The 57,671-nt window shown below is 42.7% G+C and carries 42 protein-coding genes, 24 tRNA genes and 1 riboswitch (1 of these 67 cut by a window edge); of the genes, 7 read left to right on the plus strand and 59 right to left on the minus strand.

Annotated features, from left to right (window positions below; genetic code table 11):
* Window positions 1-56: 56 nt before the first annotated feature.
* From F0342_RS03170 to F0342_RS03285, 24 genes are all read right to left on the minus strand, one after another.
* Window positions 57-131, minus strand: a tRNA-Asn gene (locus tag F0342_RS03170).
* Between the two features lie 9 nt (window positions 132-140).
* Window positions 141-217 (minus strand) — tRNA-Ile (locus F0342_RS03175).
* Window positions 218-226: 9 nt separating this feature from the next.
* Window positions 227-300 (minus strand) — tRNA-Gly (locus tag F0342_RS03180).
* Between the two features lie 9 nt (window positions 301-309).
* A tRNA-Cys gene (locus F0342_RS03185) sits at window positions 310-383 on the minus strand.
* Between the two features lie 2 nt (window positions 384-385).
* A tRNA-Gln gene (locus F0342_RS03190) sits at window positions 386-460 on the minus strand.
* Window positions 461-468: 8 nt separating this feature from the next.
* Window positions 469-541 (minus strand) — tRNA-His (locus F0342_RS03195).
* Window positions 542-558: 17 nt separating this feature from the next.
* Window positions 559-632, minus strand: a tRNA-Trp gene (locus F0342_RS03200).
* A gap of 25 nt (window positions 633-657) precedes the next feature.
* Window positions 658-741, minus strand: a tRNA-Tyr gene (locus tag F0342_RS03205).
* Window positions 742-777: 36 nt separating this feature from the next.
* Window positions 778-853, minus strand: a tRNA-Phe gene (locus F0342_RS03210).
* A 48-nt stretch (window positions 854-901) separates the two neighbouring features.
* Window positions 902-978, minus strand: a tRNA-Asp gene (locus F0342_RS03215).
* Between the two features lie 79 nt (window positions 979-1,057).
* A tRNA-Met gene (locus F0342_RS03220) sits at window positions 1,058-1,131 on the minus strand.
* 27 nt (window positions 1,132-1,158) lie between these two features.
* Window positions 1,159-1,251 (minus strand) — tRNA-Ser (locus F0342_RS03225).
* Window positions 1,252-1,259: 8 nt separating this feature from the next.
* Window positions 1,260-1,333: transfer RNA gene (locus tag F0342_RS03230), tRNA-Ile, on the minus strand.
* 28 nt (window positions 1,334-1,361) lie between these two features.
* Window positions 1,362-1,435: transfer RNA gene (locus F0342_RS03235), tRNA-Met, on the minus strand.
* A gap of 74 nt (window positions 1,436-1,509) precedes the next feature.
* Window positions 1,510-1,585 (minus strand) — tRNA-Ala (locus tag F0342_RS03240).
* A gap of 8 nt (window positions 1,586-1,593) precedes the next feature.
* Window positions 1,594-1,670: transfer RNA gene (locus F0342_RS03245), tRNA-Pro, on the minus strand.
* A gap of 7 nt (window positions 1,671-1,677) precedes the next feature.
* Window positions 1,678-1,754 (minus strand) — tRNA-Arg (locus F0342_RS03250).
* Window positions 1,755-1,799: 45 nt separating this feature from the next.
* Window positions 1,800-1,888, minus strand: a tRNA-Leu gene (locus F0342_RS03255).
* A 7-nt stretch (window positions 1,889-1,895) separates the two neighbouring features.
* Window positions 1,896-1,970: transfer RNA gene (locus tag F0342_RS03260), tRNA-Gly, on the minus strand.
* Window positions 1,971-1,978: 8 nt separating this feature from the next.
* Window positions 1,979-2,063 (minus strand) — tRNA-Leu (locus tag F0342_RS03265).
* A gap of 37 nt (window positions 2,064-2,100) precedes the next feature.
* Window positions 2,101-2,176 (minus strand) — tRNA-Lys (locus F0342_RS03270).
* Window positions 2,177-2,199: 23 nt separating this feature from the next.
* Window positions 2,200-2,275, minus strand: a tRNA-Thr gene (locus tag F0342_RS03275).
* A gap of 85 nt (window positions 2,276-2,360) precedes the next feature.
* A tRNA-Val gene (locus F0342_RS03280) sits at window positions 2,361-2,436 on the minus strand.
* A 4-nt stretch (window positions 2,437-2,440) separates the two neighbouring features.
* A tRNA-Glu gene (locus tag F0342_RS03285) sits at window positions 2,441-2,515 on the minus strand.
* Between the two features lie 827 nt (window positions 2,516-3,342).
* Between F0342_RS03285 and F0342_RS03290 the strand changes: the two genes are divergently transcribed.
* A complete protein-coding gene (locus tag F0342_RS03290; RefSeq protein WP_149154960.1) occupies window positions 3,343-4,569 on the plus strand; it encodes an SGNH/GDSL hydrolase family protein in 1,227 nt (408 codons plus the stop codon).
* A 309-nt stretch (window positions 4,570-4,878) separates the two neighbouring features.
* Window positions 4,879-4,964: riboswitch (cyclic di-GMP riboswitch) on the minus strand.
* A gap of 255 nt (window positions 4,965-5,219) precedes the next feature.
* Here F0342_RS03290 and F0342_RS03295 read toward each other — a convergent pair.
* From F0342_RS03295 to F0342_RS03315, 5 genes are all read right to left on the minus strand, one after another.
* Window positions 5,220-10,817, minus strand: a complete 5,598-nt coding sequence (locus F0342_RS03295; RefSeq protein ID WP_149154619.1) for a pullulanase — start codon at window positions 10,815-10,817, stop codon at window positions 5,220-5,222.
* A gap of 647 nt (window positions 10,818-11,464) precedes the next feature.
* Window positions 11,465-13,576, minus strand: coding sequence for an SA1320 family protein (locus tag F0342_RS03300; RefSeq protein WP_149154620.1), 2,112 nt, complete (start codon window positions 13,574-13,576; stop codon window positions 11,465-11,467).
* Window positions 13,577-13,587: 11 nt separating this feature from the next.
* Window positions 13,588-14,517 carry a DUF1672 family protein gene (locus F0342_RS03305; RefSeq protein ID WP_149154621.1) on the minus strand — a complete coding sequence of 310 codons (930 nt, stop codon included), beginning with the start codon at window positions 14,515-14,517 and terminating at the stop codon, window positions 13,588-13,590.
* Window positions 14,518-14,893: 376 nt separating this feature from the next.
* Window positions 14,894-15,052: a hypothetical protein gene (locus F0342_RS24665; RefSeq protein ID WP_188048387.1), complete on the minus strand. Its 159-nt coding sequence runs from the start codon at window positions 15,050-15,052 to the stop codon at window positions 14,894-14,896.
* A 271-nt stretch (window positions 15,053-15,323) separates the two neighbouring features.
* Window positions 15,324-15,542 (minus strand): DUF1672 family protein, encoded by a 219-nt coding sequence (locus F0342_RS03315; RefSeq protein ID WP_149154622.1) that lies wholly within the window; start codon window positions 15,540-15,542, stop codon window positions 15,324-15,326.
* A 575-nt stretch (window positions 15,543-16,117) separates the two neighbouring features.
* On the opposite strand from F0342_RS03315, the gene F0342_RS03320 reads away from it, so the two are divergent.
* Complete coding sequence (locus F0342_RS03320) at window positions 16,118-18,220, plus strand: GDYXXLXY domain-containing protein (protein WP_149154623.1); 2,103 nt, start codon at window positions 16,118-16,120, stop codon at window positions 18,218-18,220.
* Window positions 18,221-18,670: 450 nt separating this feature from the next.
* On the opposite strand, the gene F0342_RS03325 is transcribed toward F0342_RS03320, so the two are convergent.
* From F0342_RS03325 to F0342_RS03405, 16 genes are all read right to left on the minus strand, one after another.
* Window positions 18,671-20,650: an acyltransferase family protein gene (locus tag F0342_RS03325; RefSeq protein WP_149154624.1), complete on the minus strand. Its 1,980-nt coding sequence runs from the start codon at window positions 20,648-20,650 to the stop codon at window positions 18,671-18,673.
* A 514-nt stretch (window positions 20,651-21,164) separates the two neighbouring features.
* The gene (locus tag F0342_RS03335; protein ID WP_188048388.1) at window positions 21,165-21,380 is read right to left on the minus strand and encodes a hypothetical protein; all 216 of its coding nucleotides are present in this window, start codon (window positions 21,378-21,380) and stop codon (window positions 21,165-21,167) included.
* A gap of 26 nt (window positions 21,381-21,406) precedes the next feature.
* Window positions 21,407-22,102, minus strand: coding sequence for a hypothetical protein (locus tag F0342_RS03340; protein WP_149154626.1), 696 nt, complete (start codon window positions 22,100-22,102; stop codon window positions 21,407-21,409).
* 269 nt (window positions 22,103-22,371) lie between these two features.
* Entirely contained in the window at window positions 22,372-22,932 is a 561-nt protein-coding gene (locus tag F0342_RS03345) for an imm11 family protein (RefSeq protein WP_149154627.1), read from the minus strand.
* A complete protein-coding gene (locus tag F0342_RS03350) occupies window positions 22,929-23,753 on the minus strand; it encodes an AHH domain-containing protein (RefSeq protein WP_149154628.1) in 825 nt (274 codons plus the stop codon). Before F0342_RS03350 ends, F0342_RS03345 begins: the two co-directional genes overlap by 4 nt.
* The gene (locus F0342_RS03355) at window positions 23,750-24,064 is read right to left on the minus strand and encodes a hypothetical protein (protein WP_149154629.1); all 315 of its coding nucleotides are present in this window, start codon (window positions 24,062-24,064) and stop codon (window positions 23,750-23,752) included. Before F0342_RS03355 ends, F0342_RS03350 begins: the two co-directional genes overlap by 4 nt.
* Before the next feature lie 356 nt (window positions 24,065-24,420).
* Window positions 24,421-25,581, minus strand: a complete 1,161-nt coding sequence (nagA, locus tag F0342_RS03360) for an N-acetylglucosamine-6-phosphate deacetylase (RefSeq protein ID WP_149154630.1) — start codon at window positions 25,579-25,581, stop codon at window positions 24,421-24,423.
* A gap of 62 nt (window positions 25,582-25,643) precedes the next feature.
* Window positions 25,644-26,570 carry an ROK family protein gene (locus F0342_RS03365; RefSeq protein WP_149154631.1) on the minus strand — a complete coding sequence of 309 codons (927 nt, stop codon included), beginning with the start codon at window positions 26,568-26,570 and terminating at the stop codon, window positions 25,644-25,646.
* Between the two features lie 16 nt (window positions 26,571-26,586).
* Window positions 26,587-27,519 (minus strand): 1-phosphofructokinase, encoded by a 933-nt coding sequence (gene pfkB, locus F0342_RS03370; RefSeq protein WP_149154632.1) that lies wholly within the window; start codon window positions 27,517-27,519, stop codon window positions 26,587-26,589.
* Window positions 27,512-28,363, minus strand: a complete 852-nt coding sequence (gene gatY, locus F0342_RS03375) for a tagatose-bisphosphate aldolase subunit GatY (RefSeq protein WP_149154633.1) — start codon at window positions 28,361-28,363, stop codon at window positions 27,512-27,514. The genes pfkB and gatY overlap by 8 nt, the downstream gene beginning before the upstream one ends.
* A complete protein-coding gene (locus tag F0342_RS03380) occupies window positions 28,360-29,559 on the minus strand; it encodes an SIS domain-containing protein (RefSeq protein ID WP_149154634.1) in 1,200 nt (399 codons plus the stop codon). Before F0342_RS03380 ends, gatY begins: the two co-directional genes overlap by 4 nt.
* A gap of 65 nt (window positions 29,560-29,624) precedes the next feature.
* Window positions 29,625-30,344, minus strand: coding sequence for a GntR family transcriptional regulator (locus F0342_RS03385; RefSeq protein WP_149154635.1), 720 nt, complete (start codon window positions 30,342-30,344; stop codon window positions 29,625-29,627).
* A gap of 86 nt (window positions 30,345-30,430) precedes the next feature.
* A complete protein-coding gene (locus tag F0342_RS03390) occupies window positions 30,431-31,690 on the minus strand; it encodes a Gfo/Idh/MocA family protein (RefSeq protein ID WP_149154636.1) in 1,260 nt (419 codons plus the stop codon).
* Between the two features lie 29 nt (window positions 31,691-31,719).
* Window positions 31,720-32,553, minus strand: a complete 834-nt coding sequence (locus tag F0342_RS03395; protein ID WP_149154637.1) for a carbohydrate ABC transporter permease — start codon at window positions 32,551-32,553, stop codon at window positions 31,720-31,722.
* Window positions 32,554-32,567: 14 nt separating this feature from the next.
* Window positions 32,568-33,509, minus strand: coding sequence for a carbohydrate ABC transporter permease (locus F0342_RS03400; protein WP_149154638.1), 942 nt, complete (start codon window positions 33,507-33,509; stop codon window positions 32,568-32,570).
* A gap of 61 nt (window positions 33,510-33,570) precedes the next feature.
* Window positions 33,571-34,818, minus strand: coding sequence for an ABC transporter substrate-binding protein (locus F0342_RS03405; protein WP_149154639.1), 1,248 nt, complete (start codon window positions 34,816-34,818; stop codon window positions 33,571-33,573).
* A 473-nt stretch (window positions 34,819-35,291) separates the two neighbouring features.
* Here F0342_RS03405 and pgaC point away from each other — a divergent pair, with 473 nt between their 5' ends.
* The 3 genes from pgaC to F0342_RS03420 all read left to right on the plus strand — a co-directional run bounded on the left by pgaC (window position 35,292) and on the right by F0342_RS03420 (window position 37,912).
* Window positions 35,292-36,527 (plus strand): poly-beta-1,6-N-acetyl-D-glucosamine synthase, encoded by a 1,236-nt coding sequence (gene pgaC, locus F0342_RS03410; RefSeq protein ID WP_262481626.1) that lies wholly within the window; start codon window positions 35,292-35,294, stop codon window positions 36,525-36,527.
* Window positions 36,524-36,880 (plus strand): poly-beta-1,6-N-acetyl-D-glucosamine biosynthesis protein PgaD, encoded by a 357-nt coding sequence (pgaD, locus tag F0342_RS03415; RefSeq protein ID WP_149154640.1) that lies wholly within the window; start codon window positions 36,524-36,526, stop codon window positions 36,878-36,880. Before pgaC ends, pgaD begins: the two co-directional genes overlap by 4 nt.
* Window positions 36,881-37,015: 135 nt before the next feature.
* Window positions 37,016-37,912 carry a helix-turn-helix transcriptional regulator gene (locus F0342_RS03420; RefSeq protein WP_149154641.1) on the plus strand — a complete coding sequence of 299 codons (897 nt, stop codon included), beginning with the start codon at window positions 37,016-37,018 and terminating at the stop codon, window positions 37,910-37,912.
* A gap of 192 nt (window positions 37,913-38,104) precedes the next feature.
* On the opposite strand, the gene F0342_RS03425 is transcribed toward F0342_RS03420, so the two are convergent.
* The 8 genes from F0342_RS03425 to F0342_RS03460 all read right to left on the minus strand — a co-directional run bounded on the left by F0342_RS03425 (window position 38,105) and on the right by F0342_RS03460 (window position 47,918).
* A complete protein-coding gene (locus tag F0342_RS03425) occupies window positions 38,105-39,664 on the minus strand; it encodes a hydantoinase/oxoprolinase N-terminal domain-containing protein (protein ID WP_149154642.1) in 1,560 nt (519 codons plus the stop codon).
* Window positions 39,657-40,757 carry an S-methyl thiohydantoin desulfurase family protein gene (locus F0342_RS03430; RefSeq protein ID WP_149154643.1) on the minus strand — a complete coding sequence of 367 codons (1,101 nt, stop codon included), beginning with the start codon at window positions 40,755-40,757 and terminating at the stop codon, window positions 39,657-39,659. The genes F0342_RS03425 and F0342_RS03430 overlap by 8 nt, the downstream gene beginning before the upstream one ends.
* Window positions 40,754-42,094 (minus strand): cytosine permease, encoded by a 1,341-nt coding sequence (locus F0342_RS03435; protein ID WP_149154644.1) that lies wholly within the window; start codon window positions 42,092-42,094, stop codon window positions 40,754-40,756. Before F0342_RS03435 ends, F0342_RS03430 begins: the two co-directional genes overlap by 4 nt.
* 44 nt (window positions 42,095-42,138) lie before the next feature.
* Window positions 42,139-42,714, minus strand: coding sequence for a TetR/AcrR family transcriptional regulator (locus F0342_RS03440; protein ID WP_149154645.1), 576 nt, complete (start codon window positions 42,712-42,714; stop codon window positions 42,139-42,141).
* 704 nt (window positions 42,715-43,418) lie between these two features.
* Window positions 43,419-44,735, minus strand: a complete 1,317-nt coding sequence (locus tag F0342_RS03445; protein WP_262481627.1) for a (Fe-S)-binding protein — start codon at window positions 44,733-44,735, stop codon at window positions 43,419-43,421.
* A complete protein-coding gene (locus F0342_RS03450) occupies window positions 44,728-46,152 on the minus strand; it encodes an FAD-binding oxidoreductase (protein WP_149154646.1) in 1,425 nt (474 codons plus the stop codon). The genes F0342_RS03445 and F0342_RS03450 overlap by 8 nt, the downstream gene beginning before the upstream one ends.
* Complete coding sequence (locus tag F0342_RS03455; protein WP_149154647.1) at window positions 46,139-47,023, minus strand: DUF6282 family protein; 885 nt, start codon at window positions 47,021-47,023, stop codon at window positions 46,139-46,141. The genes F0342_RS03450 and F0342_RS03455 overlap by 14 nt, the downstream gene beginning before the upstream one ends.
* Window positions 46,995-47,918, minus strand: coding sequence for an alpha/beta hydrolase (locus F0342_RS03460; protein WP_149154648.1), 924 nt, complete (start codon window positions 47,916-47,918; stop codon window positions 46,995-46,997). The genes F0342_RS03455 and F0342_RS03460 overlap by 29 nt, the downstream gene beginning before the upstream one ends.
* Window positions 47,919-48,098: 180 nt before the next feature.
* Here F0342_RS03460 and F0342_RS03465 point away from each other — a divergent pair, with 180 nt between their 5' ends.
* Both F0342_RS03465 and F0342_RS03470 read left to right on the plus strand, forming a co-directional pair.
* Window positions 48,099-49,466, plus strand: a complete 1,368-nt coding sequence (locus tag F0342_RS03465; protein WP_149154649.1) for a sodium/glutamate symporter — start codon at window positions 48,099-48,101, stop codon at window positions 49,464-49,466.
* Window positions 49,467-49,555: 89 nt separating this feature from the next.
* The gene (locus F0342_RS03470; protein ID WP_149154650.1) at window positions 49,556-50,284 is read left to right on the plus strand and encodes a FadR/GntR family transcriptional regulator; all 729 of its coding nucleotides are present in this window, start codon (window positions 49,556-49,558) and stop codon (window positions 50,282-50,284) included.
* A gap of 176 nt (window positions 50,285-50,460) precedes the next feature.
* Here the strand turns inward: F0342_RS03470 and F0342_RS03475 are convergent, their stop codons facing one another.
* The 6 genes in view from F0342_RS03475 to iolG are tightly spaced (at most 59 nt apart) and all read right to left on the minus strand, a layout consistent with a single transcriptional unit that may run on beyond the window.
* Window positions 50,461-51,918 carry a CoA-acylating methylmalonate-semialdehyde dehydrogenase gene (locus F0342_RS03475; protein WP_149154651.1) on the minus strand — a complete coding sequence of 486 codons (1,458 nt, stop codon included), beginning with the start codon at window positions 51,916-51,918 and terminating at the stop codon, window positions 50,461-50,463.
* Entirely contained in the window at window positions 51,918-52,967 is a 1,050-nt protein-coding gene (gene iolC, locus F0342_RS03480; protein WP_149154652.1) for a 5-dehydro-2-deoxygluconokinase, read from the minus strand. The genes F0342_RS03475 and iolC overlap by 1 nt, the downstream gene beginning before the upstream one ends.
* A gap of 52 nt (window positions 52,968-53,019) precedes the next feature.
* A complete protein-coding gene (gene iolB / locus F0342_RS03485; RefSeq protein ID WP_149154653.1) occupies window positions 53,020-53,829 on the minus strand; it encodes a 5-deoxy-glucuronate isomerase in 810 nt (269 codons plus the stop codon).
* 28 nt (window positions 53,830-53,857) lie between these two features.
* Window positions 53,858-54,766 (minus strand): myo-inosose-2 dehydratase, encoded by a 909-nt coding sequence (gene iolE / locus F0342_RS03490; RefSeq protein WP_316252580.1) that lies wholly within the window; start codon window positions 54,764-54,766, stop codon window positions 53,858-53,860.
* 36 nt (window positions 54,767-54,802) lie between these two features.
* Window positions 54,803-56,668 (minus strand): 3D-(3,5/4)-trihydroxycyclohexane-1,2-dione acylhydrolase (decyclizing), encoded by a 1,866-nt coding sequence (gene iolD / locus F0342_RS03495; protein ID WP_149154654.1) that lies wholly within the window; start codon window positions 56,666-56,668, stop codon window positions 54,803-54,805.
* 59 nt (window positions 56,669-56,727) lie between these two features.
* Window positions 56,728-57,671 carry the 3' portion of an inositol 2-dehydrogenase gene (gene iolG / locus F0342_RS03500; protein ID WP_149154655.1) on the minus strand. 100 nt of this gene lie beyond the right edge of the window, so only the last 944 of its 1,044 coding nucleotides appear in the window; the start codon falls outside the window, past its right edge; the stop codon is at window positions 56,728-56,730.

The following is a 57,671-nucleotide window of genomic DNA, read 5'->3' on the forward strand; positions in this document are numbered from 1 at the left end:
AAACTTTCTCAAAAAAATATATCGAGATGATATTCCAATTTCTATAATGAAGAAAATGGCTCCGCAGGCAAGATTCGAACTTGCGACCGATCGGTTAACAGCCGATAGCTCTACCACTGAGCTACTGCGGAATAATGAAATGGTGGGCCTAAGTGGACTCGAACCACCGACCTCACGCTTATCAGGCGTGCGCTCTAACCAGCTGAGCTATAGGCCCATTAAAAATTGGAGCGGGTGAAGGGAATCGAACCCTCATCATCAGCTTGGAAGGCTGAGGTTTTACCACTAAACTACACCCGCATTAATAATTGGAGGCGGCAACCGGATTTGAACCGGTGATAAAGGTTTTGCAGACCTCTGCCTTACCACTTGGCTATGCCGCCGTTGGCTGGGCTAGCTGGATTCGAACCAACGCATGTCGCAGTCAAAGTGCGATGCCTTACCGCTTGGCTATAGCCCAATATAAAGGGCGACTGATGGGAATCGAACCCACGAATGCCTGAACCACAATCAGGTGCGTTAACCACTTCGCCACAATCGCCATGATATAAATTTCTTTGGCAGGGGCAGTAGGAATCGAACCCACACCAAAGGTTTTGGAGACCTTCGTTCTACCGTTAAACTATGCCCCTATATAATAGAGAGTTTTATTAAAAATGGTGGAGGGGGGCAGATTCGAACTGCCGAACCCGAAGGAGCGGATTTACAGTCCGCCGCGTTTAGCCACTTCGCTACCCCTCCAAATAAAACAAATACTTAAAGGTTCTTAAGTATAAATGGTGGCTCAGGACGGAATCGAACCGCCGACACATGGATTTTCAGTCCATTGCTCTACCAACTGAGCTACTGAGCCATATTATATAGAAGATTAAATTATCAAAATGAACACTAAAGAAATAAATGGCGGTCCGGACGGGACTCGAACCCGCGACCTCCTGCGTGACAGGCAGGCATTCTAACCAACTGAACTACCGGACCAAAGTTTTTTGACGACAGTCAAAATAACTATCCATGCGTGACTTATGAAGGGTAATGCTACCCTAAGTCAAAAATGGTATTGCGGGGACAGGATTTGAACCTGCGACCTTCGGGTTATGAGCCCGACGAGCTACCGAACTGCTCCACCCCGCGACGATATAAATATAGTAAAGGTAAAAATGGAGGAGGAAGGGGGATTCGAACCCCCGCGGGCTGTTACACCCCTGTCGGTTTTCAAGACCGATCCCTTCAGCCGGACTTGGGTATTCCTCCGTGTATAATGGACCCTGTAGGACTCGAACCTACGACCGGACGGTTATGAGCCGTCTGCTCTAACCAACTGAGCTAAGGGTCCTTATAATCGTGCGTCATGTATTTAGTAATAGCGGCGGAGGGGATCGAACCCCCGACCTCACGGGTATGAACCGTACGCTCTAGCCAGCTGAGCTACACCGCCACGAAACCTTTTCGATCAATCTGAATCTTGATTAAGCAAGATTCAATAAAGTTTATTTACTTTCGTAAAAAACTTGGTGGAGCCTAGCGGGATCGAACCGCTGACCTCCTGCGTGCAAAGCAGGCGCTCTCCCAGCTGAGCTAAGGCCCCAAAAGAAGTGGTCGGGAAGACAGGATTCGAACCTGCGACCCCTTGGTCCCAAACCAAGTGCTCTACCAAGCTGAGCTACTTCCCGAAATATATGGCGCGCCCGAGAGGAGTCGAACCCCTAACCTTTTGATCCGTAGTCAAACGCTCTATCCAATTGAGCTACGGGCGCTAAATTTCCTCTTAAGAAATAATATTTTGCTAGTGCAAAAATCTTTGGTGCCGAGGACCGGAATCGAACCGGTACGGTAGTCACCTACCGCAGGATTTTAAGTCCTGTGCGTCTGCCAGTTCCGCCACCCCGGCAATCTATTGGAGCGGAAGACGGGATTCGAACCCGCGACCCCCACCTTGGCAAGGTGGTGTTCTACCACTGAACTACTTCCGCGAAATAAATGGTGCGGGTGAAGGGACTTGAACCCCCACGCCTTGCGGCGCCAGATCCTAAGTCTGGTGCGTCTGCCAATTCCGCCACACCCGCATGATGAAATGTTAGATTTCGCATCCGCGAAATTCTATGGTGAGCCATGAAGGACTCGAACCTTCGACCCTCTGATTAAAAGTCAGATGCTCTACCAACTGAGCTAATGGCTCATCTTTGTAATTAAGAAACCAAATGGTGCCGGCAAGAGGACTTGAACCCCCAACCTACTGATTACAAGTCAGTTGCTCTACCAGTTGAGCTACACCGGCATGTTTATTTTCATATGAAGTATTAATGGAAAGTTACTTCACAGAAGCAGTTCTAGGAAAGATATTTTGCTGTCGCAAAAATCATTGGTGGAGGATGACGGGATCGAACCGCCGACCCTCTGCTTGTAAGGCAGATGCTCTCCCAGCTGAGCTAATCCTCCATTTTGGTGACCCATACGGGATTCGAACCCGTGTTACCGCCGTGAAAGGGCGGTGTCTTAACCGCTTGACCAATGGGCCGTTTTTTTTGAAAATGTCCCGCTTAAGAACATGTATTACTATATCATTCAATTTCGCAGAAGTCAACTTCTGATTCAAAAAAATATTCTTTTGGTTGCTTATCAAAACCATTTTTGTAAGCCGAAGAAGAATATACCACATCTTCAAACCTTATATCAATAGGAAAATTATAAATCATTAAAAGAATGCTACGTTCAAACTACTGCCCCCTCTTCAGTCTTGAATATGAAATAAGGGTTAAAGGTATTTACATTGCCAAATTTATAACAATTGGAAGCGTAACAATACTCTTCATTTAAGTAGAAATCCTGGCCGCACTCGGGAATTTCTATGGCACTGCTTGAATTTGAATCTCATACACCGTTGTAATGGCAGCTCTAGATGTGACTTCTATGATATCTTCGTCATAATACGGAATGAACCAAGGGCGCTGCGATCATTATTGACACACTAAAAGCTTCAGTTTAACCGTTGAATCAAAAAAAGCAGCTACAAGAGCTGCATAAGTTTATCTCCATGATATTTAGATTTTTCACGAATTTTGTTGAATTGGCTCATATCACTTGTCATTTCCAATTTATAATTAAAACTGAAAAACCAAAACTTATGCCATTCTCTTTTAAAATTGCGTAACATAGAAACCCCTCCACATTATCAATCTTTTGTTTCCTGCATGTTTAGAATAGCAAATAAGTGTAAACATATATTTAAAACCATGTTAAGGTTTGTAAAAATTCTTTCTGGGTATGAACAAGATTTTGCACTATCCTACTGTAAGTTCATATAAACTATAGGAAATACCCAGTAAATGGAAGGTAAGGAATTTGATGAAATGGAGACTCGGTCTTTTAATCACCTTAATTGTGATTTTCATTCTAATGTTGAGAATTTCCTGGAATGGAAGTTGGAATAATTTTAATATATACAAAATAAATCAAGAAAACTGGGTAGGTGCATGGGCCGCAAGTATGCAAACACCTTTAGAAGATGGAATTTCCCATAAAGGATTTGAAGATCAAACGATTCGAATGATCCTCCATCCTCATGTTGATGGTAATAAGATACGACTCCGCCTATCAAATGTCTTTTCTGAAAAACCCCTAGCCATTGAAGAGGTACATGTGGCCATTTCTCAAAAAGGCTCTGAAATTGTCCCGGATACAGATCAACAGGTGACATTTGAAGGCAAATCAACTGTGACCATCCCTCCAGGTGAGAGAAAATTCAGTGATTCCATTACATTAGAAGTGTCTGGTGATAAAGCTCTTGCAGTAAGTCTATATGTCAAAGAAAAATCCGGACCTGTCACTTGGCATCCCGTATCTATGCAAACGACCTATATTTCAAAGGGAAATGATGTTTCGATGTCCGATTCTTCGGCTTTTAACGAACTGGAAGAATCATGGTTTTGGTTGGATGGAGTAGACGTATTAACTGATTCATCTAAGAAAGGCATTGTTATAATAGGGAGTTCTCTCGCAAATGGAAATAGTTCAACAGTAAATACAAATCGACGTTGGCCCGATTACCTGGCAAGACGATTAAATCAGGAAAATTCAGATTTGACTATCATGAATGCGGGGATCTCTGCCAATCAACTGATCAACAGTCTGCCTGATAAGGGAGAAAATGCCTTTGCAAGGCTGGAGAGGGATGTTTTCAATCAATCAGGTGTAAAAGCAGTGGTCCTTCACCAGGGGTTGAATGATATAAGACATCATCCTGAATATGATGCTGACAAAATCATCGAGAGGATGAAGCAGATCATTGATTCTACCCAAGAACAGGGCTTGACCATTTATGGTGGTACATTGACCCCTTTTAAAGGATCAGGAATGTTCACATCTAAAGGGGAAAGTACACGTCAGGAAGTGAATGACTGGATAAGAACAAGCGGGGAGTTTGATGGGGTCATCGACTTTGACAAAGCTCTGCGGGATCCAAATGAACCTGAACGCTACCTCCAAAAATATGACTCGGGAGATCACCTCCACCCCAATGATGCGGGTTATAAGAGAATGGCTGATACCGTTGATCTTTCATTATTCAAATAGTGGGATAAAGAGATATTGTACTTTGTCCCACATCCTTTTAGTTTTGTTGTCTATGCTTCTTCCAATCATAACGCAGTTTACAAGCATTCCTTAGCCGTCTTCATACGAATTCTAATGAATATTATTCAACTTCATTTCATGATACTTTATTTTTTCCTGCAACTTCTTTTTAATCTGACAGTCTAAACATCCTTCCAGCAAAACTCGATTGTAGTGAATCCTCAAAAAATGCCATTTACATTTCATTTGCACGAATAACTGACTCACCTTCATCAACTCTCCTCCACTTCATAAATCGCAGGAGTCCGTTTCGAAAACTGGCAAGCATCGTCACTATGACCTTAGCCCCTAAAGTTTTGCGTCATCACCTTTCAATGATTTTGCCCTTATCGTACGAATTATGAAAGATTTCATTTATAAATAATACAGTTAACCGATCAAAAATAACCGCATATTTACGCATGTCATATTTACTACTTTTGAATCGTACCATAATTTTATAAAGTGCGTTTTAAATATTCCTAAAAGAATAAAAAAGTTCCATCACCTATCACCTTGAAAGTATTATAAGTGGATTGTTTGTAAGAGACAATTAAAAAACCTCAACCTTATTAATAAGGTTGAGGCAAGCTCTGTGAGGTCTGACCCCATTAATGTTTCTTTTTCTTCTTACCTTTCTTACCCTGCTCATCTACCTTGATTATAACAGTAGTCAATGGATCCAAAGTCAAAGTATCTTTCTTCAATGTAAAACCAGATTTCTTGGAAACAGGCTTAGTTCCCGCTTCGTCGTTGTCTACTAGAACCTTCCCTTTAGAGAAGTCATAGCCTTCTATTGAAATGGTACGCGCTTCGCTATCCGCATTGACAAATACGTAGTACTCACCCGTACCATCCGTGGAGACATTCTTGTAAGCAAGCATCAAGTCTGTATCGGCGATCTCAGGTAAATCAAGCAGCGATACATTCTGATCAACGAGCTCTTGCTCACCTAAACGGAAAGCATTGGTGGATCTTCTCAGCTCAATTAGACCTTCTGTGTACTCTCTTGTTGTAGTATTGATTTTATATTTCTTCTTGTTCGTTGCTTTTTCCCAATCAAACTTATTGATGGCGTCGGATGAATCGTAGGAGTCATGGATGAAATAACCGAATGGATTGCCGTCTTCATCTTCCAACTCATGATATTTCTGTTCCGGTACGCCTTCTCCTAGCCATTGCTTCGTTCTTCCGTATTCCTGCCCCGCGTGGATGAAAGCTGTCCCTTGTGATGTCAGGATCATGGAGTTACCAAGGCGAATACGCTTGTGAATCTCCAGGTTGTTTTCCGGAATGGCCGGATCCTTTTTGATTGATTGGGCAATGACATCGTATAACGGGAGGTTGTCATGTGCTGCGATGTATTGGACCATGTCGCCGGGATCGTCGTCTGCCGTGTTGCCAGGCTGACCTTTGATGTTGTTAAAAATCGTGTTGATGTCGCGTGCGCCACCTGTCAGGAATCGCGGCTCACCTTCTGAACCGAATCCGGATTTCAGTTCATTTCGGATTTCGTCGGAGAAGACTCCTACCTCGTCGGTTTTGTCCATCCAATCCTGGTCGGCACCCATTCCTTCAAGGGAAGGATCAGATAAGTGACCGGCAAATGTTCTCCAGCCTTCACCGATGAACAGGGCATCCGGGTTGATTTCAGCCGCGGCATCATAGGCTTTTTGGATGGATGGGTAGGTTGCGTCGCCCATCATATCGAATCGCATACCATCGATCTTGTATTCGTCGAACCAGTATTTCACTGAGTCGACCATCAGCTTTTCAGCCATTGTATGGTTGGTGGCCAGGTTGTTCCCGAAGCCTCCAAGGAAGTTTCCTTTGTCATCCTGGAATGCATAGTAATTAGGAACGATGTCGTTCAGTGTGCTTGTTTTGGCCATATGCGTGTAGACCACGTCGAGGACGACACCCATACCCTTATCATGAATCGCATCAATCAATCGTTTCGTTTCTTCGATTCGTAATTGTGGATCAGTGGCATCCTGTGAATACGCACCATCCGGGGAAAAGTAGCTGTGTGGGTCATATCCCCAGTTGTATTCATTGCCTCCCGCTGAATACTCTAGCTCACGTTCCCCCATATTCGTTTCATCGCCGTAGTACCAGGCCATGATCGGAAGCAGTTGAACGTGGGTCACACCCATTGACTTAATATAATCAAGCTTTTTGATGAAGGCGTCATAGGTGCCCCATCTTTCCTTCTTCAAATCTTTTTCAATCGAAGGATCGGACGTAAAGTCACGGACGTGAACCTCGTAAATGACCGCGTCTTCACGTTTTTCATAGCCATCGATGGACGCATGGCTGAACTTCTTAGGGTCCGTCCCTTTTAAGTCGACGATCGCCGCCTTCCCGACGTTATCGCCGTCAGGTCCCGATTCACCTTCTGTATTCACTGTAAAAGCTGCCATTGATTTGGCGTAAGGATCCAAGACTTTTTTCGTTACGCCGTCATTGGTTACTTCATATTGATAGTAGTATCCTTTTAAATCTTTCACCTTTAAGTCTTTTGCTTTTACTTCCGTTGCCCACACGCCTTTTTCACCAAGAGTCAGTTCCACACTGCCGATTGGTTTCGAAGTATCTTTTTTATCAAAGAAGTTTGCGACTACCTTGCTTGCTTTCGGTGCCCATAATTTTAAGGTCGCGTTCCCTTTTTTATAAGTAGCACCAAGATCATCACCATCATAGGCGTACTTATTATCAAGCAATCTCCATCCTGCCGCTGCTGAAACGGTCCTGCCTGAGTAGGTGACGGATAGTGGCAGTTTTTCCAGGTCAAAATCAGCTTTTACTTCCACTGTTTTGTCTCCGGTGATTTCAGCACTTTCCACTGTCACATCGGATCCAGCACTGTCTTTGATGGCTAAACCGGACAATAACGCTTCTTCTGTCAAACCATCTGTCATCGTGAAATTCAGACGAATCGTATCGTCTGAAATGACCTCAGAAGAAATCAATCCCGTTGCCACATCCCCGTGTGGAGATATGTAGACGGTATCGTCCCCCTGCTTCACCCATAAGTGATTATATCTATCTAACAGATTGAACGTCTTGTTGCCGCCATCCTTACCGGCATCGCCTTTCGACTCATCCAGCATAATGAAGCCGATTTCTTTCGCATCTTCGTTTAACGGGATGTCTACATAAGCACCATAACGGTCTTTACCCGCTAAATCAGCGGCACCTGTCGGCCAGTTATCTGAAGGAGCTGCGACATCCCCCCAATTCCAGACACCGAAGTTCTCATAATTCCCGTCTTCACGCTCATAATGGATACGCACCGTGTTCTCCGGGAGATCAACCGGCTCATACGTATACACCTTATCCGATCCTTGTTGGATCCAAATCTCGTTTACCTCAGGTGAAGGGATCGTAAACCCTTTATCCCCACCATCTTTACCTGCATCCCCTTTTGTAATATCCATTACAAGGAAGCCAATATTTTTTGCGCCTTCAGCCAGGGGAACATCAATGTAGGCGCCATAGCTGTCGGTCTTTTCAAACATGGTAGCACCAGTCGGCCAGTTAGCCGATGGTGAAGCCACATCATTCCAAAGCCAAGCACCGTAGTTTTCATAGTTTCCATCGGTACGGTTGTAGTGGATGCGGATGTTGTTTTCCGGAACCGGCTCTACTTCAGGATCTTCACCAGAACCTGCTTCAACACCTGTAATCTTACCGTCTTCAACGGTCAACAACGCAGTACCGCCGTCTGCTTTAGAAGGAAGTGTCAACGTAATTTCATTCCCACCGTCAGCATTGTATTCTTCTCCAGAATAAGTATCTGTTACGACAGCACCAGGAGAATCAACAGTTAACGTGATCTCTTTCGCTTCGTCCGCCACGTTCAACCCAACGTAGACAGAGTCCTCTTTATAGTCACGGGAGAATACCAGGAACTGATCGCTATTCGAACCACCGACAGTCTTTCTATCCCCTTTAGCAAAAACATCGGAATGTGCCCCTCTAAAGTTTAATATCTTCGTATAGTGGTCCAACACGTCATTATTTTCTACATCATCCCAGGCAAAATCATAGCGGTTATCGTACTGCGGATAATTGTTCGCTCCGCTTTGTCCAAGCTCTTCTCCGTAATATATGACCGGTTGTCCCTTCGATGTTGCCTGAAGCGAAGCGGCCACTTTCAGCTTGCCTTCATCTCCGCCTATCGAATACAAGAATCCGTCTTCGTCATGACTTCCTAAAAATTGTCCGAGTGTTGCCGTGTTATCGATTTTCCCGTTTCGAGCCGTCAGTTTATCATTGGCTGCTTTCAGGTTGCCACCCACAAAGTCACGTGCGATATCTTTGAAACCGAAGTCCAGAAGTGAGTCCATCATTCCAGTATCAAGATATCCTAGCTTGTTGTCTGCACTTGCTCCCCAAGCTTCACCAATCATTTTGTGCTGAGGCATTTTTTCCGTGATGGCGTTTTTAAAGGCCATCCATGTCGTATCTTCCACATGCTTTACAGTGTCGACACGGAAATAATCGATTGTATTCCCTTTTGCCGTTGTTGCTTTTTCAATCCAATCCGTTTGCCAATCAATGATTTGCTGGCGAACTTCTGGATTTTCCGTGATGACGTCTGGTAGTCCTGCTAATTCACCGACCACTTCATCCGTACCGACATCAGCACCTTGACGAACGATATCACTATATTGTTCTCTTTCTGCATCCGTCGGATAACCTGCAGGACGCTTATCCTCAGCAAGCTCTCCATTGATTTCTTTTAATCCATATCCCGTATGATTCAACACCACATCGACCATGATTTTAATCCCACGGTCATGTGCTTCATCGATTAGCGTATGGAATTCTTCCATTGACCCAAAGTGAGGATTCAGCTCACCGAAGTTACTAGCCCAGTAGCCATGATAGCCGAAATAAGGCTGATCAGATTCCCCGTTTGTTTCAACGGAACGGACATCATACTTGATATTCTCCACGACCGGACTGATCCAAATCGTATTCACACCGAGATTATCAAGGTAATCAAGTTTCTCCGTGATCCCTTTGAAATCTCCACCCTGGTACGTTCCTCGTTTGCTTTTATCATAATTTAGATTGTAAGGATCATCATTCGATGTATCCCCATTAAAGAATCGATCTGTCAGCATAAAATAAATGATGGATTCATCCCAATCAAGATCCGAATCACCGACAGACTGTCTTGCTTTTACTTCGATTTCAGTCGTTCCCTCATAATAGTTCCCGTAAGAATCCACTACGGTCAGAGGAATCGATTTTGTTCCTGCCGTTACATCATCATCGACTGCTAATGTCACTTCCTTTAATGAAGGATCGATTTCGAGTTTCTCTGATCCGCCTAATGAAGAAACATCCGCCGTGATTTTTTGGATTTTCACATCCTCTGTCAGTCCATCAACACCCACCGTTAAGACAGCGTTCTTGTTATAGTCCACAGCAGTTGGTGACACTGAACCCGTAACCGTCAGATCCGCTTTTTGGAAATCAAGAAACGATTCCCCATCGACTGTATTGTAAGGGTCACTTACTTCTGTCGTTTTACCATCTTTCGTGACTAAAAAGGAGTACGGGTTTTTCCCATTTGGAATGTTGTCATATGCTAGTACGAACCGTTCATTCTCCGGTTCATATGTCATTTCTCTGGTTTCCCCGTTGTACTTCAACTCTACTTTATCAATCGTATCCATCGCGTCGTTTGCGAATAATTCTTTATCACGATAATAGAACGTCGCATTTCTCTGATCGATGACCGGTGCCGATCCATCCGGTACAATACGAATCTCCTCGACACCGCTTGTTATGTACGCCTTGGTGATGGTGTCGTTTTTGTTCAATTTAATAAAACGATCGCCAAACTCCTTCTCCGCCGTATTCCAATCCTCGGTACTGCGAAGAACAAAGCCGAATTGCTCTGTTTCAGGTGCCACGGCAATGTTAGCTACCGCCACTCCGTTTTCATAGGCGTCAAAGTTGATTTGATCATCCTTTACCCCTGTGTTCCAAGCCCATATATTCCAGCCGTCATACGTTTGGTCTTCACGATCATACGTGAAGCGTACTGTGCGATCACTAGACTCTGCTGATTCAACCGTGGCATTCCCATCCGCCACTGCAGATGCTGCCGGTGCAAATGGTGTCCATAGACTTAGCAGCAGCGTCAAAGTCATAAAAATCGAGAATCGACGCTTTGACCTATTTACCATTCATGTTTCCTCCTCTTAAATTGGATTAATAGAATAATAGAAGTGCTCTTGATGATTGCGGAAACGTTTGCACAAACAACTAAAAAAATGTGAGGTGATTCATAGGGTAGTTATTTCGAACTGGTGCAAACGCTTGCAATTATCTGTCTTTTTTATTTTACAATATATTCATTGAAGTAGCTATATGACAAAAGGGGGATTTTATTCCTAGTTTGTATAATGGCTCTTATCGTAATCATAATGGCTAGAATAATGTAGCCTGCTCCTTTTTGGGCGACACTGTGCTCGACTTGGAGGTCCAACGGCTATTTATTGTCTGCTTTTGGATACAGAACGACTTTAGATTGTCTTTTTTTAGCTGAAGTGGAAAGCTGAACGGATTATAGGGGGCCAGTTTGGCTTTAAATCCTGATACGCAACCCTCTCCCAGAGAAATCGATCCAGATTGGACTATTTTCAATCCGGATATGAAAAATTCAATCCTGTTTTGAAATTATGAATCCTGATTTTGAATAATTGATCTGATCCTCCGTGTCGAATTTTCTTCGAGTAGAGGCTGCTCAGAAGCAGTGATCATTCAAGTCTAAGGTTCATTTACGCTTTGCGAAAAGAGCACAAAAAAATAGGAACAAGCGGATACCCTGTCCCTACAATGTCACACGATCCACTTGTTGACGCAGTTGGATCAAGTTGTCTTTCACTCGTTGTGAAATTTCACATAATGCTTGAATTGAATTTCCTTTATGTTGACTGAGCTGGTGGACGATGTCGTCAAAGAGCATTTCCATTTCTTCATGAATGGCCATGGCCGATACATTGTATACATGGATATTGGAGTAACTCGTTTTATCAAAAATCGCAGAGTCGATATAAGGTCTGAAGCTGTCAAGTAACGCTGGAAATCCGATCGTTAACCTGGTTAATCCGTCCCGGAGTCCTTCAATGGTTGCAGCAAGTTCGTCTATCGGCTCCAGTGCGGAAGAAACGTACGAGCGGATTTTGTCGTCGAAGTCCGAGAACATACTGATAAGCTTTCCGGGAACCGTTCCACTCAGGGCAACATTCATGGCACCCTTGATTTGAGCCGAGATGACCTCCAATGTGTTTTCGATGGCAAAAGCAAGACCCGTCAAACCGCCTAGAAGCGGAAACAGAAAACGGTGTGAAACTCCCTTGAAGGCTTCAAAGGATCCATCCAAGTAGATTTCTTTCACCTTCATACCGATGAGCATGTGATCAGACGTTTCCAACACGTAATCGTTTTTCTTCGGCATCATTACTTCATGTTGAACCGAAGCTCCTCCAGAGATGCTTGCACTTAAAGAAGAATCACGTTCTCCAAAGTTTTTTGCAAGGTCCCCAACCTGACTCTGAAATTCTGCTATGTGACTATTCATTTGCACACTATTGGCTTTGATAATCTCATAGTGTGCCAGCATCTCGTTCACAAGGAGATCCTCCAGTGTCTCCTTCCCTCCGCTAAACAGTTCCGGGATTTCTTTATGAAGGATGTTCTGCAGGAATCCTGTCAGACTGATAATCTCCTGTTTGAATTCAAGCAGCTGATTCCGGGCCTGACCGAAAATGCTTTCGACACTGATGCTTCGGTTGAATAAGTGCTCAACGAGTTCGACAGGTGGGGAATTCAACACACCATTGAGAGATTTACTGGCGTTTTCAGCCATATTAACGAGAGAAATTAGATGGTCGATTTCCGAGGTCAGACGATGTCCCGTCGACGTGATGCCTATGAATAAAGGATTTCCGATCAAGTTTTCGAACGAATCCTCAAAGATCATCTGCAGGCGGCTCAACCGTTCCGAGTAACGGTCTCCTTCATGCCGGGCGATTTCCTGCGAATTGGTCAAGTAGTCCCGGGCATACCCCAATCTTGTGGTGACATCCCCAGCCAAGGCTTCAGCCAATAGGTTCAAATTGTCGCGGTTGATTTCAATTCTATCCGAATGGCCGCCATAGAGGGGTTCTCCCGTCCATATGCTTGTCATGATATGGGCATCGGCTTCAACATGGATTTTACCATAACCAGGTTCCCCATCTAGACCAATTACGTATTTCCCACCGTCGGTATACCCCGTATGATTGTTTGTCAGGATACTGAACTTCTCGCCGATCACCGGTATACCTGTCGAAATATCGTACCTCTTTCCGGGGATACGGGAATCGAGATTCAGGGCAATGAGAGTCCCCGTTAAGACATCATAGTTGGTGAAGTAATTGGTGATGTTGTCGTAGGGTTTGTCGGAATCGGCCATCCCTTTTGGGAGAAGCGCAGGATTAAGGGTAACAGATGTAACTTCGGGATGATTAATAGCAACAGAATTGGCCAATGGTCCACCCAAAGAATTACCCGTAACGGATTTAACCCCTCCAATCGACTCATATTTTTTGTTCATATTATTATAGTAATCTTGTGCTGTTTCCAATTGGGGCAGGGTAAGGTCACTTAATAGCTGAGCGTCGGTTAGGAGATCTTGTTTTCCATTTTCAGCTGCTGCATCTGTACCTACATAAACTATTGTTATTTCCTTTGTTAATTCATTTCTAACAGTAAGAGCGTCAAGTCCAGTCGGATGATTGTATTGTGTGTTTAACACTCTATATTTCGTATCATTCACTTTAATATATGAGTCTACCTTTTTCTCTTTATACGCATGTAATCCAGCTAATTCTACAAGATCCTGATCATTACTCTTAAAAGCGATTTCCTTGCTTATTAACTTATTTACTGGCTTCTCCATTTAATTCACCCTTACTTTTTAACAATGGAATCCGGAAACGTTAATTGCAAAGAATTATCTTTAATCCCATCGTCTACTTTTTCATTAATTAAATTATCATTAATGATTACACTGTAATTTCCTTTAGGTATAGAACTCATTGACTTAATATCCTGTTGAATTTTATTGAATATTTCTTTATCAGGTTCTACATTTTCATTCTCCATATATAACTGAATCGTAATATTATAATCTTCTGCTACATAATCAGCTTTTGAGAATAGCGATTTAAGTTCACTGACAGGTGTGTCCGGATCATTTAGATATGCCTCAAAAACTGGTCGGATAGCTTCGTCGTCAGGTGGAGTTGATAGATAATAGTATGGGGTCATGTAGCCTGCCCCTCCAACATTTTCAAGTGATTCTTTCGTTTTTCCAACAACTGCATTCTCAGAGACTATCTTACTTAAATATTGATCCAGGTTATGAAATTCAGCTTCGAATAAAAGGTGGTATAGACCTCCTTGAATGGCACTCTCAATTTCTCCATCTAAAGAAGTAATACTGTCTTCTAAAACCTTTTTTTGACTCAAATCAATTGGCACTATTGCGGTCGTATAGAAGTGAACAGGTCCTGTTGATTCGACAAACACAGTCGCACCATCAACATTCCCTACAATATTGTGCACTTTGACGTCTATTTTATATTTTTCCATAAAAAAATCTTTAACAGCTTTTTGAACTTCATCACTTATTTCTTCTGCAATTTTATCTGCATCTTCTCCATTTCTGAGTACATATCCATCCCCTTTGTAATCTTGCACTCTCACAAAAGAATCTTTATATGGACCTGTTACCTCTTTTGAATCCACATTATTTTTTTCATTATCCATATTCATACATCCTCCAAGTAGTAATGAAAGTCCGATTCCGCATATAATCCATTTATTTTTCGTATTCATGAATGTCTGATCCTCCCTAATTGGATGGGTTCATTTAAAGAATTACCTTTATATTGTATAAAAGTCTGTAAAGTATTAACAGTTCAATCGGGTAATACTTAGAGCAATCAGATAAAACAGGAAAAAAGTAGGGGAGCAGACTTCTTTTTCGCGTTTCTTTTATACTATACATTTTGCATAAATGAACTTATGCCTTCAGACTCATACATTTGTATAATTACACCAATTATTCAAATGATAACCACGCACCATACAAAAGCGTGTTGATGGGAACGACAGCATAAGTATGTACACAGGGGTCTCCCACTGACTCTACGATCATCGAAACCCCGCCACATTTCCCACGAGATTATGGACCCTCACCGTTGTGTTATTTTCATCTAGTAAAAATCCCCACCTCTTTTTCCACTTCTTCACGATGAGACTCGGCGACCTTATCCGTTTCTTCTCCATTGTTCAGAGTACACCCTTCACCTTCGTAGTCCTGGACGCTGACGAATCGATCTTTAGTTTCGTCTTCTTTTGCCCCACACATTCGCCAAGCAACGGATTAGATCACCTCATCACGGGTAAAGGTTGATACAAAATAATGGGGTGTCATATAACCCGATCCTTCCACATTCTGTATGGCCTCATTCGTTTTTCCAATTACTTGTCCCTCCGCTACCCTCTCTTTGAAATAACGATCAAGCTCGTTGAATTCTTCTTCATAAAGAATAGTATAAAGACTTCCCCTTATGGCATTTCAACCTGTCCTTTAACTGATGACACACTGTCCGCTATCACCATTTGTTGTGTCTTATCTATCATAACCACCGATAGTGGTAGAAATGAAGCAGACCGGTGGACTCAACATACACGGTAGCCCCGTATTCATTCCCAAAGATGACCTTCACCTCTGTCTTATATTCATTTAAGAAAAACACTGTCACCGCTTTTTCGACTTCCTCACGGTGAGCTTCTGCGGTTTCATCTGTTTCGCTACCACTTTTCACTTCATACCCTTGCCCTTCATACTCCTGCACACGAACCTACCGGTCATCCTGATCACCCTCAGAAACCTCTCGTAGCTGGTAGCCTAAGGAGAATTATTATTCCTGCCGTTCCTATAAGCATCATTCTTATACTATTCAACCAAGCCCACCTTCCCTTCAACCTCTGACAATCTCATTTGGAAACGCCCGTTCAAGAGAGTTGTCTTTGACACCATCAAAGGACAGTGTCTTCTTCTATACACAACAACCTCTTACATTATCCGCATAAAAGCCATCTTATCGATAAGATGATCTACTCTATCACAATTATTTCTGCAATTTTGTCGTGTTTATTTCCATAGTGTAGGTCAATAGTTTTCATAAGCAAGATCTCCTAAGATACTATTAGAATTTTTGTAAATAAACATCTCTATAACGCTATATTGTACTATTGTATAATTACCTAAATATTGTATTTTCAACCATTTATAAATTAAATGACAAATTAATCCGCTTCTTTTCTCCTGCTCCTCCACTCCTGACTTTCTACATGCCTATACTTTCCTAACCCCACATATAGTTAAGTGAGGAGATTCACCAGAATACATGAAAAAGGTGTGAAGTGTATGAATAAATTAATTTCACTAACGTATTTATTCGGAGTTGTTTTCCTATTAGTCAGTGCTCTTTATTTTTTTGCATCTAACTGGCAGATGTTTTCCCGATTGGAGAAAGTGGCTTTAGGGGGTTCTTTGATTGTATTGTTCTATGGAGCTGCTTTTCTGTTGGACCGTTTTTTAAAGGGGGCCCATTTCCTTTCAAACTGGATGTTGGTTAGCGGTGTAATATCCTTTGGTCTATCTGTTGCTTTACTCGGGCAGCTGTACAATTCTCACGCGGACAGCTACTTATTGTTTCTAATTTGGGCAATCCCGGCCTTCCTATTTAGCTTGTACACAAGGTATGGTGGATTTTACGTATTAACCCATATCCTCATCCATTTGGCGATATATTTTCACCTCTTTCCTTCGTCTCCATTTGCCCACTGGACACTCGGCCATACATGGATCGCGTTCGGAGTCGGAATCGTGAACACGCTGTTATTTTTGATCATAAAAAAAGGCTACATCCATTCAAAACCGTTGCTTTATCTGAGTCTGATCTCAGCCAATCTCCTCCTCATGGTCACTGCATTCGATAATGAGTATTCCGTTTTCTTCACCCTGTTTTATGTTTTCATCCTGGGGGTTGGGGGGTACCGGGCCTTTCATAGAGAAACATCCATCTTTATCATTCTTTCGATATTCGGAACGGGCTTTATCATTATCAAAATGTTCGAGTTGATGGCACAGTATGTGTCCAGTCTTTTCTTTGTCGGTCTCTTATTAGCGGCCTTTCTGTTATTAGTGGGAAGTGTATTCCTTGTTAACTATTTACGGAAGCATTCCTCTTCCCTTCATTGGACGAAGACGATCTTCGTTGCAAGTGTCACGACCATTGCCTCAGTTTTCATCATAGCTTCTGTTTTCGGACTGCTTTCATTACTAATGGTGGATGTCTCAATGGTCACTCTATTTGTATTCGCGACGGTATTTCTCGTCGTTCCAAGTACGTTAACCAGCTGGCCGTCTCCTGTAAAGTATTCACTCATGATGACTGGCATCACCATCGGGATGATGGCAAGTGTGTTTGATGAATTTTCCTTTATTATGTTCTTCGTTCTGGCCTATGTGTTTTATGTTGAGAAACGGTTCGCCGCGAGGTTTGTATTCTACGTTCTGTTTCAATTGAACTCAGCGATCTTCTTAGGGCAAACGATGGACTTAGGTACTCATGCTCTCCTTGTCGTAATGGTGATCTTGAATATTGCAGTGTACCTTGCTCTGAATAAAAAACATGTCATCCAGTATGGAGCGTTTCTCATTGGATTCTTTGCCTTTTTCTCGTTAACCGCCATCGATCTTTCATCGACGCTTCATATTATCTATACCGCTCTGTTCTTTCTGACAACTACAGGATGCGTCTATTTTTTCAAAAAGCAGGATCGCACCTTCTATTGGGTCTCCTCCCTTGTGTTCTGGTTCATGCTTATCGTTCAACTGTATTACGATTTGGCCTGGAAGCTCGTTCATAAATCCCTGCTCTTTGCCGGGTTAGGTCTCCTCTTCTTGATGGTGGCGGTTTACTTTGATAGGAAAGTTGGCTCGGATCAGCAATCGTACTCAATGCTTGCAGGAAAAAGGCTGAGGATCCTTCTCATCATATGCCTTCAAGCCGGATGGATCGGATATCAGGTCTATTCAAACGAAACCCTATTACAAAACGGGGAAACAATCATATTAGAGCTTCAACCTGTCGATCCGAGATCTCTCCTCCAGGGGGACTATGTGGAATTGAACTACACGATTTCTCAGCTTGAAGACACCTCCATTGATGACAGCGGTCCCATCACCATTGTTTTACGTGAAAATGCACAAGGACTCCACGAATATACAGGTGTTTATAGCTTTAACGGGAAATGGAATGCTCCTTACGAAAAGAAACCAGGGGATGTGCTCTTAAACGGAAAGGTTAGAAGCTCCTGGGATAACAGTGCCCATGTCACATACGGAATTGAACATTTCTTCATCCCGGAAGGAACCGGACTGGATGTGGAAGGGAAGGTGAAGGCTGCCGTGGTAAAGGTGAGTGATAAGGGGGATGGGATTTTGGAGCGGTTGCGGGACTAGGGATCAGTTCTGGTCTGGAGGAAAAAGGGCTACGTTGCTGTTTTTTGTGAGGAGTGTGAAAATTGTCCTGTAACTTTCGATTTCATCACTCTTGGACCGGTTTTGGCGCTGATTTGGAAGTGAAATTGGATCATTTCTAGGATTTTCAGTTAGAGATAGTACGATTCTCGGGGGGAGTGGGGTGATTTGAAGGTTTATCCTTGTAAAAATGATCCTCTTTCCCATCTTAAGATCCTGTTTCGTGTCTTTATGATCCGTTTGTCGAAAAATGCTGTTTACTAATTAAGAATAGAGGTGGATGATGCGAAAAAAAATCTTGTAGAAAAAGAAAGAGTCATTTTATTCTTGTCAACACTGTTTTCAACGACGATAACAATGAAAAGAGGAATAAAAATGACTCAATGAATAGATGATTAATTCCTTATCACAAAAATCTCATTGAAGCTTTGCTTACTCACCGGAAAGAGCATTCTTCAGCTTCTCCCCCACTGCTCCGGCCAGGGTCCTTGAATACAAAGTAGAAATATGATGATAATCTCGATATACCAATACATTCCCAACAACGGGCGGACAGGTTCCATTTTGACAGAAGTACTCCGAAAGATCAGCAAACGTGACATTTCCAGGGATCCCCTCTGTATTTTCCCAAGGGACAGTGTCGGATAAGACTTGAGCTTCTGGAACAGAACATTCCTCTATTCCTTTTTCTTCCACACATTGTGGCGGGTCCCCTTCCATGAAAGGGTTGTCACGGACGGCAAAGATGTTGGTGATGCCGTCGAGTTTTTCCCATTGATGAATATACCCTTCCGGCACGGTGTCCCCTTCCCCAACGTTCGCTGTCGTAAATACCAGGTCCGGTGGATCGGACTTTAGCATCTTCAGGACTTCCTCATTCCAATCCATGCAGGATTCATTCAACAGCCCCTCAAAATCATCAGCAGAGAAGCGGCATGCGTCTTTGTTATAGATATCGATTTGCAGTTTCATCCTTTTTGATAATTCCTCCAGTGCCGGGTACCAGTGACCCGAATGGGAACCACCGATAAGGGCAACCGTATACTCAGGATCGTCCGTCTCACCGCGGGAACAGACGGTCACTTTATCATCCTCCATATTCGAGAAGCATTCAGGATTATCATAAAATGCCGGCAGGTCCTCTTTAACAATCAGGGCTGATGGAACGGGCTTTTTGTCCGGAGAAGGTTCCATGTTATCTGAAATCGCCCTTGCACCCGGATATTCATTCAAGTCATATTGTTGCTGATTCTGGTCTTTAACATATAAAGCCCACACTGTATTCAAACACAATAATGGAAGGATAAGACCCAATAATACCGTTGCCAGCCTTTTTTTAGACTGTTTAATACTGATTTTCCGAACGGGTGTTTCAAGGATTTTGACTGATAGAAACGAGAGTAAAAAAGCACTCAAAATAATCGCCAACCCGCCCAGAAGAGATACAGTATTAACATCAAAATAGCTGTAATAGAAAACCAAAAGCGGCCAATGCCACAAGTAAAACCCGTAAGAAATACCTCCGAAAAACATGAAGGGTTTTGAACCAAGCAGTCTGTCTACACCAAACCGAGCAGGATTCTCAGCTGCAATGATGATCAACATCACCCCGGTTGTAGGCAGCAGGGCCGCATATCCCGGGAAAACAGTGGAGACAGGCAAAAGGATACCCGTTAAACAGATGACAGCCAAACCAAGCCAGCCTATCACCATATTCACGGACTTTCTAAACGTTAAATATGGAATGAGAAGGGCTAAAGTACCACCCAAGCTAAACTCCCATACACGTGCCAGCGTATCAAAATACGCCCATGGCTGATTCACTGCTGTCTTATAAACGGAATATCCGATCGATAGGGTGAAAAGGGTGATTAAAACAGCTAGTAATGTCTTTCTTATCGGCGTTTTCAGAACTTTTTCCGCTACTAGAAAAGAGAACAAAATGACGAATGGCCAGGTCAGATAAAATTGTCCCTGCAGAGAAAGGGCCCAATAATGCTGCAAGGGACTGGCTTGATTGTTCTGAGCCAGGTAATCCACTGCACTCACAGCCAGTTGCCAATTCTGAACGTATAAAGCAGAAGAAAAGACTTCCGTGATTATTTGCTTCCATTGTGCCTGGGGCATAATCAATATAGAGAGTCCGACCGTAAACAACAGCACCGTAAAGGCCACTGGGAATAATCTCCGGGCAAGCCCCAGCCAATATTCAACTAAGTGTATCCGGCCTTCCCTCTCCACCTTTGTCAATAAGGAAGTGGTGATCAGGTAACCTGATACAATAAAGAAAACATCCACCCCGCCTGATACCGACCCAATCCATATATGATAAATGGCCACCAAAAAGGCCGCTACCGTTCTTACACCTTCTAATTCAGGGCGGAACTTTTTTTCCGGTGCTCTTAAGTCCATCCTAACCATCTCCAATACAAAACCATTTATGATTCTAGTGTTCCTGCTATGTACTCTTTTTAAGCATTGCAGGCTCGAATTGCTTATCCAGTTATAACGTATTGTAATGGAGGAATGTAAATGGTTTACTACATTATCGTTAGAATACTGTAAATTTCTAAAACATTTGTCGAAAAATATTGTTTTCTGGTACATCTAAAACCTATTTTCATTTATTTAACAGATCAATATAATCAGAGAATCAAAGTTTCACATCACTTTCAGCAATGACATGTATTATCTGCTTGGAGAACGCCTCCTGTGAATACGGAAACAACGGGTACGTACAAAGTGAAAGGGTGACACTCTTTATGCCATCGCGAAAAAATATAAAACGTCGGGGTCGAAATTGAAGAAAACGAACAAATTAATCAGTGATCGGATTTATGTGGGTGAAGTATTGAAAGTTCAATAAGTTGGTTTGGGTTTCATAGAAAAGAAGCAAGTAATGGCCACTTGCTTCTTTTCTTATTCCCTATTTTTTTGTTTTAAACTTCCCCTGCTGCCCTTCCCTAAAAATATACTCACTCGTAATGATAGCCAATACAATCATGACCACTATGAGAATATATTCAAATACGGTATATTCTAAATCGAAGTATGGAACGACATACGATAATATATTTAGGTAAATGACAATCAATACGATTGTGACAGCATATTTAAGAACTTTTCTTACAAAGCGTTTCATTTTTCTCACTCTTTCAATAGGTAGACTTAAGCAGCCTCCCCCGCTTCGGCAGCAGCGGACCTGCGTCGAAGCCATACAGCCCCGATTAAAGAAAGAATGCCGAGGAAAGCAAGGCTGACCAAAGAGACTGTCCCCCCCTTTTGATACGGAAGATCGGTGTAATACCCATGGGTTTCACCAGAAAGTCCCCTTATCCATTGTGTCTCCAGCTTGTTCTTTGTACGAAGCGTAAATTCACTTGTGCTGATGACTCCATTCTCGTTGATGTTGTAAGTTTTATACTTGGCAGGACTGGAATCAGGTGTCTTTTTGAAGGCAATGATGAATGACTCCTTACCTGTTTCCTTTTCCACTATCATCTTGTATTGAATCGCATCGTCAAACGCACGCATTCCCTCGCGTTCGGAGTCGACCTGAAACCCTTTAAGTTTTGCTTCTGGTTCATCCTTCACCTCAAAGATGATATCCCCGCTCTTCTTACCTGATGCCTCATCTTCCTCGAGAAACGTATTCAACTTCACTCCATGAAACACTTGAACCGGATCCACCACTCCATCTTCCTTCAAAGATAAGTAATCATACTCCCGCTCAAATTTATTTTGATAGAAGGTTTCCCTGACGCTTTGGACCAGAAAATAAAGAACGATGGAGAACAATAATAAGCCTATGAATGATAGAAGACCACTTGCATAGATAAGACGTTTCGGTTTACTGATATTCATGGGTTTCTCCCTTCCTTTCTTGGACACATGTGAAATAATAGTAGATATGTATGTATTCTAGTAAGAAAGGGAAAATACCTTGTTCATTAGGGTGAAAAGAGGTGCAGGTCAAGTATTGAATCATTTATTATGATAAATATTATTAATACGATAACCTTTGAGTTTGAAGATGTCCAAAAATAAAAAGCACTTGTTGCCTTTATTTGACAATCAAGTGCTTTCAAGTTCATACATCTTCATAGGTTTACTAATTATTTTTTAAAAATACCCTATATAACTCCTATCTCTAAAAAGTCACAACCAGTTAAATTATGCATCTCAATCATTGATTTTATCTTTTCTGAAGTAAATATAGGAATTTCATATCCAAGTAGCCTGAAAATATGTTGGTTTTTAATGGATTCCCCTCTTAGTACGTATTTTCTTATCGTGTATATTTTCTCATCTCCAACATTCAACACACTATAATCGCAACCTTCTAAGTGCAACGCATCGACTACCTGATGAACATTTACTGCGAAGTAATCCCATTTCTCTTCAAGATTCTGCTCATTAATTACATTTACAGGTAAGAATTGCATTCCTTCTATCCCAATTTCATTGAAAAGAGTTTTCAATTTTTTTGAGAATAAGAGCCATCCAAGATTGTTAGCTAAGTAATCTGTCAGCCTATCGCCTTCTGTTGGATTCAAATAAAAGGTAATACTTTCATTCCAATCCTTAATTAATTCCCCATTATTAAAGGAATAATCAAAACCAAATGAATTCTCACAGTTTACCACTGCGTCTCTTACATTACTCTCATCCATCATTAATTTATAATATTTCATTTTTTCCTCCAATATTCTTTATAAAGCATATCAGGATTGTTCCTTACTTCTTGCTTTAACCCTTCAAAAGCATTCAGGAATTTATTTTTGTCTCCCTTAGCAAAATCGTCAAATGCTTTCATATTATCTAAAACATAATCATGATAAGCATTTGGATGTCTTCCTTGATGAGGAAGTAACTCTTTATTCCAATCATCATCTAGATCTATTCCATATTTTTTTGTGATATTTTCCATTTGAGGAGTGTATTTTTTACTTTTGTTAGTAGCATAATGATGTTTTTGTAAAGGTTTTACAGCCCGACCAATCATACCCCCTGCCTTCAACCCAAGCTTCGCACCATCTCCATAAATCGGCACTGCAGCCAGTAAACTCAGTCCGGCATTTGTGTAATCACCATCCACCGCATAGATGAGGGCATTGACGCCATCGGCTACGGCTCCAAGGCCAGGTACAAAACCAACCAGGCCAAGTCCTCGTTGAACTATTTTTTTAACCGCTTTGCCTGATACTTTATTTGCCTGGACCTTAGGCTTCTTGGCGGACGGCTTGCTCTTGCTACTTCCACTAGGTGTCGAGATATGACTGGTCGACGGTTTGCTCGCAGTCGGTTGACTCCTGTTTGGAATATAGGCTCCGTTTGGCAAGATCTTATTCCCATCCGGATCAACATGATAATGCCCCGTCGGATCAACATAATTGATCGGATTATTGCTCGTATACGTATAGAGATGCTGGGTCCACGGGTCAAATGCGTTCCCTAAATACGTATCTTGTGAAATGAATCGCCCGGTGTCGGAACTGTAGTATCGGGCGTTCATATAGTGAAGGCCGGTGGAACTATCCTGTCATCATAGTCGTACCCTTTAACCCGTTTGGCGTCGGAGTCAACGACGTTGGTGACGCTTCCCCGTAAGTCGTAGTGATAGAAGAAGTATTGATTTTCATAGTTTCCATCAAATCGATTGGACGCGACGATTTCTCCATCCGGGTTCAGGACATTTTCTGTGATCTTTCGATTGTTTTCATCGGCAGTATACAGAAGGGCGTGTTCATCGTACAAATAATTAGTGATGGTTCCGTCTGTGTCCCGGCGGATCCGCTGTCCGTCCCCATTATACCAGTTCTTCACTTTGGACTTGTCTTTCCCGGGGGTCAGGGTTTAAACAACCTTGGTAACTATTTTTTGTATAAAATTCCAAATATTCAGGATGATAGATTTATAAAATAAAAAAATATATTGTCTATGTAACATAACCGAAATGATTACCATGATGAATTCCTTACTCAGCACAAAGAAGCACAAGATGACCCGTGCTTCTTATAGAAAGATATATGTCCTAACAAATCCGGCTGGGAACTTCCCTGTTACTTGCCCGCCCTTACTTAATTACCACATCACCATTGCTTCTCTTTTTCCAGCTTGACTTGACACCCTAAATTCTAAGATGGACCGAAGAACCCCTTCCTTGGCCCTTAATTCTCAGGTTAGGACATTGCATCTGTCCCCCCGTCCCATACCATTTCCCCACCGACAAAGGTTGCTCGAACGTCCCACTTTTCATCAATCAACGCAATATTCGCCTTTTTCCCAATCTCTAAGCTACCAACCTCGTGATCAATATTGAGCAGCTTTGCCTGGTTTAGACTAACCATGGGTAAAATCTCCTCAAGGGGAAGCTTCAACACTTCTTTCATATTTTTAAGGCATTCTAGTAAGTTGGTTGTACTTCCTGCCAAGGAGTTGGTGTCCACAGTCCTCGCGATTCGATCTTTGACTTTCACCTTCATTGTACCGAGGGTGTAATGGCCGTCCGGCAAGTCGGCTGCAGCCATGGAATCGCTGATTAAAAGGATTTTATCGCTTCCTTTTGTTTTATGTAATAGTTTGATGGCGCCTGGGTGGAGATGATGAAGGTCTGCGATGCATTCACAAAGGCAGTCATCATTTGTCAGGACGGCCCCGACGCATCCCGGATCGCGGTGCTTGAATCCTCTCATTCCGTTGAACGTATGGACTGCGATTCTTGCGCCTTGGGAGACAGCAAGATTCGTTGTTTCATAATCTGCGTTGGTATGCCCCATCGAAACGTGGATTCCTCTGTCTGAGAGATATTCGATGACTTCCATGGCATGTTCTTTTTCTGGGGCAATTGTCAGGACCTTTATAGTGTTATCCGAAGCATTGATCAACCCTTCTATCTCCTCGATTGATAGCTCTCGCATATACTCAACTGGATGGGCGCCTTTATGCTCGGGTGTAATGTAAGGACCTTCCACATAAGAACCAAGGATTTCGGCTCCAGTTGTTTGACCGATCGCTGTGCTTACTGCTTCAACTGCCTTTCGGATGCTCTCCAGATCGTGGGTGAGTGTGGTGGGCAGGAATCCAGTTACTCCATATTTCACAAGAGAGTTAGACATCTTCTGTAAAGAATGGACACTTCCATCCATGGTGTCATGTCCCGCTATGCCATGGATATGCAGATCAATCATGCCAGGTATGGCGGAACAACCGGGGAATTCGATGATGTCACATGGAGGAGTTTTCTTTGTAACGTCTGAAATGCGCCCATCTTCCAAGAGCAGATACCCATTTTCAACGATTCCTTCCGGTGTATATATACGGCCGGTCTTCACGGCTTTCATTATCCTCATCCCCTTTTATTTAAAATAAACAGAACAAGCAACACCATCATAGGTGCTGCTTCTTACACTGATTCTTTCATGTTCATCCGGTTTAAAGCCAAGTAACATGCTCCGTATAATCCTGCGTCATTTCCTAGAGAGGAGGCAATGACCGAATCCTCATTCCCATATACATCCATTACTTCATTCCTTAATTGGATATTGATATCTTGTATAAAAGGACCCTCACCTTCCGTGATACCGCCCCCAATGATGATTTTTTCCGGGTTGAGAAGATGGATTACATTCGTTAATCCCATACTAATATAATGAATAAACCGTTCATATACGGCCAAAGCAACTGGATCTCTCTGCTTGACAAGCTCCATAATCGTTTCGCCGGAAACGTTCTCAACAGCCACTCCTTTTTGCAGGGCTTCCTCCATATAGTCTTGAACAAAAGCTGAGGTGGATGCATACCGTTCAAGACAGCCTTTTCTGCCGCAGCTGCACGGTTTCCCACCTGCAACAATGACGGTATGACCCAGCTCACCCGCAAGTCCCGAAGAGCCATTGACGATCCTCCCATCCATCACAATGCTGCTGCCGATTCCAGTTCCCAGTGTTAAAAAAACGGCATTTCTCTTATCCTTGACAGCACCTTTCCACATCTCGCCAAGGCACGCACTTTTTACATCGTTTTCAACTGATACCGGTATTTGGGTCAGGGAAAATAGTATCTCTCCCAGCTTCATTCCGCTATATCCTTGAATATTATTTGAGAATAATATCATTCCTTTCTCACGATCCACCAGACCGCAAGAAGAAATGCCAATGGCAGAGATGTGAAAATCATGCTGAAGCGATTTCACTTTTTTATTTAATACGTCAGGAATCTCATGGCTAGTGGGGGTTGCCATTTTACTTTTAACAAGAAGGTGACTCTTTGGGTTAAAAACGCCATATTTAATAAACGTTCCTCCTATATCAAAACAGACGATATGACTCATTTTCCATCCCCCCTATTCATTCAATTACATCTATTTCCTTCACGAATCGTCGAATGTCCAACAGGTTAACCTCACCCGTATTTTCCATTATGGCGTTTGACATTCCACAAGCACAAGCCCATTTCAAGACTTCTTCAATCGGGAATCCATGAGAATACGCATAGGTAAACCCGGCGAGCATGCTATCTCCGGAACCAACGGGATTCACTGCTTTAACTCTAGGAACCTTTGCCCTCAGAATTCTTTTTCCATTAACTAAAATGGCCCCTTCTTCCCCAAGAGAAAGAAGCACATAGTGTATGCCTTTCTGACAAATAGCTTGGGCATGCCGTAACATGTCATCGGTAGAGCCAAATGTTCTCCCTATCAACCTAGCAAATTCTTCTTTGTTCGGCTTAATTAAAAAAGGTTTTCCTGCGATACCTGCGGCAAGTCCCGGTCCACTTGTATCCAATAGCAAGCGAACTCCTTTTTGATTGGCCTTCTTTGTAAGCTCTCTGTAAAAATCAGTCGGAACCCCTTCTGGCAAACTTCCGGAAACGACGACAAAATCTACGGTATCCAGAATCGAAGAGAATGTTCGATCAAAAATTTCTAACTCATTGCTTGAAATAAAGGGACCTGTTTCCAGAATTTCGGTCTGACCTTCCTTTGATAGAATGGCCAGACACGTTCTAGTCTCTCCTTTAATGGGTACAAATGAATTGTGTACCTCCAAATGAGATAATTGGTTTTCAATCCACTCACCGCTCTTTCCACCCAGGAAACCGGTACAAGTAACCTTCTGCCCCAATTGGGATAGAACCCGGGTGACATTAAGACCTTTACCACCTGCCGATTTATCAATGGTAGAAACACGATTGACCTCACCCATTTTAAACTGGGAAAGTGTATATCTAACGTCTATCGCCGGATTTAATGTGACCGTCGCAATCATGGGCTTACCCACGATTAAAGCTGCCGCACAGCTTGATTTTGTCTGCTACAACCTTTTTCATCTGAGCAACCGCATCCGTGAAATAATAGCGGGGGTCATTGGCTTCCGGGTTTGTTTGCAGATAGCTGCGTAGCCCTTTCACAAACGCCATCTTCAGCTCCGTCGCCACATTCACTTTGCAAATTCCCCTCTCAATGGTCTTGCGGACGAGCTCATCGGGCAAACCTGATGCACCATGGAGAACAAGGGGGATATCGACTTCCTGTTGGATCGCCGATAACCGGTCGATATCGAGCTTAGGTTCACCTTTATAAAGTCCATGAGCGGTCCCGATCGCCACAGCCAGAGAATCTATGCCGGTTCTCGATACAAACTCCTTTGCCTGCTTGGGGTTGGTATAGATTTGATCCTTTTCGTCCACTTCCAAATCATCTTCCATTCCACTTAGGCGACCAAGCTCAGCTTCAACCGTCACACCGAACGGGGCAGCATACTCTACAATTCCCCTGACAATCCGGATGTTTTCGTCGAATGAATAATGGGAGGCATCGATCATGACAGATGGAACACCCTTATGAATGAGGTTCTTGATATCATCCAGGTTTTCATGATGATCAAGGTGAAAGCAAACCGGGATATCATAGCTTGTTCTTGCCGCTTCCATCATCTTGATCAGGAACTCTTTCCCCATATATCGGACGGTACCGGGCGTAGCCGCGATCATGACGGGTGAACGGAGGTCTTGGGCCGTTTCCAGAACCGCTTTGAGCGTTTCGAGATTGTGTATATTGAAGGCAGGCACCGCGTAGCCTTTCGACTGAGCATCCACCAGAATCCTACTTCTTGAAACAATCATACCCTTTCTCCCCCATTCCGATAAGGATAAATCGTGACACCTTTTACGACCCGGTTGACGAGCCCAGAGGGAGATGGATTATCCGGGGAAAGTCCCAGATGCATGGATTTGCATAGGGCAAACTGCTGGGCATACATGACAAATGGAAAGGCAAGGAATATATCCTCTTGAACCGTCTCCAAGCCGGTACTCAAGAACAGGTCACTGTAACGTTCAGCGACATCATCCTGGTAAGAGGAGATTGCCACCACCTTCCCTCGCTTTTGTTCATGGTATAGCTCCTTCAATAAATCCAAATCATATTTTCTCGTGTACGGATGACAGGATAAGAAAACGAAGACGATCGTCTCTTCATCTAAGATCGATTTCGGGCCGTGACGGAATCCCAGCGGAGAATCAAAGAATGCTGGAATCATACCTCCCGTTAATTCCAACAGTTTTAAAGAGGACTCTCTTGCAAGCCCCTGGAAAACGCCTGAGCCTAAATATACAACCTTCGAAAAAGTGGAGGAAGCAAGCGCTTCTAACTCTGTCTTTCCGGTCTCGATGATCTTTTCACCGGCCGAACCTATTTCCTTCACAGTCTTCTCCAGAGTATGAATGTGCTCCGGCTGGAAAAGGAGCAGGACCGAAAGAAGCATGGTCGTAAAGCTGCTCGTCATCGCAAACCCTTGATCATTCGCCTCCCTCGGCATGTAGATGACAAGGTGATCCGGATCCCCTTTCTTCTTCTCAGCAAGTAAACCATCGCGATTACACGTAAGGGCGATGCCGTAAAAATCATCAATGATTTGCTCTCCCAACTCAACCGCGCCTACGCTTTCAGGACTGTTACCGGAACGGGCAAAAGAAATCATCAATGTAGGAAAATCCTTGTCTAAATACTTATTTGGATTGGAGACAATATCGGTAGTGGCGATGCTTTCTACCGTCCATTTCTTATTCTTAACCATTTCCTTTATGGAAGTAAGAACGGTTTCCCCGACAAAAGCAGACGTTCCCGCACCTGTCAAAATCACTCGAAGATGAGGATGCCTTTCTTCCAATTTCTTGAAAAAAGTCAGCAGTGTATCTCTATGTTCAAGCAGGATTTCCACGGTTTCTTTCCAAAGTCTTGGTTGTTGAGCTATTTCTCTTGTTGTATGGATGGCACCGGGATCATTTGGTTCCCATTTGTTTGATTGTATAAGTTCCATACCCTTTCCTCCCAAACTGTTAATGTCATCATTACCAGTTAAGTGAAATAGATACTCGAAAGCACCTACTTCAATTCAACTGTGTACGTAAATTTATCTCCCCTTGCGATGGAGATGGTATATTCAATGACGTCTTGATCTTCATACGTAATACGCTCCAGTCGGAGACACGGTGAGTTCTCTTCAATGGTCAGCATGCCGGCTGCCTGTCTTTCGGCGCTGACAGCATTGAAGCTTTCCAGTGCTCTTGTAATCGTCACATCGTATTGGGACCGAAAGATTTCATACATTGGCGTATATTCCAATTGTTCCTTCGTGAGATTGGTAAAACGCCCTACCGGAACATAAGAGGTTTCATAAATCATCGGTTCTTCGTCAGCAAGTCTCAGCCTCGTGATCTTGAATACTTCTTCTTCCACCCGCAGTTTCATGGATTTCGAAATAGTGCTGTCACAATGTACTTTTTCAAACGAAATGACCTGTGTGGATGGCTGTTTCCCGATCTTTTTCATTTCTTCTGTGAAGCTGTAGAATTCAACAAGGCTCTGCTTATAGGTCTTTGGCGAAACATAGGATCCCTTGCCGTGAACCTTATAGATGTAGCCGCCCTTTTCAAGCTCCTGCATCGTTTGCCTTACCGTCGTCCGGCTCACTTTGTATGTTTCACACAGCTCCCTTTCAGAGGGTAACTGCTCCTGCTCCGCAAGTTCACCCTTTTCGATCTTTTCGAGAAGGATATCCATCAGTTGGTAATATAACGGTAAGCGATTATCTTTTTCTATCATGTTAAACTCCTTTAGTGGTATCTTTGTATACTCATTATACATAAAATTGCGACAATTATCACTTGAGGCCATGATAGAAATTTTGATTAAGCATTTTCTTTTGCCTTCTCCAATTCATCAATATAATTTTTCAATTCGATAGTCGCACCTGACAGTCTCGATTCCTCCGCTGCGAAGGCGATCAAATGACTTTGAGAAGACACTCTGGCAGATGTTAATGTCCCTTTATCCTTCGTGTGGACTCGGTTGATAAAATCCTGCATGATACTCGTATCCGCACCCATGTGACCGCCATCCACGGTTGGAGGATAGATCACTTCCTTCTTCCCGGCAAAATGCTTGATGATTAATTCGTTATCGGCGTCATGACCTGTAATTTCCCCTTTTGTCCCCATAATCTTGAAGTTACGATACGTTTCCTTCGTAAAGGCCGTCATCGTGAACGAAACCGTCACATCACCGTCAAATAATAAATTGACGACTTGATGGTCCACCACATCATTGTCACACCGGTACACGCAGCGGCCATAAGGACCTTCCTGGATCGCTTTCAAGCGGCTTTCGATACTGGGATTCGCCGACACAACATTCGCTGGCCACACATCCCGGTCATGAAGGTACCAATTTGCTGCGGAATACGGGCACTCCTTCTCCACCTTGCAGCCATCCAGACAGCGGTGGGTCGATCCCTCAGGAGCGTTCTCCTCTTTAAAATAGGTGAGACTTCCATAAGACGAAACGCTCTTACATTCCGTTCCGATCAACCAGGCGAGCATATCCATATCATGACAGCTCTTCTGAAGAATCATCGGACTTGATTCCTTCGAATTGCGCCAATTTCCACGGACAAAACTATGAGCCTGATGGAAATAGCCGACATTCTCATTCCATTGAACCGAGACAATTTCCCCGATCACCTTCCGATCAATCACTTCTTTAAGAGACTGATAGAACGGAGCATACCTCATCACATGGCATACACTTAGGAGCGTATCATGCTTTTCAGCCGCTTCTGCGATGGCCAACGTTTCAATGGGGCTCGGTGACATCGGCTTCTCCAGTAGAATGCTATATCCCTTTTCAATGGCACGCATGACAGGTTTATAATGATCCCGGTCCGGGCTGCATATAAGAAGGGCTTCACATACCCTTTCTTGATCCAACAGGTCCGGCCAGTCTTCAAATCTCATATTCTCAGGGATTCCATGTGCTTCTGCAAACTTCTCCCGCTTTTCTTTATCCGGTTCTGCTACCGCGATAAACTCGATTTCATGAGGATACTGGAGGGCATAGGACCCATATGCATAGAATCCCCTGCTTCCAGCCCCTATTAATGCTGCTTTCATTGTCATTCCTCCCTTAGTTGCCTACCAACTTATTTTCCACCGGTAATCGCAATTCCTTCTATAAATTGCTTCTGTAATATGATAAATAGGATCAACATCGGTAACACGGCTAAGAATGAACCTGCCATTAAGATCGGATAGTTGGTGCCATATTGCCCCTGTAAAGAAGATAATCCCACTGCCAGGGTCATAGCGTCCGGTGAACTATTCACGATCATCGGCCACATCAGTTCATTCCAGGACCATAGAATCGTGAAGATCCCAAGGGCGATCAAACCCGGCTTAGCGAGCGGAAGCATGATGCGCCAATAGATTTGAAAATGATTGCACCCGTCAAGTCGGGCCGCCTCCTCCAGCTCCTTCGGTAACCCCATGAAGAATTGTCTTAAGAGAAACGTTCCAAAGGCACTAAATAACCCTGGCACCACAACGGCTTGTAGCGTATTGAGCCAGCCGAGCTTCACCATGATCATGTATTGAGGAAGCAAGAATACCTGGCCTGGGACCATCAATACGGACAAAGCCAGTACAAACAGGAGATTCCTTCCGGGAAACACGATCCGCGCAAAGGCATAGGCAGCCAGTGAGCAGAGAAACAACTGCCCCACCGTCCGGAGTACCGTTATGATTAATGTGTTCATCATAAATTTAAAGAATGGCAGCAGAGTGAACACCTCTTGATAATTCTTCCACTGGAAGTCTTCCGGTATCATCACAGGCGGAACCTGAATGGACTCTGCATAGGTTTTCAACGAGGTCAGTATCATCCAGATAAAGGGAAACAACATGACAATCGAGCCCATGATCAGGATGAAATGGATGAGAAATGTCTTACTCCTTACAAACTGAATCGATTTCTGCATAGGTCATTCCCTCCTCAATCATAGTGGACCCACTTCTTTTGCAGGGCCATCTGGATCACAGTGATGATGAGAATCACCACTAGTAATAACACCGCAATCGCTGCGGCATATCCTTTATCATTTAAAACAAACGCATGCTGATAGAACAAATACACAATGGATTGAGTATTCTCCAGCGCCGTACTGCTCTTACTGATCATCATAAAGATCAGGTCGAAGAATTGAAAAGCTCCGATCAACGACATGATCGACACGAAGAAAATGACCGGTGAAAGAAGCGGCAAGGTAATTTTAAAGAACATCGTCACAGGACCTGCCCCATCCATTTCGGCTGCTTCGTAATACGTTTTCGGGATCCCCTGGAGCCCCGATAAGAAAATGACCATGTTGTACCCGATCCCGCTCCAAATCGCCACAGCAATAATCGAATATAACGCGATGTTTGGATTCGTCAACCATTGTGGACCTTCTATCCCAATAAAGGACAACAGATAATTCAATAAGCCGAAATCCGAATTGTATAACCATTTCCACACCATGGCGATCGCTGCCGGCATGGTAATGACGGGCAGGAAGTACAACGTCCGATAAATCGTCGTCCCCTTTATCTTTTGATTGAGCAAAACAGCGACTAGAATCGAAAGGAAAATACCCAACGGAACGGTAAATAGGATATAGATCCCTGTATTCTTGAATGATTGCAGAAGATTCACATCCGAAAGCATCCTTGTATAATTCTTCAGTCCAATCCACTCGTATGTCCCAAATGCCCCCCACTCGGTAAAACTGAAGTAAAAGGTCTGAAGCATCGGCCATAAATAAAAAACAAAGAGACCTATCATCGTCGGTGCGATCATGATATATGCCCATAAATAGTCAGAACGTTTCTTCGTACTCGCATATGAAATCACGTGAAGCTTTCGTTTCGTTTCAACCTGGAGAGGAAGCGGTTCCATTTCATTTCTCCTCCTTTGTCAGGAAATGAAGAGAAGAAACACTCTTCCCTTCTTCCCTTTCCTACTCTTCCAGTTCTTTATTTGCTTTATCCGCCAGCTCTTTTACTACTTTCTCCACACTTTCTTCACCGGCCCAGGCCTTCTTGAGGATATCCGTTTCATACTGCCAGATCGCCCCTGTGTTCTCCACACTTGGAAGTGGATTCGAATACTCAGCTCCGTCGATATACGCTTGAAGGTTCAACTCCGGAACAGAATTCAACCAGGCATCCTGAGTACCGTTAAAGGCAGGTATGACCGTACCTGTTTCAGCAAACACTTCAGCTGCCTCTTTCGAACCAAGGTATTTCACGAACTCCCACGCGGCTTCTTCATGCTTGGTGTTGGCTGCGATGACATTGGACAATCCATGAATCGAAACAGCCCTCTGCTTTCCTTTTGGCAGAACCGCTACGTCCAAATCAGGATTCTTCTTATATTCCGGGACCATCCAGGGACCATCGAACATCATGGCGATCTTTCCGGATGAGAACAGATCCGATGCTGCCGTTTCATTCATCTGGGCTTGAGTCGGAGACATTCCCTCTTCTATGAAACTAATATTGTATTTCAATGCCTCGATCGCTTCAGGCTGATCAAATCCTACCGATTTTCCATCCTCTGAAATCACGTGTCCTCCGTTCTGCCAAATCAAATCGTAGTAACCACCTTGATTCCCCATCACTGCAGCAAATCCCCATACTCCTCTATCCTTGTTCGTCAGTTTCTTTGCCGCTTCCTTTAACATATCCCAATCCCATGTATCATCAGGATAAGAGACACCGGCCTCATCGAAAATTTTCTTGTTATACCATAACCCCGTCGTATCATAATCCTTAGGTATTCCATACACCTCATCATTTACCGTATACAGATCAATGAGCGACTCAGGATAATTATCCAGGCTGTAATTATCTTCCGCGGCGAGGTCACTCAGTGGCAGAAGGACCTTCCCTTCCGCATATTGAACAATATGAGGACCATTCATCCATAACACATCAGGCAATGCCCCTCCTGTTGCGGCAGTTTCAAGCTTCTGAAAATACTGCCCGTATGGGATCAGTTCCGTCTTCACCTTAATGTCCGGATGTTCCTCATTAAACTGTTTAATGATCTCTTCAATCGCAGGTACTTGCTTCTTGTCCCAGAACCCGTAACTGATCTCGACCTTTCCGTCCTTCGATTCCCCTGAAGAGCTGTCACTGCACCCTGCCAACAATCCAAACACCCCAAGTATTAACGATAGTAAAACTATAAGACCCTTTCTCACCATGCTTCCCCCTCTTTCTTCAAGTGATATTCATATACAGCTATCTGCCTTACTTATTGTCATGATGTTATTACCAGTTAAAGTATAAGGCGTTGTTTGACCTGGTAAGAAACCGAGGATGCTCCGTCTTAGTAATGATGTCATTACCAGTTAAATAAAGTATATCACCTTCATTCCTGAAGATGAACTATTTATTTTAAATTTTCTAAAAATTATGTCGACATGATTCTACAAAATTCTTTTTCTTTAATATCCCAATTACACCAATAATATTTTCATCAAGTGACTACGAAAGACCGCTCAAAGACTTTCATTCACCACCTTTCTATGATTCAATCATCTAGAAGCTGTTTTCACTTAACCTATTGAAAACATAACCCCTATGTACGTTGAATAATATCCTATCATTCTACTATTCATAGCCTCGCTTACTTATCTATTGATTCATTGCACACCATGAAGGAGGTCAGGAATTGTTCATTACTATCATACATTCCGTTGGAAACTTTCTTTTCATTTATCCTTTGTTCATGAGCCTCGTTTGGATTATTTCGGGCCTACTCTTCTATATAAGACGTGAAAGAAAACCGATGGACATACAAGACAACCTGGAGGAGCTTCCTTTCGTCTCCATTCTTTTGCCTTGTTACAATGAAGACGCTCATATTGAGAAGACAATTAAGGAATTAAATGATATCAACTATAAACATTATGAAATAATCGTGATCAATGATGGCAGCTCTGATCAAACACAAGACATTTTATCCGTGTTGACCCGCTCAATTGATCGGCTAAAAGTAATCAACATTCTAGAGAACAAAGGAAAAGCAAATGCCTTATACTTTGGAACCATCGCCTCGAAAGGTGAAATTGTAGTGACGATGGACAGTGATGCCATGTTGGATAAAAATGCGTTACTCTATATGGTCCCTCATTTCACAACTCCCAGAAATAGTGAACGTGTGGGAGCAGTAACCGGGAATCCTCGTGTTCGTAACAGGAATTCCTTATTGGGAAAGATACAGGTGGTAGAGTACTCTTCCATTATCGGATTAATTAAACGATCCCAAAGGATTTTAGGCAAGATGATGACCGTTTCTGGGGTTTTCGTTGCCTTTCGGAAAAAAGCCCTTCTTGACGTCGATTTCTGGGACAAGGATTTAATAACGGATGATATTGGCATCACCTGGAAACTTCAGCAACGATTCTGGGATGTACGGTACGAACCAAGAGCATTGTGCTGGATGCTGGTCCCGGAAACACTAAAAGGGTTATTAAATCAGAGGATCAGATGGGCCCAAGGTGGAATGGAAGTGCTCATAAGGCATAGATCCATCTTTAAGGATTTCAGACAAAGAAGATTATATCCCGTTTATATCGAACAGATTCTCAGCATTCTGTGGTCTATATCTTGGATGTTCTATCTTATTTATCTATTATTCTTTGGATTTTCTCCTTCTATGTTGCTATACGGTGCCTATATTGCCTTCATCTCTTTAATTCAATTAATGGTTGCTTTATTCATTGATAGACAATACGAAGAGAAGCTTCTCCAATACGTATGGTGGGCAGGATGGTATCCAATGGTTTACTGGATGGTAAGTATATTCGCACTGGTTCCAGCCATCCCGAAAGCCTTTAGAATACTAACATCAAATAAAACGGAGTATGCCATTTGGGAAAGTCCGGATAGAGGGAAACAGACATGAAGATCGAAAGAACACAGAAGAAAAAGCGTCTGATTACCCATGTCATCAGTGGATTGATGTGGTTAGTCATCATACTATTAAACGGAGTCCTTTTCACTCCAGCCTTTAACTTTATCACATCATTTAATCATATTGCCTTTTTACAATTTGTCCTCCCATTGACCGTCGTGTTTATCATCGTCATTGCGACCCTATCATACGGTTGGAGCTTCTATAATAAGAAGCGTTTCGGCAAGCTAAACAGGCGTACAATGCCTGATGAAGTAACACTTGAGGACCTTGAAGAAGCAATCCCCGAAAGGAATGAAACCCTTATGGAACTTCAATCACAGAAATGGACGAATATAGGGTGAATATAAGGGATACACGTAGAACCGTGTGTCCCCTCAATATAGTATGAGGCATTTCTATATACACAGGATGCCTGCCCACCCTTCCCTTCCATCTGTTAAAATAGTAAAAGATGACTTGTTCGGAGGGATGAGGAATTGGATTACTCAGTGATAGGAAAGAAGATAAAAGAATTAAGAAAAGCGGTCGGATTGACCCAGGGGGATTTAGCTGAAGGAATCTGCACCCAAGCGCTGATCAGCCGGATCGAGAAAGGGGATATTTACCCAAGTGCCACGGCATTATACCAAATCTCCTTGAAGCTGGGAGTGGATGTGAACTACTTCTTTGAAATCGGGACGACCCCCCGTATTGATTATGTCCGAGAGGTTGAAAGACAATTAAAAACTCTGAGGTTTAAACGTAAATTTACAGAAATGATCGAAATGGTAAGGACGGAAGAAAAAAATCCATTTTTCTACAAGGATAACGAAAAACTGCAACTACTCAACTGGCATAAAGCCATCTATCTATTCGAGGTCGAAGAAGACCACGCATCCGCCTTTTCCGTATTGCACCAAGCGTATGAGCTGACAGCCCATCCAAAAAAAGCACCCTCTGAAAGAGAATTGGAAATCCTGATGACTTTTGGAACATGGGAGAAATTACTACACAACAATGATAAGGCGCTCGATTATTATCATAAAGTCGAAGATATCCTCAAGCAAATGGAACACTTGAATGATCAATCCATCAATACACGATTATTATATAATATTGCCCGCGTCCTGACCCAAATAGAAAACTATGAAGAGTCTATTGCTTATTGTCATAAAGGCATCAATTGGTGTTTGGAGGAAGAGCATTTATGGGGGCTGGGTGAGCTTCACTATCATATAGGCTATAATTACGAAAAAATCGGGGATTTTGAAAAGGCACTTCCTTATGTGGACAAAGCCATTCAATTGTTTATTTTGAGGAATGATGACACTCATCTCGAGTTTCTTGAGCGGAGGAAACGAGAGATTGTGAGCAAGATAAAAGGCGGGGATTGAAAGGGAAGCAGTCTATCCTAGCTGGTGCTTCCCTTCCCTGAGACACATTCTCTTCAAGGCCTTATGTTGAATTGAACTATTATTCCCCTGACCATCTATTATATTAAACATTTGTTTAGCTTTTTAAAAACCATGGTTCCTACGTTCAATTCGTTTTATCAAACGTTCGTTTAAAAAGCACGTTTATCTCATCTACTCTGCCAGTACCCCTGCTGCTTTCACTCTAATTCTTGTCGCATTCCCTGGTAAGTAAGCAAGGGGGACATCTTCTAGATCGACAACCTCAACATCGTTAGAATCTGCTCCTGCACTCACCGCTTCTTTGATAGCCATATTCTTTGCCAATTCCAAGGTTTGTTCTCTTCCTAATTCATCTAATGCAAAAACGCGTTCAATTTGTCCACTTACTTGAGAAATAGCAGAACCGATTGCATTTGCCACACCGTAATGATTTGGTCGATGGACAGTCGAAGCACCCTTTAATTGTTCTGGAAGTAATACACTTCCTCCTCCAACTAATATTACAGGAATAGGATCTGCACTTGTTTTCATTCGGTCGATGGCTTCTTCCACTTTTTCTACTATTTGATTAAAAGCTTCTTCTATTATATTTTCATCCAGGTCTTTTAATTTACTGGAATCCCCAATATCGGCCATTCCTTTGGCTACTACAATATCTGTCGTGGTTAACGTATCCCCGCCAAAAACATATGCTTCTTGTTGGAGACGATATCCAACACTATCAGGCCCAAGTGATACGTTTCCATCTTCTTGCACCCTCACGATTGTTCCTCCACCAATGCCTACAGAAGTAATATCCGGCATTCTAAAGTTTGTCCGTACCCCTCCGATATCTACAGCTAACGATGATTGTCTGGGAAAAGAATTAACAAGTACCCCGATATCCGTAGTGGTCCCCCCAACATCTATAACAAGTGCCTCAGATTGATTGGTTAAATAAGAAGCGCCTCGAATACTATTAGTTGGTCCGCAAGCAATCGTTAAAATAGGATATTTCACCGTATATTCAACTGACATAAGTGTTCCATCATTTTGGCCAAAGAAAACCTTTGCATGGACTCCTTCTTCTTTCAAAGCATTAACAAATCCATTGGCTGTGCTACGCGCAACATTCACCACGGCTGCATTTAGGATCGTAGCATTTTCACGTTCAAGTAATCCGACATTGCCGATTTCACTTGATAAAGAAATGGCGACCTCATCTCCAAGCACTTCTCTAAAAATCTGTTGAGCTTCATGCTCATGATTTGTTGAAACTGGAGAAAAAACAGAAGTGATCGCAATTGAATCAACATTACCCTTAAGTTCATTAGCAATCTCCAATAAATGTCCCCTATCTAATTCGGTAATTTCCCGACCATCATACTCATTACCACCTCGGACAATGTAAACATATTTTCCAAGGATCACCCTTAAATCCTCTGGTACACCGACAAGTGGTTTTATTCCTAAAGTAGCCGGGGCACCAATCCGGATCACCGCCACTTTATTCAACCTTTTACGTTCTACAATTGCGTTTGTACAATGAGTAGTGCCTAACATCGCATACTTAATTTGTTCTTTAGGCACATTGGCCATAGCAATAATCTTTTTAATAGCATTATAAATACCGGTACTGACATCTTCAGTTGTCGGTTCTTTGGTTTCTGATACAACCTGATAACGCTCGTCTAATATTACAGCATCTGTATGTGTTCCCCCGACATCTATTCCAATGCGATAGTTAACCAATTATTTTCTCCCCCTCTGCAACTAATTCTTCCACAGGTGTATAGTTCACGTTGTACCCGAAGTAGCCGGGACCTACATTAGAAATACCTTTTTCTGTTCGCCATTTTGGATCACATGGCATACCAATGACAATACAACGTGCGCCATACCTTAATCCTTCAGTTGTGATCGGCATCCCTGTCTCTGCATCAAGCACGGCTATTAAGTCAGGGGTGACACATAATAATCGATCCTTTGTCCTTGCGATTAAATGCTCATTTTGAAAATTCAACTCAAGTTCTTCGTTTTTATTATCATGTATCCCCTCCATAATGGCTGTTCCTCTAGCAAAGCCTGTTTCCGTTTTACGATTGATATCTTTTACTTTCCCACTAAAAAGCCGATAGCCATTTGTTATTTTCAACACCGCATCGATGGGGTCATAGTTTCTTTCTTTCGCTTCACGAATGCTGCGTCCAATTTCTTCTTCGAGGCTTAAGGTATTTCGAATGGCTGAACGTTTCATTTCTTTCCCCTTCATTGGGTATATAGCCAACATGACTGATCCACCCATTTCTATGGTGGCACCACGAGCCAACCGTTCAGCCCAAACGCTATTGATTGTGTTTAAGACCATTCCATTCCCTTTTTCATCTGATAACACCATTGGCGTTGCATCTAATCCATCTAAGTAAAAGGTCACCATTTGCAATTCTGGAAATGCTCGCCCCATACCATCCCCATCTACAACAGGGAGACCCTGACGAGCCGCTAAAGCAAATGGCAGTAGAGAATTCACTCCTCCAGCTTCTATCGGCATGGTGGCATATATGTCTTTTCCCATATATTCCTGCAAGGTTTCAAATGCTGTAACAGCTTCTTCCCCACTGGGAACTTTTTCTATCATTACTGTAGGAGCTCCCATCATTGCCGATGGTACAATTATTGCTTCGTCAGGCACTTCTTCAGGATCAAGTAATGTAATAGGTCCATATTCTTCTATTGCCTGCAGAGCCATTAATTTCCCAATGTAAGGGTCTCCTCCACCCCCGGTTCCCAATAATGCCGCACCAACCGCGATATCTTCTATCTCTTGCTTTCCTAATAATCTCATGAGTTCTCCTCCAATTTCTTTTCCATACTTAAAGACTCAGAAGCTCTTACTTGTATCACTTTTGATACAACTCCTTGTAACAAGAGAGCTACTAGAAATGCGTCAAATCCCGAGGCACCCGTTATAACAAACAATCCAAATCCATTAGGTGCCGGTGTAGTCATGAATGCAATAAGTGATGCTGCAATCCACACGCACACACTAGGTATATGAACGGCCTTCATCTTCTCTAAATTTTCAAAACTATACTTGGATCCATTCATAAAATAATCTGCGACGTATATTCCTCCAATTGGCGGGATAAGGGCGCTTAAGAAGATTAGAAAAGGAATGAAGCTATCATATATGCCGCCTACTGCTAAGAGTGTCCCAATCGTTCCTGCAATGATCGTTAGAACAAATTTCGGAGTGTTTCTAAAAATAACCGAGAATCCTAATGCTGAAGAATACAAATTATTATCATTTGTCGTCCACTGAGCCAATATGAGGATTAATAAAGCACCGGTCCCCCATCCAAGACCTAACATTATGGCAATGATATCAACTTGAGATGTAGCTTTGGCAATCACAGCAGCAGCTATGAGTATGACACTGAATCCAATAAAAAAACCTACAAATGAAGAAATCACAGCATCTTTTGGCGTTTTAGCGTATCTTGAAATATCCGGGCCAATGATAGCACCAACAGCAAGAGATCCGATTATGAGTGAAACCGAAACTCCGACTGTTAAAGGCTCCCCAAACAAATTGTTTGTCAGTTGACTTTGACCAGGATCACTTACAACTTTCACAAGGGAAGCAATCATCAAAATGGATAATAATGGAACGGCTAGTAAACTTAATTTTTCAATTGCTTTAAAACCGATCACGGCTGTTGTTGTCATCAATATCCCACCAATTACAACGAGCAGCTGCTTATTCAATTCAACCCCAAATGCGTCACTAATGATTTGCACCATACTCCCGCCGAATAAATCCAATTGAACTCCGAACCATCCAAATAGAGCGATTGCAATCACAATGGATACAGCATATGAACCATATCTGCCGAGTGCAAATGTAGAAACCAATGCCGTTGATAAATTGGTTTTAGCACCTACCAAGCTGCATAATGCACTTAGACACGCTAATAGAAATGTACCGATAAACGTTGCAATAATAGCTTGTGGCATAGTCAGCCCACCCGCAATGGTTCCACCCAATATAATGGCAGAGAGTGCAATGACTGCTCCCATCCAAACAATAGATAACCTGAACCATCCTTTTCTCCTCTCTTGAGGAACCGGCTCACGTTCATAATCGTTTATCAACTTCTCACTATCAGAAACTTTGGACATTATTTTTCCTCCCTTGTGTATTCAGGTGGCGGGCATAAGAAAATTCATACCGAAATTCCATTCCAGAACTGATTGAAGATCACATCCAGCCTTTTATAAATCTCATCACGATCATGACGCTGCATTTGCCAAAACACCCCATCCATTAAGCACTGGTAAGATAACGCTAACTCATGACAATCAAGTGCTTTGATTTCTCCTTCCTCAATCCCATGTTTAAATATTTCGTATAGGATTTCGTATTCATTTTGCTCCATTTCGTCAAAACGACTTGTAATATCTTCCTTCAAAAAATCCGGAGGCGATATCATCAAGCGGATAAGAAGCTTTGACTTTAAATCCTCACGAAATTGAAAATCAATAGCCGATTTTAAAATAGAAAAGAGTTGGCCTTTGGCGGAGAATTCCTTGTTAAATTGAGATTTAACCGTTAATAAATGTCCATCGAGTGCATCTCTATAGATGGCTAAGAAAACATCATCCTTCCCCTTAAAAAAGGCGTAAACAGAAGGAGGCTTGATCCCCACCTCATTTGCTATTTCCTTGATTGTCATACCTGAAAATCCATGTTCTGCAAATAACTTTGTTGCGGATTCCTTGATTCTTTCCTTCGTCGACATAATGCCTCCCACTCTCCTAACTAATATTAGTTAGGTAATAATATAGGTGAAATATTATCATATTTATTTATTGAATACAATAATTTTTCAGAAAATTTAAAAATGTATTTTCTTTCTATTTGAACAAGGAAGAGGATGGCGATTCTATTGTGTTGTTTCCTTTAGAAGACCTTATTTCCTCATCATTAACGCAAAAAGAGGATGGGAAAAAACTAAAAAATCACGAAATAAAGACAAACAATAGAAGTGTAGGTTCTTAATACCGCTAATGATTTCCGTACAAGACTACGCTTTCCACGGGTAGCCCGTGAGCCTCCTCGGCAAGCCTGCGGGGTCTCACATAAGCTACTCTTCCCGCAGGAGTCTTCGTCTTGCACTCCAATCAACCGCTGGAGACTGCTAAAATCAAATGGATCAAAAATAAAAAATAAACCCGAACCAATCTGCCTACTAAGAAGCGGATTGGTTCGGGTTTGACTTAGGCTAAAAAACTTTTGTCCCAGCCTCTTTCAATACGGTCATTCTCCAGATTTCAGTACTTCCTTGTATAGACCTACAATAAATTGGTATTTATCTTCAGTCTTCCGTTACTACAACCACAAACAAATAACAGCGAAAATTATAGGGATTGAGTTTGTTCCAACCGTTCTCGTTCCATAAGCGCAACTTAATTTTCTTATCTACCTTTGGAAATCATTCTCTCCTCATTGAATGTTAATTCCGCATGCTCTGGCTATTAGTTCAACGAGGTGAATGGATTCTGGTTGTCCCTGGCCGTAGGTGTTGATACCATGGGTCATTTGAATCAGGCATCCTGGATTTGACGTTACAACAATATCCGGCTGGATCACATTGACCTCTGTCATTTTACTACCGAGAATTTTCATCGATTCATCATAGTGTTGAATGTTGTAGACGCCTCCAGAGGCACAACACGAATGCTTACTTGGTAATTCTACATAGGTTATGCCCGGGATTTTTCGTATGAGCCTTTCAGGGTAAGCTCCCGCCTTTTGAACATTGTTAAGATGGCAGGATGGCTGGTAGGTCACAACTTTATCTAATTTCCCTTTGAATGGAAGGGAATTGAGAGAACTGAGTACTTCCGAGATGTCCTTGATCTTTTCAGTGAAAGTCTTTGCTTTAGCTTTCCATTCTGTATCATTTTCATCTTTTAATAGGTGATCATATTCCTGAAGGATTGCTCCGCATCCACCCGCATTGGTGATGATGGTGTCTACTTCGTACTCTTCAAACGCAAGAAGATTTTCTTTTGCCAGTGTCTTTGTTTGTTTAGTCTGGCCTTGATGAGCATGAAGGGCCCCGCAGCAATTTTGCTCTTTAGGAACGTATACGTCACACCCGGATAAACGGAGTAACTCCAACGTATAGTAGTTTACATGATAAAACACCGCATCATTGATGCATCCAAGGAACAAAGCAACCGTTTTAACAGTTTTATCCGTTTTGGCCGGATATCGTTTTCCTCTTTCGATATGATATTTCTTAGAAGGAACACTAGGCATCGCTTTTTCAAAGCTTCCTATATTCTTCACTACTTTTTCTGGTAAATTCGCCGATCGGACAACTTTCTGCAGTCCGCTTTTCTGATATAAGTAATATAGGTCACTTGAAATTTTCATCGTTTTCGGTTTCATAAACAGCTGGTTTAACGCAAAATCTTTAAATCGATTATTACCTTTTCTCTGCACTTCCATATCATGAATCGTTTCTTTCGCATGTTCCAATATCGATCCATAGGGGACATCCACCGGACAAGCCACCTCACAAGCACGGCAGCCAAGACAAAGGTCGATCGGTTCCTTTAAATCTTCTAGAATATCAATCTTGCCCTCTGCAGCCATTTTGACCAGGTTAATCCTCCCCCTTGGGGAAGCACTCTCAGTCTCCATAGATGCATAAGTGGGACAAGCAGGAAGGCAATAACCGCACTGGATACATTGATTGACCTCCTCATACGTTTTCTTATGAAGAACTTCCATTGCGTTTGCATTAGTCATTTTGCGTTAACACCACCTTTGTCTGCCCTTTCTGAGGAAACATCTTGCCCGGATTTAATATATTATGAGGATCCCAGGCTTGTTTAATCATTTTCATTAAATCCAATGCAGGACCGAGCTCGTTTCTCATATAAGGTGCCTTTAAAATGCCTATACCATGTTCTCCAGAAAGTGTTCCTCCCAAATCAATCGCCGCCTGAAAGATTTCTCCGACAGCCAACTCTGCTTTTTTCATTTCTTCTATATTTCTTTTATCCGTAATAATATTGGGGTGCAGGTTTCCATCACCCGCATGCCCGAATACGACTAGATTCAAATCGTATTTCACACGTATTTGGTGAAGTTTTTCAATCATTTCCGGAATCTTGCTTCTTGGAACAGTGGCATCTTCTGAGATCTTCGTTGGCCCTAATTGAGTAATCGCTGGAGAAACCATCTTACGCGCTTTCCAAATCTTCATTCGCTCTTCTTCTGACTTTGCTACCTTCACGATCGCTCCAGGGAACGATTGACATATCTCTGAACACTTATCAATTTCTTCATTCACAGATGCTTCATGCCCATCGACTTCAATAATTACGATTGCTTCCGCATTGAGTGGAAGACCCGAAGGATGATAATGCTCCACGGCCTCAATGCAATATTTATCCATCAGTTCCATCGCAGCTGGTAGAACTCCCGCTGATAATATGTTCGTAATCGCTATCCCCGAATCTACTACACTCTGGAACGACGCTAGTAAAGTCATTTTGTGAGCTGGATTAGGGATGAGTCTTAGAGTGATTTCAGTGACCACTCCCAGTAAGCCTTCTGAACCGACAATCAACCTTGTCAGGTCGAATCCCGTCACATTCTTGACTGTTTTACCGCCTGTTCGTACAATCTCTCCTGTTGGGGTAACCATTTCTAAACCAATGACATATTCCTTCGTTGTTCCATATTTCAAACCTTTGGGTCCGCTTGAGTTTTCAAGGATATTCCCCCCGATGGTCGATACATGCGAACTACTTGGATCAGGGGGATAAAATAATCCTTCCTTCTCTGCTTTCTCATGGATGGTGGAAGTAATGATACTAGGCGTCACAATGGCCAGCATATTTTCTTTATCGATCGATATTTCTTTGGGATATTGGGACATATCAAGAACGATTCCGCCCATTGTCGGAAGTGGTCCGCCACTTAAAGAAGTGGCAGAACCTCTAGGATAAACAGGGATATGATGAAGGTTGGCGATCATCACGATTTTACTGACTTCTTCTTTTGATTGAGGCTGAAGGACCACCTCCGGTAAATATTCGCCAAATGAAGCATCAAAGCTAAAAGAATACAATTCATTCTTTTTCGTCAGTATCCGATTTTCCTGTACGATTTCTCGTAACTCATTCAGAATCTGTTCATTGATCTTATTCATGTTCATCAACACCTAATAGTGATCTTGGATTCTCTTGCACCATCTTTCTTATCTGCTCTTCTTTAACGCCATGGAAGATAAGGTCTTCAATAAAACGGCTCAAGGCGTATACCGGCGGTTCATGGTGAGGCTGCCCGTAATCAGTTACTAACACACAGGACTCGTGCCCAATCACTTCGATCGTCTTGGCCATTTCCTCTGCGGTCAAGTCATGAAAGTCCGAGCTGCATGCCAGATAACACTTTTCGATCATACACCCTAAAGAGGCAAAGTATTGTTGGTCTTCAATTGGTATTCTCGATATGCCCATGTCTGCGTGCTGTATGATTATTTTTTCTATACCTGTTTCTTTGGCTGCATGGACAATTGTATGTTGTTCAGCTAATGACAAATGTCCTGTCGCCAACACTGCGTCATAATCTTTAATCAATTGTAAGATAACAGTTACCTCATCGAGCAACTGACCATCCTCTTCAATCGAAACCGTTCCTTTGGATAATAGGGGGTTCCCATTAAAGAGCTTTGTATTATTCCGACTAAAGTACTGCTGGTGCTGCCCGGCAGAGAGGGTAGGAAACCAAACGATCTTCCCCCCCATTTTCAACGCAGTTTCCACTGCGTATGGGTTAAGGCCACCAACATGCTGGTTTAGAACAATACCGCCAAAAGCCTGTATAGAGGATTCCTTTTCATTTAATAGAAATGCCCGTTCGACGGTTGAAGATTCATGACTCTTTAAGACGATACCACCCATCTTCGCCTTTTTGGCATCTTCAAGCAGCTCCCAATCCGTCTGCTTTCGTTTGAAAATACTTGGTGAACTATGAACATGACATTCATATGCCCCTTCAAGCAAGGGATGAAATTGACTTTTCATACGTACCACCTTTAAATGCTTCTTGTAAAAATTCATCCAATTTATGATTTAATCTAATAAACTCGGCATGATCACCGAACATAAAGTCATTATGCTTCCCTTCTATCCAATAGAACTCCTTAGGAGAACCTGCTTTTTGATAAAGGGAGACGGATTCAGATTTCGGATGAAGTAGATTTTCTTTCCCATGACCGATAAATAGAGGAACAGGAGATATTTTTTCTACCACATCCTCTGCATTTGTCTCTAAAATAGAATCAGTGAACAACAGCTGTGTTTCATGACCAAATCCATATACCGATGACAATTCATTCTCCACATAATCTTTCGTCGATGGATCAAGCGGGTAATGGATGAATGTATCGGCGAATTGAGATTGCCCAGTCGTTGCCCTTAATTTCCGATCTTCATTAAGCGTCTTTTCAATCTCCACAAACTCAACATACGAGTGAATCGATTTTAACCATCTCTCTCCATGATAGAAGCCGTTTAGGCCGGCTACTGCTTTGACTCTTTTATCTTTGGCTGCCACATGGATGACGTTGCAGGCTCCCATGCCCCAGCCGATGAGTCCAATTTTCGTCTCATCTATATTGTCATGAGTGGATATGTAGCTAATCGCATGTTGGATATCACGAACTTGTTCATCTAAGACGACTCTGCCTTTTTCTCCTTCACTGTCGGCAAAACCTCGATAATCAAATCCAAAGCACATATATCCCTTTTGAGTTAATTTCTCAGCAAAGAGTTTCGGATAAAATTCATTAAAGCCCTGATAACCTGAATTAATAATGACCGCAGGATATCGTTTATTTTCATTAAACTGTTCAGGATAATAATAACTTCCTTTTAATTTCAACCCATCACTGAAAAACTCGACCTTTTTCTCTACCATTCTGCTCACCTCTTATTGATTATAGTATTCCCAAAAATGAAAACGCTTTAACATAAACTTGTAATACAAGTATACTACTAATTGGATGAATTTCAATATCTAATTGTAATTTTCTAAATATATTGTATACTTGTATTACAAATGTTAACGCTTACTATTTTGAAAAAAGGGGAGATAAGCTTGAACGATTTTTCTATCTGGTCATTAATGGGGGATGTAAGTGTTATTTCTGGGTTACTTCTATTAGGAACGATTTTGCGGGCAAAGATTAAATGGATTCAATCCCTGTTTTTACCGGCAAGTATGATTGCCGGTTTTATAGGACTTGCTTTAGGGCCAAGCGGGGTGGATATCCTTCCTTTCTCTGATCAACTTTCTTCTTACCCAGGTTTATTGATTGCGGTGATCTTTGCTTCTATACCAATCGGTGCGACAAAAGTGAACCTAAAGGAAATCATTCACCGTGTGAGAGAAATGTGGTCGTATTCCATGCTGCTCACCTTATTGATGTGGGGTGGCGGTGCTTTCTTCGGACTAGTGGTCATTAGTCAAGTTTTCACAGATCTTCCCAGCGGGTTTGGTCTCATCTTAGGGGCCGGATTTCTAGGCGGACACGGTACAGCCGCCGCCATCGGAGAAGGTTTCAGTCAGTACGGCTGGGAGGAAGCAATGACGCTTGGTATGACATCTGCTACGGTCGGGATATTAGTGGCCGTACTTGGTGGCCTGTTTCTGGTGAAAAAAAACACGGAAAAAGGGCATACCCAATTTATTTCGAGTTTTAAAGACCTGCCTAATGAACTAAGGTCAGGACTGATGCATACAGATAAGCGGGTCGCTATGGGAAAAGAAACCGTTTCGCCGAGCTCTATTGATCCATTGGTTCTTCATTTGTCCATTATTTCATTTGTCGTCGGGGTCTCTTATTGGGTAACAGGGGCACTAGAAGCATTACTTCCAGGAATCTCTGTTCCTCTATTAAGTATCGCCTTTGTTGTCGCACTAGTCTTTCAGGTTCTTGTACGTAAAGTAAAGGCGGACGAGTATATCGATCAGCGAGTAATGGAACGGATTGGCGGGAGCGCGACCGACTATTTGGTCGCCATAGGAATCGCTTCGATTAATCTTACAGTGGTCATGGATTATGCTGTGCCTTTAACCCTATTATTTGTGTTCGGAACGATTTGGGCTTACCTTATCTTTCGCTTTATCGGACCAAACATTTTCAAAGATTTCTGGTTTGAGAAATCCCTATTCGGCTGGGGCTGGAGCACAGGTACGGTAGCAATGGGGTTAGCACTTCTCCGAATTGTAGATCCAGAATTAAAAAGTAAAACAATGGACGATTATGCCCTGGCATACATAGGGATGGTCCCAGTTGAAATCGTCATTATCACCTTTTCACCAATACTATTTTCAACAGGATTACCGTGGGTGATGCCGATTGTCCTTCTAATTGCAGGGGCTGCCATCATTGCCGTCCATAAGCGCTTTGGCTTATGGGGAAACAGCCTGAGCGAAAATCATGACAAGAGAAATATCAGTTAAGTTTTCAGAAGAGCCTTTCCTATCCACTATTCGTTTCATGTTATAATAGTAGGAAACGAAAGGCTCTTACATTTAAAGGAGAATCAATGATGATCGTCAGAAAACGTGTTTCTCATCAAATTATCGATGAAATTAAAGACAAGATTAGATCAGGGGAGTTCCCGGTTGATTCAAAACTTCCATCCGAGAATGAATTGGCAAAAATGTTCAACGTCAGCCGAGTCCCGATACGTGAGGCATTAAGCGCTTTAGCTTCACATGGTATCATTGAATCCGTCCATGGCGGCGGCAGCTATGTTCGCCCTAAGCCCCTTGAACAGCTTCTAGATCAACCCTTAATGGAAGTCATTTCATATCATCAAGTCATAGAGCTGCTGGAAACAAGAATCATTCTTGAAACAAAGGCGGCTGCACTGGCAGCTGAACGGCATGATGAGGAAGACCTGAGTAAGATGTATCTAGCACAGGAAATGCTTTTCAAGGAACTTCATGATCCCGATAAGATCAACGACAAAGCCGACTTTCTATTCCACCAATCCATCCTTCATTCAACCAAAAACAACGTGCTTATTCATACACTTGAAAACCTATCTGATATTTACAATCGGGCCTTAAAAGCCTCCCTTGCCATCAACACAAGGATCAAAGGAAAAAAACAACAGGTTTATGAAGAACACCAATCTATTTTGAAAGCCATTTCATTAAAAGATGCGAAAAGTGCAGAAAGACAAATGTACGTACACTTATCAAACAGTATGGAAAAGTTAAAATCAAGGCGAAGCGACTTTAATGAGGGTTTGGGCGAAGAGAGTGAATAATGAAAGAGCATCAATCTCAATATGAAGAATGACATTTCGTTGTGATGATCTACGCACGCGAAACTCATCGATTTATCCTACTGTTTCGAGATCAATGCTTCTTTAACATACCTGGCACACACCAAAAAGAGGATGCACCTAGATAGCATCCTCTTTTTAATTGTATTAAAAGGCTATTACGTCCAACTAGCAGTAACCATTTTCCGCTTCGTATAAAACTCCACACCATCTGAGCCATTTGCGTGAAGATCTCCATAAAATGAATTTTTCCATCCAGAGAAAGGAAAAAATGCCATGGGTGCAGGTACTCCTATGTTAATTCCGAGCATCCCAGCTTGTATTTTTTCTCTAAAATATCGAACATTGCTGCCATCCTGAGTGAACAAGCATGCTCCATTTCCGAATTCCGATTGATTCGCCACCTCTATTGCCTCTTTTAAATCTTTTACTCTCACAATGGAAAGGACAGGTGCGAAAATTTCTTCCTTCCATATTTTCATATCCGGAGTCACTTTATCGAAAATGGTTGGTCCGACAAAATATCCTTTCTCGCATGCTTCATTACGACCATCTCTTAGTAATAAGGCACCTTCACTTTCTCCTGATTCAATGTATTGTACCGTCCGTTCTAAATGTTCCTTACGGATCACAGGTCCTAAAAAGACTGATTCATCTAAACCGTCTCCCATTTGGATCTCATTTGCTTTCTCTACCAATTTCTCAATCAATGTATCCGCTATACTATCAACCGCTACAACGACCGAGCATGCCATACACCTTTCCCCTGCTGAACCGAAAGCTGCATTGATAATTTGTCTCGATGCTTCTTCTACTTTCGCATCCGGCATGACAATACTGTGATTTTTAGCTCCGGCTAACGCTTGGACTCGTTTTCCATTCGCCGATGCGCTTTTGTATACATACTCGGCAACAGGCTGCGATCCAACAAATGAAATGGCAGGTACCCCGGGATGGTCCAACAACCCATTGACAACATCATGTGCACCGTGAACGATATTCAGAACCCCTTCCGGTAATCCCGCTTGGTGAAATAACTCCGCTAATCGATTAGCTAATAAAGGAGTTCGTTCGGATGGCTTTAAGACAAACGTGTTCCCGCATGCAATCGCCAAAGGAAACATCCAGCATGGCACCATCATTGGGAAATTGAACGGGGTGATCCCGCCCACAACCCCGACAGGATATCGATACATCCCGGATTCCATATTGGTCGCAATGTCTGGAAGCTGCTTGCCCATCATCAGAGTAGGTGCACCAGCAGCAAATTCTACACATTCAATTCCTCTTTGTACTTCACCGTAAGCTTCTTTATAATTCTTGCCATTTTCCTTTGTTATAAGAGTGGCTAGCTCACTCCAATGGTCGATTAACAGCTGCTGATACTTGAATAAGACCCGGGCTCTTTTGGGGACAGGTGTTTCACTCCATGTTTCGAATGCGATGGATGCGGTTTGAACCGCTTGATCAACCTCATCTTTCGTTGAAAGGGGGACAAATGCCATCACTTCTTCTGTTGCAGGGTTGGGCAAAGGGAGGGAAGAAGGCGAGGACGACTCGATCCATTTGCCGCCAATGAAGTTTTTAATCGTTTCCACTTTCGTTTCTATACTCATTATTGTACACCTTCTTTCTGATTTGATTGGCTCGCATTTGAATGAATGGGCTGCTTCCCTGTATTACAATCATTGATAAACTTTTTAATTTGGTCTGCTGTCGGCATCGCATCCGAACAACTGTGACTGGAAATGACAATGGCTGCAGCAGCGCTTCCAAACTCCATGGCTTTTGGAAGCTTCCAGCCTTTCATCAACCCATATATAAAGCCGGCGGCATACGAGTCCCCAGCTCCAAATGTTTTGATTACATTCGCAGGGAAAATAGGACTCTCAAAGGACTGGCCCTCTTTTGTATAAGCAATCGATCCTTTTTCTCCGTGCTTAATAACAACTATTTTCGCCTCATGCTTGAACCAGTCTTTCGCTGTCGACCAGTCATTTGGTTCTTCTCTGTTATCAATGCGTTCCACCAGATTGAATTCTTCCCGCGTGCCAATAATGACATCGCTCTTTTCTGCAGCAAGCTTATAATAGATCGCCGTCTCATCTTCAGATGTCCATGAATATGGACGGTAATCAATATCGAAAAAGACCACAGTTCCGTGCTTTCTTGCATAATGCAGGGCTGTAAAAACCGCTTCTCTTGAAGGACTCTTGGATAAAGCGGTACCCGAAATCAATAAGGCTTTGGAATCCTTTATATACTCTTCCTTAATGTCCTGTGGTTCTAAATACAGATCTGCCACATTGTCCCGATACATCAATATACTGCAATCAGAAGGGCTTTTAATTTCAGTGAAGGCAAGACCTGTCACACTATGATTCGTATCTGTTATGACACTTGAAGTGTCTATGTCATTTTCATCAAGGTATTGCTCAATGAATCTTCCCATTTGGTCATCGGCAACTCTGCCGATAAAGCCTGTCTTCATCCCTAATCTCGCCATACCGATTGATATATTGGCCGGTGATCCTCCTACGTATTTCGTAAAGGTAAGGGTTTCTTCCATTGGGCGGTGGATTTCATTCGCATTTAAATCGATACATAATCTACCAACTCCGATAAAATCGAATGGTTTAGTAGAATCAAAGGTTAATTGGGTCATTTTAGGTTTACCTTCCTCTCTGATCTGCTCGAAAGCTTTGTCTACAAATGAATTAACGATTCGTCTTCATGATCCATTCGTGATCGGGATCATTTTGAAATTTCCATGTTCGGACCGGACCCGCCATGACATTTAAGTAATATCCCTCATATCCTGGAGGAGCACTCACAGGATGATATCCTTTTGGCACAAGCACAGCATCGCCATTCTTCACGGTCATGGTTTCGTCCAGTTCACGATCATCTGTATAGACTCTCTGAACCATAAAGCCATTTTCCGGTTTCACTCTGTGATAATATGTTTCTTCCAGATAGGATTCATCCGGTAAATTGTTTTCATCATGTTTGTGCGGGGGATAACTTGACCAATTTCCTCCTGGTGTAAAGACTTCCACAACGAGCAAGCGATCCGCTTCCTTTTGTTCAGGCAATATATTATGGATAAATCGCTCCGTATTTCCTGAGCCGCGTATTTCTACCCCTACATCGGTTGGTTCAATTAGCTTCGCATTGTAGGTCCCTTTCCCAGGTGCTTTGCAAAGGGCAAATTCAAGCGGGGTATTGGCTGAAATCGTTAATCGGTCTCCAGGAGGGGCATACACAGAATAAGGAGGGGTTTTCTCAAAGATACTCATTCTTTCTCCAATGTTTTCCCAGAAGAATTCTGCTGTTTTCACATCCGCTCTCCCTGATAATAAAACGACGCAGATTTCGTTCTCTTCAGTGGAAAAGTTCTTTTCTTCCCCTTCTTTTAGGGAATACACTTCAAATCCGACATATTCCCAACCGGCACTTTCAGGGGTAATCGTTAGAACCTGCCCCCTTTCATTCGGTTTGTTGCTTGGAACGATTAACTTAGACATAATTTCCACTCCCTATAAAAAAGTTCGATCAGTTGTTCTTAATTTCATTCCATATACAATCAAGATACTGCTTGGCAGTTTTGGCATGCGTATAAGGGTTTTTCTCATCAGGATTTTGCTCGGCTTCAACAATCATCCAGCCGTGATAATCCATTCCATGAAGCTCCTCAATAATCGGCTTAAACGAAATGATTCCATCCCCTGGTACTGTAAACACATTTTCCAGAACTGAGGTTTTAAAGTCCATACCATCTTTTCTTACCTTATCCAACACTTCTTTGCGGATATCCTTTAAATGAACATGTTTGACGCGGCCTTTATAGGCTTTAAGTAAAGACAATGGATCTGCTCCAGCATAGTAGGCATGCCCACTATCAAATAACAAATGAACGAGTTCAGGATCCGTTCCAGCCATTAGACGATCGATTTGATCCCGTGTCTCTACATTTGTTCCCATATGATGGTGATACACAAGATAAAGACCGTGTTTCCGACATATCTGTCCTGCTTTCTCAAGGCCTGTCATCATGGACTCCCACTCTTGATCAGACCATGTCAGAACCGTATTCTCACCAGGCTCTCGTCTGGGATCCCCAATGGTGGAACCACCTATGTCACAAGTGACAACCGTTTGGCACCCCATTTCCTTTAAGAAGAGAACATGGTCCGTAAATGACTTGAGCTCCTCTGAATGCCTTGTATGATCCGAAAACAATACACCCTTCCATTGAGATGCCAGTTCCATCCTTTTATCTGAAAGGAATGACTTTAATTGGGGTACTTCCTGAGGGAATTTCCTGCTCATTTCTGTACCTGCATACCCCAATGACGCCATCTCAGAGAGGATGGTATCACCTGAATAATGATCACCCAGTGAAAGCACATCTTCATTGGCCCAATTGATCGCAGAAACGCCCAGTTTAATAGGTTCCATCATATATCCATCCCCCTTATTTCGTTAATGGGCACCCCATCAGTATTTTTTGGCAAGCTCAGTATTCGCTTTCATTTCTTTATGAGCCTTTGTTACTTTTTCACTTTTTGAAATCTCTGCTACATCCACTCTCCACCATGATTCATACCCATCTGTATTGGTACCTGGGACGACGTTCATATGAATAAGCGTCGAAGTGGTTTCATTTTTCGCCTTGCTTACCGCAACTTGGAGTTCTTCAATTGTCGAGACAGAATAGGTTTTCACTCCAAGTGCTCCCGCATAAGCTGAGAAGTCAATCGGCATATACTGTCCCGTTAATTGACCCGAATCAAGAGAACGATACCTGAATTCATTTCCATAACCGTCGCTTCCGTGTCCACGCTGCAAATTATGGATACATTGATATCCATTGTTATTAAATAATAATACGTTTATTTTTCTCCCTTCCTGAATGCTAGTCAGGAGTTCTGAATGCAGCATCAAGAAACTCCCATCCCCGCACATGGCATAAACTTCTTTCGTTGGTTCGGCAAGCTTTACCCCGAATGCCCCGGAAACTTCGTAACCCATACAGGAAAAACCATACTCCAGGTGATAATCCTTTGGAGAATGGCTCCTCCATACACGATGCAGATCTCCTGGGAGGCTGCCTGCAGCACCAACAATCACCGATTCTTGACCAACCAGTTCATTTAACTCACCGATCACTCTTGACTGGGACAAACCGTCAGGATGCTCTTCTGCAAATAATCGATCTACCTCATGTTTCCACTCCAAGTTCAGGGAAGAAATTCGTTCCATATCATGATGGGATTGATAGGACAACTTTGATAATTCATTCTTTAACGATGTCAAGGCTTCCTTTGCATCTGCCACAATGGACATACCATTCATCTTCATTGCATCCATAGGGTTGACATTAATGCTGAGTAGTTCGACACCAGGTTGCTGAAAGGCTTGCTTCGAGGCGGTTGCAAAGTCCCCTAATCTAGTACCGATGGCAATGACCAAATCAGCCTCTTTGGCTAATCGGTTAGCTGAAGATGAACCTGTTACACCAATCGCCCCGACATTTAAAGGGTGATTCCAAGGAAGGGAGCTTTTCCCGGCTTGTGTTTCAGCAACAGGGATGTGGAAATGCTCTGCGAACCTGATCAACTCTTGGGTTGCAAATGAGTAATGAACACCGCCTCCGGAGATGATGATCGGATTCTTTTTCGACCTTATCAAATTGGCTGCCCGCTGGATTGCTGAAGATGGCGAGGGCTTACGTTCTATAAAGTGGACTCTCTTATTAAAGAACTCAATTGGATAATCATAGGCTTCACTTTGAACATCCTGTGGAAGGCAAAGGGTTACAGCTCCCGTTTCTGCCGGATCGGTCAGGACACGCATGGCATGTATAGCTGCGGTCATCAGTTGTTCTGGCCGCGTAATGCGATCCCAATATTTACTTACAGCCTTAAAGGCATCATTCGCTGATACCGTGTAGTCCATCGGGTTTTCAATCTGCTGTAGGACGGGATCCGGCTGCCGGCAGGAGAAGGTATCGCCCGGTAGTAATAAAACGGGGATGCGGTTGGCAGTCGCAGTCCCGGCTGCTGTGACCATATTCAATGCACCAGGACCGATAGAGGTTGTGCAAGCAAAGGTTTCCAACCTATTTTTCTGCTTGGCAAAAGCTGTAGCAGCATGAACCATCCCTTGCTCATTCTTCCCCTGAATAAAGGTCAACTCGTGACTCTCTTGTTCTAACGCTTCACCTATCCCCGTCACATTGCCATGGCCAAAGATACCAAACACACCTTTAAAGAATTTATTTTCGGAATGATCCATCTCGATATACTGTTGATCCAGGAATTTAATTAACGCCTGCGCCATGGTTAATCGAATCGTTTTCATGACAATACACCTCCTGAAGGTTTCATAAGCAAATATTCTTACAGTCTCTACATAAGTTCCTAACCTAAAGAAAATGGTCTGGCTGACTTATTTAATGACTCCAGCTTCACAGCATGCCCAGTTACAAATGATTCCCTGGCTGCCCGAGCAATCCGTTCCGCTTGCAGCCCATCATTTCCATCGCAGATAATAGGCCTTTCATGACAGATCGATTGTATGAAGGAATTGATTTCATCTATATAGGATTCTTTATAGCGTTCGAGGAAGAAATATTTCGGTTTATCCCGATAAACACCTGTTTCAGTGCTTACCTCCACTGTCGTCGGGTGATCATTGTTTACAGTGACAGACCCTTTTGAACCAAATACTTCTAATCGTTGATCATACCCATACACGGCCTTCCGGCTGTTATCGAGGACTCCGATTGCTCCATTGGCAAACTTCAAGGAGATGATCGCTGTATCGATGTCGCCATTCTCAGAAAAGACCGGGTCGATCAGGCTTACTCCATGTACGAACACTTCCGTTACCTCACTGCCGCACACATATCTGGCCATATCAAAATCATGAATGCTCATATCCATGAACATCCCGCCAGAAGATTTGATGTATTGTTCAGAGGGCGGACTGGGATCACGTGAGGTGATTTTCACAATATGAGGTGTACCAATAGAGCCCTCTTGAACAAGCTCGAAAGCCTTTTTAAAGTTATGGTCAAACCTGCGATTGAACCCGACTTGAAGGGAAACACCTTCCTCATGGACAACCTTTAGCGCTTTCTCTGAATCTTCTATATCAAAGCTGATCGGTTTCTCACAGAAAATATGTTTTTTCGCTTTGGCTGCCTCCCTAATGACGCTCGTATGTGTATTCGTAGGTGAACAAATAAACACCGCATCGATCTCAGCATCCTCCAACACTTCCTTAAAATCACTCGTTATGTTCGGGACTCCAATAGAGGCCGCCCAATCAAAGAGTGTTTCCGACTGAATATCAGAAACGA

It is taken from the genome of Bacillus sp. CH30_1T, assembly GCF_008364765.1.
GTDB lineage: Bacteria > Bacillota > Bacilli > Bacillales > Bacillaceae_B > Rossellomorea.

Bases quoted from the DNA above. Each gene is read 5' to 3' on its own strand.
- F0342_RS03325 (WP_149154624.1), bottom strand. From the start codon at position 20,650: ATGGACTTAAGAGCACCGGAAAAAAAGTTCCGCCCTGAATTAGAAGGT.
- iolD (WP_149154654.1), bottom strand. From the start codon at position 56,668: ATGAAAACGATTCGATTAACCATGGCGCAGGCGTTAATTAAATTCCTG.
- F0342_RS03350 (WP_149154628.1), bottom strand. From the start codon at position 23,753: ATGAACGCCCGATACTACAGTTCCGACACCGGGCGATTCATTTCACAA.
- F0342_RS03380 (WP_149154634.1), bottom strand. From the start codon at position 29,559: ATGGAACTTATACAATCAAACAAATGGGAACCAAATGATCCCGGTGCC.
- F0342_RS03320 (WP_149154623.1), top strand. From the start codon at position 16,118: ATGAATAAATTAATTTCACTAACGTATTTATTCGGAGTTGTTTTCCTA.
- F0342_RS03460 (WP_149154648.1), bottom strand. From the start codon at position 47,918: ATGGTAGAGAAAAAGGTCGAGTTTTTCAGTGATGGGTTGAAATTAAAA.
- F0342_RS03435 (WP_149154644.1), bottom strand. From the start codon at position 42,094: ATGTCCAAAGTTTCTGATAGTGAGAAGTTGATAAACGATTATGAACGT.
- F0342_RS03290 (WP_149154960.1), top strand. From the start codon at position 3,343: ATGAAATGGAGACTCGGTCTTTTAATCACCTTAATTGTGATTTTCATT.
- F0342_RS03300 (WP_149154620.1), bottom strand. From the start codon at position 13,576: ATGGAGAAGCCAGTAAATAAGTTAATAAGCAAGGAAATCGCTTTTAAG.
- F0342_RS03295 (WP_149154619.1), bottom strand. From the start codon at position 10,817: ATGGTAAATAGGTCAAAGCGTCGATTCTCGATTTTTATGACTTTGACG.
- F0342_RS03340 (WP_149154626.1), bottom strand. From the start codon at position 22,102: ATGAATATCAGTAAACCGAAACGTCTTATCTATGCAAGTGGTCTTCTA.
- F0342_RS03365 (WP_149154631.1), bottom strand. From the start codon at position 26,570: ATGAGTCATATCGTCTGTTTTGATATAGGAGGAACGTTTATTAAATAT.
- F0342_RS03450 (WP_149154646.1), bottom strand. From the start codon at position 46,152: ATGAACATGAATAAGATCAATGAACAGATTCTGAATGAGTTACGAGAA.
- gatY (WP_149154633.1), bottom strand. From the start codon at position 28,363: ATGATTGTTTCAAGAAGTAGGATTCTGGTGGATGCTCAGTCGAAAGGC.
- F0342_RS03305 (WP_149154621.1), bottom strand. From the start codon at position 14,517: ATGAATACGAAAAATAAATGGATTATATGCGGAATCGGACTTTCATTA.
- F0342_RS03385 (WP_149154635.1), bottom strand. From the start codon at position 30,344: ATGATAGAAAAAGATAATCGCTTACCGTTATATTACCAACTGATGGAT.
- F0342_RS03345 (WP_149154627.1), bottom strand. From the start codon at position 22,932: ATGAAATATTATAAATTAATGATGGATGAGAGTAATGTAAGAGACGCA.
- F0342_RS03445 (WP_262481627.1), bottom strand. From the start codon at position 44,735: ATGACTAATGCAAACGCAATGGAAGTTCTTCATAAGAAAACGTATGAG.
- F0342_RS03475 (WP_149154651.1), bottom strand. From the start codon at position 51,918: ATGAGTATAGAAACGAAAGTGGAAACGATTAAAAACTTCATTGGCGGC.
- F0342_RS03440 (WP_149154645.1), bottom strand. From the start codon at position 42,714: ATGTCGACGAAGGAAAGAATCAAGGAATCCGCAACAAAGTTATTTGCA.
- iolB (WP_149154653.1), bottom strand. From the start codon at position 53,829: ATGTCTAAGTTAATCGTTCCAAGCAACAAACCGAATGAAAGGGGGCAG.
- nagA (WP_149154630.1), bottom strand. From the start codon at position 25,581: ATGAAAGCCGTGAAGACCGGCCGTATATATACACCGGAAGGAATCGTT.
- F0342_RS03390 (WP_149154636.1), bottom strand. From the start codon at position 31,690: ATGAAAGCAGCATTAATAGGGGCTGGAAGCAGGGGATTCTATGCATAT.
- F0342_RS03470 (WP_149154650.1), top strand. From the start codon at position 49,556: ATGATCGTCAGAAAACGTGTTTCTCATCAAATTATCGATGAAATTAAA.
- iolC (WP_149154652.1), bottom strand. From the start codon at position 52,967: ATGACCCAATTAACCTTTGATTCTACTAAACCATTCGATTTTATCGGA.
- pgaD (WP_149154640.1), top strand. From the start codon at position 36,524: ATGAAGATCGAAAGAACACAGAAGAAAAAGCGTCTGATTACCCATGTC.
- F0342_RS03335 (WP_188048388.1), bottom strand. From the start codon at position 21,380: ATGAAACGCTTTGTAAGAAAAGTTCTTAAATATGCTGTCACAATCGTA.
- F0342_RS03430 (WP_149154643.1), bottom strand. From the start codon at position 40,757: ATGAGATTATTAGGAAAGCAAGAGATAGAAGATATCGCGGTTGGTGCG.
- F0342_RS24665 (WP_188048387.1), bottom strand. From the start codon at position 15,052: ATGTGTGGGGCAAAAGAAGACGAAACTAAAGATCGATTCGTCAGCGTC.
- iolE (WP_316252580.1), bottom strand. From the start codon at position 54,766: ATGATGGAACCTATTAAACTGGGCGTTTCTGCGATCAATTGGGCCAAT.
- F0342_RS03395 (WP_149154637.1), bottom strand. From the start codon at position 32,553: ATGCAGAAATCGATTCAGTTTGTAAGGAGTAAGACATTTCTCATCCAT.
- F0342_RS03400 (WP_149154638.1), bottom strand. From the start codon at position 33,509: ATGGAACCGCTTCCTCTCCAGGTTGAAACGAAACGAAAGCTTCACGTG.
- F0342_RS03455 (WP_149154647.1), bottom strand. From the start codon at position 47,023: ATGAAAAGTCAATTTCATCCCTTGCTTGAAGGGGCATATGAATGTCAT.